At 49.1% G+C, this 57392-nt stretch carries 56 protein-coding genes, 3 tRNA genes, 1 other RNA gene and 1 pseudogene (2 of these 61 only partly in view); 38 read left to right on the top strand and 23 right to left on the bottom strand.

Annotated elements, in window-relative coordinates; translation table 11 throughout:
• Window positions 1–387, bottom strand: partial view of a MotA/TolQ/ExbB proton channel family protein gene (locus NB640_RS01805; protein WP_269309437.1) — the 5' portion only. It extends 366 nt beyond the left edge of the window; the window shows 387 of its 753 coding nt (coding positions 1–387); the start codon lies at window positions 385–387; its stop codon lies off the left edge, out of view.
• Between the two features lie 32 nt (window positions 388–419).
• Window positions 420–1298: an energy transducer TonB gene (locus tag NB640_RS01800; RefSeq protein ID WP_269309436.1), complete on the bottom strand. Its 879-nt coding sequence runs from the start codon at window positions 1296–1298 to the stop codon at window positions 420–422.
• Between the two features lie 200 nt (window positions 1299–1498).
• Here NB640_RS01800 and hutX point away from each other — a divergent pair, with 200 nt between their 5' ends.
• From hutX to hutW, 3 genes are read left to right on the top strand one after another with little or no spacing between them, the layout of a single operon-like run.
• Window positions 1499–2029: a heme utilization cystosolic carrier protein HutX gene (gene hutX, locus NB640_RS01795; RefSeq protein WP_269309435.1), complete on the top strand. Its 531-nt coding sequence runs from the start codon at window positions 1499–1501 to the stop codon at window positions 2027–2029.
• Window positions 2026–2682 (top strand): NAD(P)-dependent oxidoreductase, encoded by a 657-nt coding sequence (locus NB640_RS01790; protein WP_269309434.1) that lies wholly within the window; start codon window positions 2026–2028, stop codon window positions 2680–2682. Before hutX ends, NB640_RS01790 begins: the two co-directional genes overlap by 4 nt.
• Complete coding sequence (gene hutW / locus NB640_RS01785; RefSeq protein ID WP_269309433.1) at window positions 2679–4031, top strand: heme anaerobic degradation radical SAM methyltransferase ChuW/HutW; 1353 nt, start codon at window positions 2679–2681, stop codon at window positions 4029–4031. The genes NB640_RS01790 and hutW overlap by 4 nt, the downstream gene beginning before the upstream one ends.
• An 81-nt stretch (window positions 4032–4112) precedes the next feature.
• On the opposite strand, the gene NB640_RS01780 is transcribed toward hutW, so the two are convergent.
• Both NB640_RS01780 and NB640_RS01775 read right to left on the bottom strand, forming a co-directional pair.
• The gene (locus NB640_RS01780) at window positions 4113–4328 is read right to left on the bottom strand and encodes a hypothetical protein (protein WP_269309432.1); all 216 of its coding nucleotides are present in this window, start codon (window positions 4326–4328) and stop codon (window positions 4113–4115) included.
• Window positions 4329–4346: 18 nt separating this feature from the next.
• Window positions 4347–4496 (bottom strand): hypothetical protein, encoded by a 150-nt coding sequence (locus NB640_RS01775; RefSeq protein WP_269309431.1) that lies wholly within the window; start codon window positions 4494–4496, stop codon window positions 4347–4349.
• Window positions 4497–4816: 320 nt separating this feature from the next.
• Between NB640_RS01775 and NB640_RS01770 the strand changes: the two genes are divergently transcribed.
• Both NB640_RS01770 and NB640_RS01765 read left to right on the top strand, forming a co-directional pair.
• Window positions 4817–5548 carry a hypothetical protein gene (locus tag NB640_RS01770; RefSeq protein ID WP_269309430.1) on the top strand — a complete coding sequence of 244 codons (732 nt, stop codon included), beginning with the start codon at window positions 4817–4819 and terminating at the stop codon, window positions 5546–5548.
• A gap of 142 nt (window positions 5549–5690) precedes the next feature.
• Window positions 5691–6875: an alpha-hydroxy-acid oxidizing protein gene (locus NB640_RS01765; protein WP_269309429.1), complete on the top strand. Its 1185-nt coding sequence runs from the start codon at window positions 5691–5693 to the stop codon at window positions 6873–6875.
• Between the two features lie 65 nt (window positions 6876–6940).
• On the opposite strand, the gene NB640_RS01760 is transcribed toward NB640_RS01765, so the two are convergent.
• Window positions 6941–7129, bottom strand: coding sequence for a YjfB family protein (locus NB640_RS01760; protein ID WP_269309427.1), 189 nt, complete (start codon window positions 7127–7129; stop codon window positions 6941–6943).
• 243 nt (window positions 7130–7372) lie between these two features.
• Between NB640_RS01760 and NB640_RS01755 the strand changes: the two genes are divergently transcribed.
• Window positions 7373–7449: transfer RNA gene (locus NB640_RS01755), tRNA-Arg, on the top strand.
• Window positions 7450–7467: 18 nt separating this feature from the next.
• On the opposite strand, the gene NB640_RS01750 is transcribed toward NB640_RS01755, so the two are convergent.
• Window positions 7468–7866 (bottom strand): YajD family HNH nuclease, encoded by a 399-nt coding sequence (locus NB640_RS01750; RefSeq protein WP_332880220.1) that lies wholly within the window; start codon window positions 7864–7866, stop codon window positions 7468–7470.
• A gap of 557 nt (window positions 7867–8423) precedes the next feature.
• On the opposite strand from NB640_RS01750, the gene NB640_RS13000 reads away from it, so the two are divergent.
• Complete coding sequence (locus NB640_RS13000) at window positions 8424–8813, top strand: 4Fe-4S dicluster domain-containing protein (RefSeq protein WP_408637948.1); 390 nt, start codon at window positions 8424–8426, stop codon at window positions 8811–8813.
• On the opposite strand, the gene NB640_RS12995 is transcribed toward NB640_RS13000, so the two are convergent.
• Both NB640_RS12995 and NB640_RS01740 read right to left on the bottom strand, forming a co-directional pair.
• Window positions 8723–8914, bottom strand: a complete 192-nt coding sequence (locus NB640_RS12995) for a Lar family restriction alleviation protein (RefSeq protein ID WP_408637935.1) — start codon at window positions 8912–8914, stop codon at window positions 8723–8725. The two genes, NB640_RS13000 and NB640_RS12995, sit on opposite strands and share 91 nt — an antisense overlap.
• Complete coding sequence (locus NB640_RS01740) at window positions 8886–9032, bottom strand: hypothetical protein (protein WP_269309425.1); 147 nt, start codon at window positions 9030–9032, stop codon at window positions 8886–8888. The genes NB640_RS12995 and NB640_RS01740 overlap by 29 nt, the downstream gene beginning before the upstream one ends.
• Window positions 9033–9095: 63 nt before the next feature.
• Between NB640_RS01740 and NB640_RS01735 the strand changes: the two genes are divergently transcribed.
• Window positions 9096–9401: a hypothetical protein gene (locus NB640_RS01735; RefSeq protein ID WP_269309424.1), complete on the top strand. Its 306-nt coding sequence runs from the start codon at window positions 9096–9098 to the stop codon at window positions 9399–9401.
• A gap of 66 nt (window positions 9402–9467) precedes the next feature.
• Here NB640_RS01735 and NB640_RS01730 read toward each other — a convergent pair whose 3' ends face one another.
• The 3 genes from NB640_RS01730 to NB640_RS01720 form a co-directional block, all read right to left on the bottom strand.
• Complete coding sequence (locus NB640_RS01730; protein WP_269309423.1) at window positions 9468–9767, bottom strand: hypothetical protein; 300 nt, start codon at window positions 9765–9767, stop codon at window positions 9468–9470.
• A 286-nt stretch (window positions 9768–10053) separates the two neighbouring features.
• On the bottom strand, window positions 10054–10332 hold the full coding sequence (locus NB640_RS01725) for a hypothetical protein (protein ID WP_269309422.1): 279 nt from the start codon (window positions 10330–10332) through the stop codon (window positions 10054–10056).
• Window positions 10333–10450: 118 nt separating this feature from the next.
• A complete protein-coding gene (locus tag NB640_RS01720) occupies window positions 10451–10681 on the bottom strand; it encodes a hypothetical protein (protein ID WP_269309420.1) in 231 nt (76 codons plus the stop codon).
• Window positions 10682–10855: 174 nt separating this feature from the next.
• Between NB640_RS01720 and NB640_RS01715 the strand changes: the two genes are divergently transcribed.
• From NB640_RS01715 to NB640_RS01695, 5 genes are all read left to right on the top strand, one after another.
• The gene (locus NB640_RS01715; protein WP_269309419.1) at window positions 10856–11890 is read left to right on the top strand and encodes an IS110 family RNA-guided transposase; all 1035 of its coding nucleotides are present in this window, start codon (window positions 10856–10858) and stop codon (window positions 11888–11890) included.
• A gap of 583 nt (window positions 11891–12473) precedes the next feature.
• Window positions 12474–12564 (top strand) — tRNA-Ser (locus tag NB640_RS01710).
• Between the two features lie 178 nt (window positions 12565–12742).
• The gene (locus NB640_RS01705) at window positions 12743–13975 is read left to right on the top strand and encodes a tyrosine-type recombinase/integrase (RefSeq protein WP_269309418.1); all 1233 of its coding nucleotides are present in this window, start codon (window positions 12743–12745) and stop codon (window positions 13973–13975) included.
• Window positions 13976–14265: 290 nt separating this feature from the next.
• Window positions 14266–15720 (top strand): hypothetical protein, encoded by a 1455-nt coding sequence (locus tag NB640_RS01700; RefSeq protein WP_269309417.1) that lies wholly within the window; start codon window positions 14266–14268, stop codon window positions 15718–15720.
• 212 nt (window positions 15721–15932) lie between these two features.
• Window positions 15933–16826, top strand: coding sequence for a tetratricopeptide repeat protein (locus NB640_RS01695; protein WP_269309416.1), 894 nt, complete (start codon window positions 15933–15935; stop codon window positions 16824–16826).
• 85 nt (window positions 16827–16911) lie between these two features.
• Here the strand turns inward: NB640_RS01695 and NB640_RS01690 are convergent, their stop codons facing one another.
• Window positions 16912–17199: a hypothetical protein gene (locus NB640_RS01690; RefSeq protein ID WP_269309415.1), complete on the bottom strand. Its 288-nt coding sequence runs from the start codon at window positions 17197–17199 to the stop codon at window positions 16912–16914.
• Window positions 17200–17284: 85 nt separating this feature from the next.
• Between NB640_RS01690 and NB640_RS01685 the strand changes: the two are divergent.
• The 4 genes and pseudogenes from NB640_RS01685 (at window position 17285) to NB640_RS01670 (ending at window position 22659) form a co-directional block, all read left to right on the top strand.
• A pseudogene (locus NB640_RS01685) lies at window positions 17285–18492 on the top strand (IS256 family transposase).
• Between the two features lie 653 nt (window positions 18493–19145).
• Window positions 19146–20639 carry a hypothetical protein gene (locus NB640_RS01680; RefSeq protein ID WP_269309414.1) on the top strand — a complete coding sequence of 498 codons (1494 nt, stop codon included), beginning with the start codon at window positions 19146–19148 and terminating at the stop codon, window positions 20637–20639.
• Between the two features lie 123 nt (window positions 20640–20762).
• Window positions 20763–21605 (top strand): tetratricopeptide repeat protein, encoded by an 843-nt coding sequence (locus tag NB640_RS01675; RefSeq protein ID WP_269309413.1) that lies wholly within the window; start codon window positions 20763–20765, stop codon window positions 21603–21605.
• Window positions 21606–21696: 91 nt separating this feature from the next.
• Entirely contained in the window at window positions 21697–22659 is a 963-nt protein-coding gene (locus tag NB640_RS01670; RefSeq protein WP_269309412.1) for an IS481 family transposase, read from the top strand.
• A 256-nt stretch (window positions 22660–22915) separates the two neighbouring features.
• Here NB640_RS01670 and NB640_RS01665 read toward each other — a convergent pair.
• Window positions 22916–24003 (bottom strand): IS3 family transposase gene (locus tag NB640_RS01665; protein ID WP_269309411.1). Its coding sequence is split into 2 segments (ribosomal slippage): window positions 22916–23751 and window positions 23751–24003, totalling 1089 coding nucleotides; the frame shifts between segments, so codons are not numbered across the junction.
• Between the two features lie 152 nt (window positions 24004–24155).
• On the opposite strand from NB640_RS01665, the gene NB640_RS01660 reads away from it, so the two are divergent.
• From NB640_RS01660 to NB640_RS01630, 7 genes are all read left to right on the top strand, one after another.
• Entirely contained in the window at window positions 24156–25733 is a 1578-nt protein-coding gene (locus NB640_RS01660) for a class I SAM-dependent methyltransferase (protein WP_269309410.1), read from the top strand.
• Window positions 25734–26076: 343 nt separating this feature from the next.
• Window positions 26077–26238 carry a hypothetical protein gene (locus NB640_RS01655; protein WP_269309408.1) on the top strand — a complete coding sequence of 54 codons (162 nt, stop codon included), beginning with the start codon at window positions 26077–26079 and terminating at the stop codon, window positions 26236–26238.
• Window positions 26239–26511: 273 nt separating this feature from the next.
• Window positions 26512–26889: a hypothetical protein gene (locus tag NB640_RS01650; RefSeq protein WP_269309407.1), complete on the top strand. Its 378-nt coding sequence runs from the start codon at window positions 26512–26514 to the stop codon at window positions 26887–26889.
• A complete protein-coding gene (locus tag NB640_RS01645; protein ID WP_269309406.1) occupies window positions 26880–27233 on the top strand; it encodes an energy transducer TonB in 354 nt (117 codons plus the stop codon). Before NB640_RS01650 ends, NB640_RS01645 begins: the two co-directional genes overlap by 10 nt.
• Window positions 27234–27242: 9 nt before the next feature.
• Window positions 27243–28025: an alpha/beta hydrolase gene (locus tag NB640_RS01640; RefSeq protein WP_269309405.1), complete on the top strand. Its 783-nt coding sequence runs from the start codon at window positions 27243–27245 to the stop codon at window positions 28023–28025.
• Between the two features lie 100 nt (window positions 28026–28125).
• Window positions 28126–28821, top strand: a complete 696-nt coding sequence (locus tag NB640_RS01635; protein ID WP_269309404.1) for a hypothetical protein — start codon at window positions 28126–28128, stop codon at window positions 28819–28821.
• A 121-nt stretch (window positions 28822–28942) separates the two neighbouring features.
• A complete protein-coding gene (locus NB640_RS01630) occupies window positions 28943–29494 on the top strand; it encodes a hypothetical protein (RefSeq protein ID WP_269309403.1) in 552 nt (183 codons plus the stop codon).
• A gap of 26 nt (window positions 29495–29520) precedes the next feature.
• On the opposite strand, the gene NB640_RS01625 is transcribed toward NB640_RS01630, so the two are convergent.
• Genes NB640_RS01625 through NB640_RS01615 form a run of 3 tightly spaced genes read right to left on the bottom strand, consistent with a single transcriptional unit; the run spans window position 29521 to window position 33668 of the window.
• Complete coding sequence (locus tag NB640_RS01625) at window positions 29521–30951, bottom strand: EH signature domain-containing protein (protein WP_269309402.1); 1431 nt, start codon at window positions 30949–30951, stop codon at window positions 29521–29523.
• A gap of 3 nt (window positions 30952–30954) precedes the next feature.
• Window positions 30955–31671: an OmpA/MotB family protein gene (locus tag NB640_RS01620; protein WP_269309401.1), complete on the bottom strand. Its 717-nt coding sequence runs from the start codon at window positions 31669–31671 to the stop codon at window positions 30955–30957.
• Window positions 31672–31676: 5 nt separating this feature from the next.
• Window positions 31677–33668, bottom strand: a complete 1992-nt coding sequence (locus tag NB640_RS01615; protein WP_269309400.1) for a hypothetical protein — start codon at window positions 33666–33668, stop codon at window positions 31677–31679.
• 385 nt (window positions 33669–34053) lie between these two features.
• Here NB640_RS01615 and NB640_RS01610 point away from each other — a divergent pair, with 385 nt between their 5' ends.
• The 3 genes from NB640_RS01610 to NB640_RS01600 all read left to right on the top strand — a co-directional run bounded on the left by NB640_RS01610 (window position 34054) and on the right by NB640_RS01600 (window position 37057).
• Window positions 34054–36264, top strand: a complete 2211-nt coding sequence (locus tag NB640_RS01610) for a malate synthase G (RefSeq protein WP_269309399.1) — start codon at window positions 34054–34056, stop codon at window positions 36262–36264.
• Window positions 36265–36367: 103 nt separating this feature from the next.
• Window positions 36368–36547, top strand: coding sequence for a hypothetical protein (locus tag NB640_RS01605; protein WP_269309398.1), 180 nt, complete (start codon window positions 36368–36370; stop codon window positions 36545–36547).
• 417 nt (window positions 36548–36964) lie between these two features.
• A tRNA-Ser gene (locus NB640_RS01600) sits at window positions 36965–37057 on the top strand.
• Window positions 37058–37330: 273 nt separating this feature from the next.
• On the opposite strand, the gene NB640_RS01595 is transcribed toward NB640_RS01600, so the two are convergent.
• Window positions 37331–38056, bottom strand: coding sequence for an IS481 family transposase (locus NB640_RS01595; RefSeq protein ID WP_269310370.1), 726 nt, complete (start codon window positions 38054–38056; stop codon window positions 37331–37333).
• 250 nt (window positions 38057–38306) lie between these two features.
• On the opposite strand from NB640_RS01595, the gene NB640_RS01590 reads away from it, so the two are divergent.
• The 7 genes from NB640_RS01590 to pflA all read left to right on the top strand — a co-directional run bounded on the left by NB640_RS01590 (window position 38307) and on the right by pflA (window position 46059).
• On the top strand, window positions 38307–38621 hold the full coding sequence (locus NB640_RS01590) for a transcriptional regulator (protein WP_269309397.1): 315 nt from the start codon (window positions 38307–38309) through the stop codon (window positions 38619–38621).
• Complete coding sequence (nadS, locus tag NB640_RS01585) at window positions 38614–38901, top strand: NadS family protein (RefSeq protein WP_269309396.1); 288 nt, start codon at window positions 38614–38616, stop codon at window positions 38899–38901. Before NB640_RS01590 ends, nadS begins: the two co-directional genes overlap by 8 nt.
• A gap of 64 nt (window positions 38902–38965) precedes the next feature.
• Entirely contained in the window at window positions 38966–39535 is a 570-nt protein-coding gene (locus NB640_RS01580; RefSeq protein WP_269309395.1) for a plasmid pRiA4b ORF-3 family protein, read from the top strand.
• A 117-nt stretch (window positions 39536–39652) separates the two neighbouring features.
• Window positions 39653–40249: a recombinase family protein gene (locus tag NB640_RS01575; RefSeq protein WP_269309394.1), complete on the top strand. Its 597-nt coding sequence runs from the start codon at window positions 39653–39655 to the stop codon at window positions 40247–40249.
• 751 nt (window positions 40250–41000) lie between these two features.
• Entirely contained in the window at window positions 41001–42086 is a 1086-nt protein-coding gene (locus NB640_RS01570) for a hypothetical protein (protein WP_269309393.1), read from the top strand.
• Between the two features lie 911 nt (window positions 42087–42997).
• On the top strand, window positions 42998–45274 hold the full coding sequence (gene pflB, locus NB640_RS01565; RefSeq protein WP_269309392.1) for a formate C-acetyltransferase: 2277 nt from the start codon (window positions 42998–43000) through the stop codon (window positions 45272–45274).
• Window positions 45271–46059, top strand: a complete 789-nt coding sequence (gene pflA / locus NB640_RS01560) for a pyruvate formate-lyase-activating protein (protein ID WP_269309391.1) — start codon at window positions 45271–45273, stop codon at window positions 46057–46059. Before pflB ends, pflA begins: the two co-directional genes overlap by 4 nt.
• Before the next feature lie 13 nt (window positions 46060–46072).
• Here pflA and NB640_RS01555 read toward each other — a convergent pair whose 3' ends face one another.
• Entirely contained in the window at window positions 46073–46423 is a 351-nt protein-coding gene (locus NB640_RS01555; protein WP_269309390.1) for a hypothetical protein, read from the bottom strand.
• A gap of 64 nt (window positions 46424–46487) precedes the next feature.
• On the opposite strand from NB640_RS01555, the gene NB640_RS01550 reads away from it, so the two are divergent.
• Window positions 46488–47462, top strand: coding sequence for an SEL1-like repeat protein (locus NB640_RS01550; RefSeq protein ID WP_269309389.1), 975 nt, complete (start codon window positions 46488–46490; stop codon window positions 47460–47462).
• Between the two features lie 199 nt (window positions 47463–47661).
• On the opposite strand, the gene NB640_RS01545 is transcribed toward NB640_RS01550, so the two are convergent.
• The 3 genes from NB640_RS01545 to NB640_RS01535 form a co-directional block, all read right to left on the bottom strand.
• Window positions 47662–48363 carry a phosphoribosylaminoimidazolesuccinocarboxamide synthase gene (locus NB640_RS01545; RefSeq protein WP_269309388.1) on the bottom strand — a complete coding sequence of 234 codons (702 nt, stop codon included), beginning with the start codon at window positions 48361–48363 and terminating at the stop codon, window positions 47662–47664.
• A 114-nt stretch (window positions 48364–48477) separates the two neighbouring features.
• A complete protein-coding gene (locus NB640_RS01540) occupies window positions 48478–48732 on the bottom strand; it encodes a hypothetical protein (protein WP_269309387.1) in 255 nt (84 codons plus the stop codon).
• A gap of 2 nt (window positions 48733–48734) precedes the next feature.
• Window positions 48735–49127, bottom strand: a complete 393-nt coding sequence (locus NB640_RS01535; RefSeq protein ID WP_269309386.1) for a pyridoxamine 5'-phosphate oxidase family protein — start codon at window positions 49125–49127, stop codon at window positions 48735–48737.
• Between the two features lie 201 nt (window positions 49128–49328).
• Here NB640_RS01535 and NB640_RS01530 point away from each other — a divergent pair, with 201 nt between their 5' ends.
• Window positions 49329–50780: an NAD-dependent succinate-semialdehyde dehydrogenase gene (locus NB640_RS01530; protein WP_269309385.1), complete on the top strand. Its 1452-nt coding sequence runs from the start codon at window positions 49329–49331 to the stop codon at window positions 50778–50780.
• A 13-nt stretch (window positions 50781–50793) separates the two neighbouring features.
• Here NB640_RS01530 and NB640_RS01525 read toward each other — a convergent pair whose 3' ends face one another.
• On the bottom strand, window positions 50794–51468 hold the full coding sequence (locus NB640_RS01525; RefSeq protein ID WP_269309384.1) for a hypothetical protein: 675 nt from the start codon (window positions 51466–51468) through the stop codon (window positions 50794–50796).
• A gap of 238 nt (window positions 51469–51706) precedes the next feature.
• Here NB640_RS01525 and ssrA point away from each other — a divergent pair.
• Together ssrA and NB640_RS01515 are read left to right on the top strand one after the other, a co-directional pair.
• Window positions 51707–52066: a transfer-messenger RNA gene (ssrA, locus tag NB640_RS01520) on the top strand.
• 163 nt (window positions 52067–52229) lie between these two features.
• Window positions 52230–53429 carry a tyrosine-type recombinase/integrase gene (locus NB640_RS01515; protein ID WP_269309383.1) on the top strand — a complete coding sequence of 400 codons (1200 nt, stop codon included), beginning with the start codon at window positions 52230–52232 and terminating at the stop codon, window positions 53427–53429.
• Between the two features lie 91 nt (window positions 53430–53520).
• On the opposite strand, the gene NB640_RS01510 is transcribed toward NB640_RS01515, so the two are convergent.
• A protein-coding gene (locus NB640_RS01510; RefSeq protein WP_269309382.1) for an ATP-binding protein crosses the window boundary here: on the bottom strand, window positions 53521–57392 show its 3' portion. 475 nt of this gene lie beyond the right edge of the window; only the last 3872 of its 4347 coding nucleotides appear in the window; the start codon falls outside the window, past its right edge; the stop codon is at window positions 53521–53523.

Raw genomic sequence — 57392 nt, 5'->3', positions numbered from 1 at the left:
TTCCAGACGCGCGGCATCTTCGTCAATGACTTTTTTCATGGTCCGGATAAGAAACTCCTGTTGTGTGCCCGCTTCCGAGAGTTTTGCCGCGCCATAGGTATTGTGGTGCTCCTTGGCATGCTGGGCATGCGCGGTGAGATGGGAGAAAGGGCATTTGATGCCGTGCGTCTGGATTTCATGCCGCACGGCGTCAAGTGACGTGGCATTCCAGAAAAGCTGGAGGAAGGCGTTGCCATGCCGGTTACGTCGCCAGGCGGCGATACCCTTGACGACAATGAGTGTCCAGGAGGCAATCGACATGCCGAGGAGAATGACGAGAAGGCATTTGCCGAGGGGGTCGCTTTGGGCGATGAAGTGGGCAAATCCGATAGTGTGGGCAGGTTCCATGATCTGTTTTCGTTTGCTGAATAAAAAAATGCCTATTGGTTTTTCAGATTGAACTGGTAAGGGATGACGGCCATGGCAGCCAGTACGCGGCCGTTTTCGCTATAGGGATGAAAAGTGCTGCGCCGTGCGGCTTTCAGGGCAGCATGGTCGAGACGGTCAAAGCCGGAACTGCTGACGATCCTGGCATCATGAACACGCCCGTCGGTGCCAACGACAACACGTACGCTTACTTGTCCCGCTTCATTGCGCTGAATCGAGCGTTCGGGGTATTCCGGCTTGAAGGCGTGTTTATAGTTGAGCCGGGAAAGGGGGACAGAACGGGCCATGTTGCTGCCGGGGCCGATGCCGTCTCCCGTTCTGGCGCCATCACCGGTACCGTTTCCCCCGCCGTTTCCCGGGCCGGTTTTTGTATCGTGACCACTCCCACCGCCTGTTTCAGGCGACCGGCTTTCATCAATGGCAGAAGATGCCGAAGAGCGTGTTTCCTTTGTGGAAGCGTTTTCCTTGATGACGGGTTCATTTTCCCTGACGGTATCTTTCGGCAAGGTTGCCTCGGCGCGGGCCGTGCGATCAGAAACCGAATCGGTCGCAATGAGCGTGTTTTCTTTTTTCCTGACGTGCGGGACAGCCTGTTTTTCAATGCTGGCGGGCTGTGTTTTTTCTCTGGACGCAGGAACGGCTTTTCCTTGCCTATCCGGTGCCTGCAATACCGAGATATAAAGGGTGGAAGCGCCGCTGCCGCCTCCATTGCCGCTTGCGCTTCCCAGTTCGGCAAGCGGGATGTTTCTGAGCAGCAGCACAATCAGCACACTGTGCATGATGATCACGAAAGCCGTCATCATGCGCACGAACGGACGGGGCAGCCGATCAATATGCCGCGGGAAGAGTATAGGGGTTTCAGCAGTAACCATGTCTCTGTTTCAATGCGTTCTTTCGCCTTTCCGGGACGATTTTTCAGATATTTCATAAAACACTTCAAATGATAATGATTATCATTTACAATTGTCAATACCAAATGAGAATTATTATCATTTGAAGTGTCGGGGCGATTGATCCGGGAACAATCCGGTTCTTCGACCTTTTTCCGTTATCAAGAAAAAAGTGGGGCAAGATGACAACTGAAGAAATACAGGCAATGGACAAAGCTGCCGTCGGGCAGATACTGAAGAAAAATCCGGGGGTGATCCTGGAGGGACTCGCGAAAAGCAGCGGGTTTTCAATGGCTGAACTGATTGAGCTGCTGCCGGAGGAGATGTGGCAGAAAACAGAAGGCGAGCATTTTGTCGAAATCATGCAGGCGATAGCCATGATGGGAAAAATCACCTTTGTGATGCATACCGCTGATGTTGTCCTTGAGTTTTCCGGAACCCTTCCGACAGGGGAAGTGGGGCATGGTTTTTACAATCTATCCTACCAAAGCCCTTTGCATGGTCACTTGCGCGCGAGTAACTGCCAGTCGATTTATCTGGTCGAGCGGCCGTTCATGAACAAGCAGACGATCAGCGTTCAGTTCATGAATGAGGCCGGGGATGCCATGTTCAAGATTTTTGCCGGCCGTGACGACAATGGCGAGCATATGCCCGAACAACTGGATGCATTGCGTTCCCTTTTTGACAGGGCCCTTGCCGGGGCAACGGCATGAGGGCATACGATCTGCTGCTCTTTGGCGCGACCCGCAATACCGGATTGCATATTGCCCGGCTGGCAACCCAATGTGGAAAGCAGGTGGCGGCAATGGTACGGCCGCGTAGCGATGCGGCGCCACTGGAAATGCTGGACGTGCACATTATCGAAGGGGATGCCTTTCTGGAAGAAGATTGCCGACGCGCAGTTGAGATAGCATGCCCGCGTCATGTCATCAGCCTGATGGGTGGCAAAAATGCCGAGGGGCGTCGCGTCTGTGCCGAAGGCAACATCAATGTGATCCGGGCGCTGGCCCATTCGTCCCGTCTGGAGAGGATGCTTCTGGTTACCTCGATGGGGTGCGGGGAGCAGTATGAGGGAGTGAGCAGCAACGTGAAGCAGTTTCTCGGGGAAGCGCTGCGGGCCAAGACAGAGGCGGAGAACCTGTTGAAAAAAAGCGGGCTGCCGTGGACCATCGTCCGTCCGGGTGGACTGAACAATGAACCCGGCACAGGGGATTTCTGTTTTCTGGATGCACCCGACAGGCGCCGTGAGGGCTATCTCGCGCGCGAAGATGTGGCGCAGGCCACCCTGCATCTGCTGGAAGATCCTGACTGGCTGTATCGGGCCGCGACGATCCAGCGCGATGTTACGGGAGGAAATGGCGCATGATTGATCTGTCTCCTTTTTTAGCGCGGGTGAGCGATGATCCCCTGACGCTGGCATTCGAGGAAGAAAAAAAGGTCATGCCGTCACTGGCCCGTATGCGCCCTCAGATGCCCCAGTGGGAAGGCGGGACGTTTGCTGAATTTGCGCCCGAAGCGTTCATGGCAAGGCCCGAAAGTCCCCTGGCGCTGTATGTGCATGTGCCTTACTGTCATCACCATTGCACGTTCTGTCCTTTTTACATCAACCAGACAAAGAAGGACTGGAGTCAGGCGTATGCCCGGTTGCTCCTGAAAGAAATCGCCGATACGGCTCATGTATTGAGGGACGTCATTCATAAACGCGAAGTGAATGTCGTCTATTTTGGCGGCGGAACGCCCAGTGACCTGGAAAAGGACGATCTGGCGGCCGTCATCCGCTCTCTCAGGGAAACCTTCCGCTTTGCGGCCGATGCAGAGGTAACGGTCGAAGGGCGCACGACAGGTTTTACGCCTGAAAAAGGACAAGCGTGGGCTGCTGCCGGCGCCAACCGCTTTTCGCTTGGCGTGCAGTCGGCGAATACCCGGCTGAGAAAAAAACTGGGGCGGCTTTCCAGTCGTGAACAGGTCGGCGAGACACTGAACGGGCTGTGCGACAGCGGCGCGACCGTTGTCATTGACCTGCTGTACGGGCTGCCTGGGCAGGATGTGCCGCTATTGCTCGACGATATTCGCTACCTGAGTGAAGAAACGCCTGTTCATGGTCTTGACCTGTATGAGCTCAGGCGCTTTCCGGACAGCCCGCTCGACAAGGCGATCAATCGCGGCAAGATGCCGCCGATACCGGAACTTGCCGACAAGGCCCGCATGTTCGGCGCGGCTTACCAGCGCCTGGCTGATTATGGCTTTGAACATTTTTCCCCCAAGCACTGGCGGCGCGACGGCAAGGAGCGTTCACTCTACAACCGGCTCGCAAGGGCGCAGACCGATATGATCCCCTTCGGCTCGGCAGGCGGCGGGCGTCTGGGGGCAATCGGCCTGGGCATGGCAAGGGACATTAAAACCTACACGGAAATGGTTGAGCAGGGTGAAAAGCCGCTGTCCCGCATTGCCATTTCACCGCTTGCGGCCGAGGAGGGGGGATTCAGCTATGTGCTCGATGAATCACTGGAAATATTGCGCCTGCCGTCGCTCAGGGAATGGCCCGCCTCTCATCAGGAGGCCGGCGAAAAACTCCTGGCGCAATGGCATGAGGCCGGTCTTATCCTGCCTCAGGACGATGAATGCGGGGCATCGCTGACTTGTGCCGGACATTTCTGGTCGGGCCGGATGAAAAAGCTGCTTCTGGACTTGGTAGCGATACCGACGGCTGCCTGATTCATCTGACAAAAAAGCCAGCAGTTCATTTCTTGCTGGCTTTTTTTGTTTCACCGCCGAAATCAACACAGGAAAGTGTCGTTATTCCCTGTCAGGGAGAAGGCTTCTTCTCACGCATTCGTCATACAGGGTGTCTTCAGACCAGTTGTTGTAACCGATGAATCCTTCCATCATCATGGTCGCCAGCGCAATTTTTGCGGCATCCGACGTCCGGATGAACTGCACAAAATATTCCAGGTCGTAACTGACAAGCTTTTGTATCAACAGCTCTTTTCTGGTTCTGATCTCGTTTGGCATAACCTGTCCTGTTTTAAATTATTCTGTCAGGTCTTGCCGATTAAATGTTTCAATCACACCTGGATCAGAAACCAGTTGCGCTTCGTCTTCTGATATTTTGACCCACCATTCGCCACCGATCGGATCCCGAAACTCTTCGCCTATGGCGACGTACTGAAAATTTTGCATGTCACTTCCTTTGCCGGATTTTGCGTGTGCCTGTCTATTGAAAATCATATCCAGAAAACATCATAGCGGCCCATTGGTTTTTTTATCTGAAGATGGTCAATAGTTTTGTTTACCGCTGCTTTTGTTATTGTATGCGAAACCGTGAAGACGTTACACGGGTAAATGCCCCTGTTCATGAATATGACAGAGAGGAAGGCATGTATTTATGATGTTGATTGGCCGTTTTTAGAAGACAGATTATCTGGAATGACAGACACGCCCAATCATTGCTGATTCAGGGTAAACTGTGTTCACAGCCTGTTCGGACAAGGGAGTCATCCATGCGAAAATTGTTGCTGTTACCGGTTCTTTTTCTTTACGCTTTTTCTGCCCACTCTCTTGCCAATGCCGCCCCTTCACTGACGGTTACCGATATGCAGCCAGCAGGAGAGGCTGCATATCTGACGCAGATTGTTGTGCGCTTTTCCGAAAACATGCGTTCGTCCGGACAAACAGAGCAGGATGCGACTACTTCCCCCCTTCAACTGAAAACTTCCTCGGGTGATCTCCCGGCAGGAAAGTATCGCTGGACAGATCCGGCAACGCTGACGTATCTTTTTGATGAACCGGTTGCTGCTCCCCTGACAATCATGGCTACCGTTTTGGCAGGTGCCAAAGCGCTTTCAGGCCGCGTATTGAATAAAACAGTCTCGTGGAAAGTCAGTACGCCACCGTATGATTTTTCAGTGGCACCGTATGCTTCGCTTCCTGCCAAAAATCCGATTGTGGCGCTTTCCAGCAATTACGAAATTACGCCTGGCATTCTCAAAGACAAGCTGTCCATCCTGATGAATGGACAGATGATTCCCTTTGCTGTCGATGAAACCCAACACCCTATACCACCAGGACATCGCAGCATATATACCGCATTCGGGTATCGCATTGACATGCAGGCAGATCTGCCGCCGAATGCCATTGTTGAGATCAGGCTGGCTCCTGGCATTACTTTCAAAAAAGGCGGTGAACCGGCAAAAGCACATACTTTCATTGTGACAGGTTATAAATCACAATAAAAACATGTGGACAAAAGGACATATTCGGGTGGCCATCTGTATACGGCAGCCGTTGCCACAGCACTTGTTTTAACATGAGCTTGCCTATAATCAATTTTTTTGATTCAACCGGACTTAGAATGGAGAACAAAGGAGGGGGTAAATGATGAAAAAACATATTCAGGCAGTTGCAGTTGTCTCAGCAATCATTTTTTCTCAGGCAGCCATGGCACAGGGGACTAAAAATGCCCCGGTCATCAGTGATGCTGAAGGACCGATCAAAATCATCAATCTTTATGATCTTGAAAAGGAGGCGTCAACGAAAGTAGCGAAGGGCGCTTTTGGCTATGTCGAGGGAGGCGCAGAGGATGAAGTCACCATGCGAAGCAATTCGACCGCATTCGACAAGAAAAAAATCCTGCCCAATGGTCTGGCAGGCATAGATGGCGTCAATTTAAAGACCACTTTTTTAGGTGTTGAATTAGCCAGTCCGATCATTATCGCGCCAATGGCCGCCCATGGGCTGGTCCATAAAGAAGCAGACAGGGCAACCATCAGGGGAACTCAAAAAGCAGGAACCCTCATGGCGGTAAGTACTTATTCCAGCGTGCCGATTGATGATATTGCAAAAAGCGCGCCGGGTGCCCCGTTTGTCTTCCAGCTCTATATGAGCAAAGACAATGCGTACAATGAATATATTGTCAAAAAAGCGAAGGCTGCCGGTGCAAAGGCCATCATTATAACGATTGATGCCGGTACCGCTGGTAACCGGGAGGCAGATGCAAGAAATAATTACAACTACAGTGTGGCTACCCCGAACGTGAGCGAGTTTTACAAAGGGAAAAACATCACGCAAAGCCAGGCTCGGGCGTTGAGGAAAATAAGTTTTTCCGGTGAAGATATCAAATTCATCAAACGCGTGAGTGGGTTGCCGGTACTGGTCAAAGGGGTACTGTCGCCGCAAGCGGCTGAAACGGCGATTGCGGCAGGTGCTGACGGGATCTGGATATCCAATCATGGCGGAAGACAGCTGGACGGTGCGCCTGCCACTTTCGATATGCTTCCCATTATTGCCAAAACGGTCAATAAGCGGGTTCCCATTATTTTTGACAGTGGTGTGAGAAGAGGTACTCATGTATTCAAGGCACTGGCCAGTGGTGCGGATATTGTTGCAATTGGAAGGCCTGCCCTGTATGGACTGATCCTGGGGGGCTCGGAGGGTGTCAATGACGTTTTTCAGCAATTGAACAAGGAATTGACCACCACGATGATTCTGGCTGGAACAAAAGATATTGAAGCGGTCAAACAGAACAAATTGTTTGATCCGGAAAAACAGGAAGCAAGATAAAGGGGCGCATGTAAAAAGGGTCAGCGGATAAAGCTGACCCTTTTGTTTTTCCTGCTCATGCCTGATCAGGCGGTTGTATTGACATTACGCCCGATATTCGGATTCGCCGGAAGCGACGGTACTGCCTCAAGCAGAAGCGCAACGCTCATTTCCTGCAGATCCATTGATTTTTTCAGCATGGCAACTTCAACAGCGACTGCTGTTTTTTCATTTGCCATTTGGGTGGACCAACTGGCGATACTGGATACATCCATGATTTTTCCTCAGGTTTTACTCCATACGTATTTATTACGGCAGAAAAGAAAAATACTTTAAGCCAGCCTTATGAAAGATTTACTGCTGATGTTGCTTTCAAGCGGAATTGGGAGAGTGCATCAGGGGGCAGAAGATAAGTCGGGAGGCTAAACAACAGGTAAATATGGTATGATTTCGGCTGCTTTTGCTTGTGCGATCCAGTCCATTCAGGATTTTCGGGATGTCGCGCAATATCACATGCACTGCCCTTAGCTCAGCTGGATAGAGCAACGGCCTTCTAAGCCGTAGGTCACACGTTCGAATCGTGTAGGGCAGGCCAGCCTTTCAATGATTCGGGTTATTTCTCCTGCTGCTTCTTCAGGAGCGATTCAAGTGCGGCAAAAGGGTTGTGTGTCGCCGCTTGCGCAGGCGTTTTGCCTTGTTGTGATGCACTATGCCGATCAGCTTCAAGATAGCGCGAATGCTCATTGTCATGACAGTACAGACACAACAGTTCCCAGTTACTGCCATCGGGAGGATTGTTGTCGTGATTGTGGTCGCGATGATGAACTGTCAATTGTTGCAGATTGCTGTGAGTAAATTCACGCGCGCAACGGCCGCAAATCCATGGATAGATCTGAAGGGCGCGCTCACGATAACCTTGTGCGCGTAATTTTGCCCCTTTATTTGCGCCGGCAACCAGTTGATCCAGCTTTGCAGTATTTCGTTTCTTTATCGCCAAAATAAAAGCCTCCAATTGAAATTTGCCAGGAAAGCTTTCTTAAAACCCAAAGATGAATACGATGTTCAGGCCAAAATCCAGAGCCCGGGAAACGACCTCCATATGAGGAAAGCAGCTGAATTTAACTATACATCGCCAGATAAAGCCGATCAATAACGTGATAATTTTATTTTAAAAATAAAACGCTTGGGTTTTACTGAATTCAGTGCGAGTGCTTTTTACATGCTGCCAAGCCGCAGGTCAGAGGGGCGAATCCTCTGTTGCAGGCCAATCGTTTTCATCACCGCTTTTAATGAAATTACTGAAACGCACGTTTTCATTTTCCAGCTGGGCCTGCCTGTTTTTCTCTCTTGCCGGGCAACCCGTTTTTTAAGAAGCGAAAAAGCTGAATTCGCTGAAATAATGTCCATTTAACTCTGGATGCGTGGGGAAACCGTGAATTAAATGTGGTAAAGCAGGAATAAATCATGGTGCTCTTCTATCTTGATAAAAGTTGATTAAAGGCAACCAAATATCAAGCGGCCAAGCACCAGTACCGGATATTTCTAATGAGAAAAATTATCAGATAAAATCTGGAAAATTGTGTCGGCTGTAATCGTTGTGTCAGAGAATGTCCGATCGAGACGGCCAATCTGACATATCAGGATGCACAAGGCAATATCAAGATTGATGTTGATGATGCCCAGTGTATTGCCTGTGGAAGATGCATCCAGGTATGTAGACATGGTGCCCGGTCTTATGAAGATGATCTGGAACGTTTTTTCGATGATCTTGACCGTGGTGTTCCGCTTTCTCTTATTACCGCGCCTTCACAAATGCCGTGCCGGAAGAAATCCACATCTCCGCCTGACAGACGAAACCATACAGGGCATCAGCTTGTGCCTGGTGTCCTGTTCCACGCCAATATCGCTTCTGAAACGTCCGGATACAGCCGTGAGCGCGCATGGCAATCCATACACTGAATAAACGCCGGGGATAGCTTTTTCCCTGATGTCTGAAGTTGCACCTTCCTTGATAAACAGAAAGGGCAAGGATTAATCCGTGGTGGCTGCGATGCCTTCATCTTTTGATATTTTCCCGATGATACCAATTTTTTCTTGGGCTATTGCGCCCAAAAGCCTTGCGTCATTTTGACCTTTCTCAACAGCAGATGAACAATCATTTTCAGCAAAAGAGGTCAAACCATAACATGTTGATATACATGACGGCCGTTTGAATATTCTTATCATCCTATGGAGTGTATTATGAAAAAAACCATATCCGTTTTGTTGGCGGGCCTTTTTGTGACTGCTTTTGCGCAGGCTGCCGGTACTTACATTATTGACAGTACCACTTACGAAACCCGCCAGTCCGGCTATACGTACAGTCAGACGCCGGCAGGAGATATTGCCCGTGCCAATTATGCAAGAAACTACCAGGGCGCCTGGAATGATAACTGGTCACATCCGGAATGGGGTTATTCCAGTGAGGTATGGGGTACCTCTTCCACACTTGATGTCCTTGCTGACCCGAAAAGCCCATATAAAACCCAGAATACATTCAAGTATTAATCAAACCGGGTAATAAAAAACGGACTGAGGTGAAAGCGTCAGTCCGTTTTTTTGATTCCTTGCTGGTTATTGGATACCCAGCTCTTCCTTCATACGCGCCCAGATCTTTCTTTCTGCCTCTGGCGCCTGGGCCAGTGCCTGATGAATAAACGCATCAACATGGTCAATCTCTGTCGATTCGTTTTCTTCCATTCGGGGAAGGGATGTATCAGCAGAAAGCAGTGGTGGCTGTGAAAAGGAGAGTTTCAGCGTGGCTATTTCTTCCTGCATGATATGGTCAAAGGGTTCAGCTACTGTCGTTTTGCTTTGGTTGGTCGGCGTTTCCTTGTTTATCGTGTGTTTTGCTGAAATATTGCTGATACTCACCAATAGTCTCCTCATGCCAACTCATTCATTTGAAAAAACCATCATATCGCAAAGGGCATTGTCGAAAAGGTAAGGTAAGAGCCGTATTCATTCCCTATTTCTGAAGTTGTGCGGGTATACAGCACTCTGTTGTTACGTGCGCTGTATACCCGCTTCCGTTTTTCGCTATATGAATCACGAGTTAGTTCTATTTATGCAATGGGTGGGTGCGCGTAATATTGCCGAAGCAAAACAGACACACCTGCACGATATGAGGGGAAAGCAGGGGTAGGCGACGGTGGTTTTTTTAGTGGGCGACCTGGTCTGCGTCTGATGCGAGCAGGTTGCTCACTTCTTCCTTGTCCAGGTCAAAAATATCGATGATGTCGCGGTTTTCAATCGTGATATAGCCGTTTGTTGCGTGGTACGTGAGGTTTTGTACCGACATCAGGAGCGATCCTTCTTTTTCCGTATTGTTGCGCTCATAGACAATCGTGCCGATTATCACGTAATTATCGGGATGGTTGATACCGCTGATCAGATACTTTCCGGTCAGGTTGATGCTGATGATTTTTGGGAAGGCCATTGCTGCTACCGTAAGAAAAAGGTGATACGAAGTCTGTAAGGAGACTTTACCTCAAATCCGGAAAAGCTGCAGTAACAAAAAATATACTCACGGTATATTTTAAAAAGCAGCAGCAGGCTCATCCATCCGGGATAAAACGCTTGAGTGCCTCCGCATATTCCATGGCATCTTCCACCTGTGCTGCCAGATGCGACATGGTGGCGCTGAAAGTTTCTGCCCTTGTGGTGACAAAAAAAGCCTGCTCATGAACGGTGAGGTCAGCATAAAGCTGCAACTGCTGGCGGATAACATACAGCGCATCCCGCAGGTGCTCTACGGCATCAAAAAGATCATTGTCAGGGGCGGGCATGGCATTCTCCGTACCGAAAAGAATTCATTGCGGATCGGGTGGGCGAAACCGTGCGGGTTAGCATACCGGGAACATAGGAAACCGGCGCACCCGAAGGTAATGAGATGGGCACCTCCCTCCCATGTTGGATAAATTAAAAAATCAAAAGAGCAACCAACAACCAGGAGAAAGATAATGGAAAACCGGAATGTCATCGGGCTTGATCTGGCCAAAAATATTTTTCAGGTACATATTGCCGACTCAAGAGGGAAAAAAGTAAAAACCATGCGACTCAGGCGAAACCAATTAATCACAACACTTGGCATGCAGTCTCCTGCACTCATAGGCGTAGAAGCTAGTGGCGGCGCCCATCACTGGGCCAGAGAATTACAAAAACTGGGGCACGAAATAAAAATCATGGCACCACAGCATGTCAAACCCTATGTCAAAGGCAATAAGACAGATGCGCGTGATGCTGAAGCGATCTGCGAAGCGGCAGCTCGACCTGCAGTACCTAAAATACGAGTACGCAACGTAGATCAACAACAAATCCAGGCTTTGCACCGTACTCGTGAACTATGGATGAAGCAGCGAATAGCAACATCCAATCAGGCAAGAGGATTACTTACGGAATTTGGTTATATCTTTCCGGTCAGCTACAGGAAGTTGCTGAATGATATACCTGTCTGGCAGGGCCAGCCAGATAACCCGGGTATCTTGCAACAGCTCATAGAAGAGCTGTATCAGCAACTGCTTCACCTGGATCAGAAAATTCAGCATATAGAAGCCAGGCTAAAAGCATTTCTCAAGGAAGACCCAAAAATTCGTCTTATTGAAAGCATTCCCGGCATTGGGTTGCTAACGGCAACTGCTTTTATTGCCAGCTTTGGAGATGCCAGCAGTTACAGTAGCGGTCGAAAACTCGCAAGTGCAATAGGACTAACCCCCAGAGAATACAGTAGCGGAGAAAAGCGTGTAAGGATGGGAATCAGCAGGCGCGTCAACCCTTACCTGCGCTCATTACTTGTTCATGGTGCCCGTGCGGTTCTGATTAATCGAAAGAAAAAACCTGAAAACGACTGGATTGAGCAACTGGTGGCAAGAAGAGGATACAACGTAGCAACGGTCGCTTTGGCGGCAAAGAATGTACGAAGAATTTGGGGCATATTGCAAAGTGGCGAAGTGTATGACCCCGATCATGAAATCAAACGAGAACTGCAATCGGCTTAATGGTAAGGTTATTGGAAGGGTAATGTTTGTTTCAACCGAGATTTAAAGTTTTTAAAGTATGGCGTAGATAAAGGGACGGAGGACAATCAGAAAATTGCCAGGAACAGAAGATGGAACACAGGTCAGACCGGGGTTATTGCATATCGAGCGGGGCAATGGATCGTGAATCCGAGAAGGTGAAAGAGCAATAACCAGCGTATCTCATCATGAGTCAGCAGCCATATCAGGCTGCATCAAAGACCGTATATATGGCTGCAGCGACCTCCGTGCCCTATCAACTGTCTCTTGCAATTCGGGAGGTGTCCATATATGCCCCACACGGCCCGCCCATAGGGGAGGGCATGTGCACGGAGGAAAAAACCGCCTGGGGCGGTCGTCCGCCTTTGCTAGGGCTGTCAAACCCTGTCCCTGTTTTCTCCAGGGACAGGCACAGGATAGCTTTCCGCTGTTGTACGCGTCAAGCAAAAAGCCATGCGCATAGGGAGAGAAAAGGGAGAAGGGGGTATTGGCAGAAAAGAAAAAGAAGAATTGGTCAGAAGAGATTGACCTTGATCCGCCAAGAAGCTATTATTTCACGTTCAGCGGAGAGGTGGATGAGTGGTTGAAGTCGCACGCCTGGAAAGCGTGTATAGGTTAATAACCTATCGGGGGTTCGAATCCCCCTCTCTCCGCCAGAAACCCATCCAAAGAAGTACAAAGACATCTAAAAAACCCGTATAAAACTAAGTGTTTATGCGGGTTTTGCGTTTTATGCGGTACAATGGGGTCCAATGGTATCTATGATTTATAGGGATAGATTTCAGAATATGTATATATCCCTAAAATGAGATATCCCTATTTGGAGGGTTTCATATGGCAAGAATCATCAAACCCCTGTCTCCTTTGCAGATAAAAAACGCCAAACCAAAAGAAAAACCATATAAATTATTCGATGGTAGCGGGCTCTACATGGAGGTTACGCCGATTGGTTCAAAGCTCTGGCGTATGAAAATCCGTATCGATAACAGGGAGCGCCTGTTATCGTTCGGCAAATATCCCGATGTCTCTCTTGAGCAGGCTCGTGCCAGACGGGACGAAGCCAGAAAGCAGAAGGCCGCTGGCATAGACCCTGGCGAAGCCAAAAAAAGACAGAAACGTGAGAAGGCTGAAAAGGCTGCCAATACTTTCGAAAAAATTGCCAGGGAGTGGCACAGTAACCGCCTAGAAACTTGGCAGCCCAACACGGCCAGAGATATCCTTCAGCGTCTTGAAAAAGACATTTTCCCGGAAATAGGGAATCTGCCTGTCAGCAGCATCACTCACAAACAGCTTATCGACACCCTGCGAAAAATTGAAAGTAGGGGAGCGCATGAAATCGCAAAACGCCTGAAGGCCAATTGTGCCCGTATCTTCAGCTATGCCATCCAGCACGGCCTGACAGACAGAAACATAGCCAACGACCTCACAGAGGTCCTAAAACCCGTCAGAAAGGGCCATTTCGCGTCCATTACCACAGAAGAACTTCCAGCCTTCCTCAAAGCCATGAACCAAAACGATGCCAGACTTTACATGCCCACTCGCATCGCATTACGTCTCATGCTCCTTTTGTTTCTGCGGACCAGCGAACTCATTGAAACGCCATGGTCAGAAATCAATCTCGAAACCGGTGAGTGGGTCATTCCATGGAATCGCATGAAACGTGGCAAACTCGCCATGAATCCCGACAAAACAGATCATCACGTGTGCATGTCTAAGCAGGCATTAACGCTTCTCAGAGAGCTTCACAGTCTCACAGGTGGTAGCAAGTGGCTCTTTCCTAACCAGAGAGACCCTCAAAAGCCCATGAGCAATGGCGCTATTCTCATGGCTATCAGGCGGATGGGGTATCAAAACCAAATGACCGGTCACGGCTTCAGGGCACTTGCAATGAGTACCATCAAAGAAAAACTGCACTATCGGCATGAGGTAGTAGATAGACAGCTTGCTCATGCACAGAAGAACAAGGTCGACAGTGCTTATGATCGTGCCATGTTTCTTGATGAGAGAAAAAAGATGATGCAGGACTGGGCTGATTATCTCGATGAACTTCAGGCAAGCAAGATCTGAGTCAGATATTTATCTGAGATTTATTTGGGCGTTATAGCAAATAACTAGATAAACGGGAAAAATCAGCGTGTGACCTTTTATATGAAGCCCGCGCCAGTTATTGCTTGTAGAAAGATAAAACAAAGATTCGAACAAACAGCCCGAGCCCCCTTGACAGCACGGTATAACAGTAGATAGCACAGCGGCCGCTGTGCTTTTTTACTTTATATATAAAGGAAGTTTTATGACAAAGATTTATGAGAACCAAAAAGCGCCACTGTTCTCTCGTTATTCCTGGAGAGGAGGGGACTATGCCCGTTTTTGATGATGAAGACCATAGGCAAGAAACTGTACCCCAACCCAAGGGGATGTGGAGCAAGCCCGAATTGGAGGAAACACCTTCCATAAAAGCAGTATTGAAGGGATTCGATGAGATCGGTCAGCCGTATCACGATCAACCTTCATGGAGAAAAAATACTCCTGAGGTGGAATTGCCGGATTTCAACGCCGGTGCATTCGAGATGCCCAAAACGCCGGATACGTCCGATCTTTACAAATCTAGCAAAATCGGGTTTATGCAACATGCCGGCAGCCAGCAAGAAAATACCTTGGGGATACCAGAATCAAGGTCGTATAAAGCCAGCTTTGACCTTAATTCGTCCAACCGTCTTGTCGACGATATGAGCACGCACAGAGAAAACATGGCCTTCGGGGATGATCTCAGCCGCGCTGTTGAAGCACAAAAGCTCAAGATGGCGAGCAGCCGTGCTCATCTCCAGAGGATGGACCAAATAAAGGCTGCACAAAAGGCAAGTGCTCAACCCACGGCAGCAAACAAAGTATCACCGGTAGCTGTTCCTACTTCCACAACCAATCGTTATCCGGAGAACTTTGATGATGAGTTGGTGCGGAAAACGGAGGCAGAGGGAATGGGCCAAGTGGGCAATCTGTTGGTTGATGGCATCGCGGGTGGTGTGCAGAAGTACGGGCCATTAGCAACAAGCGTCATGCATGGCGATCATATCGGTCAGAGTCTCACCAACACCTATTCATCCGATCCCGAACGTTATAGTACGCGCATTGGTGAAACGCCAGAAGTCAATCACAATTCCCTGCTGCAGCCTATCAGTGATAACCGTGAAGCCCAGGGCGCCGGTGTTATTGAAGACGGGATAAATCTTCACAAAGGGCTCAACCTATCCAAAGACAAACGGCTACTCAATCTCAGACAAATGCTGTTTGCCTTTGACAATAGCTTGAAATTGCTTGATTCCAGGCATCAACCCAGGCAGGACCATTTGGGCGAAATCAGGCGGCTCGAGGAGATGATTGCCGCAGGACAGCAGTCTGATCCGAAAAAAGCTGATGAAGACTTCGGAGAAACGATGCAGCGCCTTCGTGGTTCTTTCTACAAGGACGTCGTTGGCCAGCAATTGGTTGATGTCATCGAGTCCCTGGCAACAGGCAACGCTTCACTTGCTTTGACCGGATTCAAGCATGCAGCTGTTACGGCCAGTGAGATGTATACCAATGAGGCACTCGCAAATGGTGAGGGTGACCTTATCAAAGCACTTGATTATGGGGGCGGAAATGCCATGAAAACTACGGCATTCAGGCGATCAATGAAGGTGCTTGGTGATGCCATGCCACCCAAGACGCGGGCACTATTTGGTGTTGTTGTGGATGCGATGGTCAACGACATGCGCGATAAGGCAGTTAAACGGGTTAGTCCGCGCTCAACTCGCCGTACGGGAGATGTGAACTGATCTGCGTCTGAAAAGAACAAGGGAGAACACCGTAACAGTGATTCTCTCGATACAGAATAAGGCCTGTTATTTTTTGCCATTTAGGGATAAGCTTTAGCGAGCTTATCCCTTTTTTTAGAGTATTTAACATGAAAATCCCAAAGCAGATACTCTGCGCAAGCTTGACTTTCTTCTTTTGTGTCACGGCTTTTGCGGGGAACAAGGAAGATGGCATGGAACTATATAAACAGCAGAAATACAAGGAAGCTGCAGCCTGTTTTCTCAAAGCGGATGCGTCCAGGGATCCTCAAGTCCAGAACCGTCTGGGGTACATGTACCTGAACGGTCAGGGTGTGCCCAAAGATGCCAAATCGGCGTTTGAATGGTATACACGCGCTTCACAACAGAACTATCCTGATGCTTTCAGCAATCTGGGACGGATGTATGAACAGGGCAGGTACGTAAAACGCGATGACAAAAAAGCGGCTGCCCTGCAGCAGAAAGCGATCGATCTCGGATCAAGCGCTGGAATGAACAATCTCGGCCATATGTATGATCGGGGTATTGGTGTAAGCCAGGACACAAACAAGGCCATTGACTATTATGTCAAGGCAGTAGAGAAGGGCAACACGGATGCCCTGTGCCGTCTAGGAATAAAGTACAAGGAAGGTGATGGTGTGCCTCAGGATTATGCCAATGCCAAAATGTTGTTTGACAAAGGTGCTGAGCATGGTGATACCTGTTGTGTGAGTGGTTTGTCTGACTTGTACTATGATGGGCTGGGTGTACCCAAAAACCGTACCTATGCATTCAAATATTCCATGATTGCGGCAAAGATGGATGATGCCGGTGCACAATATGATGTTGCGCGTTCGTACCATTATGGTATTGGAGTCAAACAGGACTTGAAAGAGGCTTTCAGGTGGTATCGGACAGCGGCTGACAACGGAAGTCCTGAAGCAATGGATATCTTGACTGATACTTATCTTCTTGGCAAACTCGGGCAAAAAAAGGACGAGATCAAAGGGAAAGTGTGGGAAAAGCGGGCAAAAGATGAAAGGTCAATGCGAAGAGAGAAGGACCCTGATCCTGAACAGGTGCAAGCGAGACGAATGCTTGAGGACTGACTTTCTGATATGAGGTAGCTGATTCTATTCAAGAGGGGAAAACTGCACATGTGGTTTTCCCTTTTGTTAAATGTGAAACGACGGATCAGGATAATGATATATCCCATATGGTGCTGGGATATGAATACGAGCGGGGGAGAACATCTCTTAAAAATTCATGGGTGCATAGTTCAAGAGGCACCAAAAATAAATGCTGAATACTCAAAGACAGACGTAATGCCGGGCGAATTTCGCCCGTTTTTTTTGATGGATGGAAAAATTTATGAGCTGAAAATGGCACAACTGCTTTCTCTGTGTTGATTAGGCTCATTTTCAAGAACTGGAAAAACGAGATCAAATCTTGAAGGTCTTCGATGGTGTTGATGCGATCCATGGACTTTATACAGAACAGGCTCAATTTTCGAGCCTGTCCTAAAATTTGTGTAAGTGCTTATCATCGTAGTTGAAAGGAGATAAGCATGAAAAGAGAAGAGTTAGAAGCGTTAGCCAAAGAGGCGGCCAAAGGCATCAAGACCCAGGAAGACCTGGCTGATTTTCGTCGGATGCTGACAAAAGTCACAGTTGAAGCCGCCTTAAATGCCGAACTGGACGCCCACCTGGGCTACGGCAAACATGAGAAAACAGAAGCCGCCAACAACCGCAACGGCACCAGCAAAAAACAGCTCATTACCGAAGACGGTCCCCTTGAACTGGCGGTACCCGGGATCGGGACAGCAGCTTTGAGCCACAACTCGTCAAAAAACATGAGCGTCGCTTTCGTACCATGGGAGACAAAATACTCAGCCTTTACGCCAAAGGCATGAGTACCCGGGAAATACAGGCCACCTTTTTGGAAATGTACGATGCGGAGATATCACCGGCCCTGATTTCCAAAATAACAGACGCCGTCATTGATGACATCATCGAATGGCAGACAAAACCTTTAGAAGCCATCTACCCCATCGTCTACCTGGATGGCATCGTCGTCAAGATTCGCCAGGACAAACAAGTCATCAACAAATTCATCTTCCTGGCATTGGGAGTAAACCTGTCAGGACAAAAAGAACTGCTGGGCATGTGGTTTGCTGAAAATGAAGGGGCGAGATTCTGGCTTTCCGTTCTGACCGAGCTGCAAAACCGTGGCGTCAAAGACATCCTGATCGCCTGTGTTGATGGTTTAAAAGGCTTTCCTGACGCCATCCACAGCATCTACCCCCAAACTCGCGTTCAACTGTGCATTGTTCACATGGTGAGAAACAGCCTGAAGTTTGTCTCCTGGAAGGACTACAAGGCTGTGACAGCAGATCTGAAGCAGATATACCGGTCTGTCACCGAAGAAGAAGCGTTAAAGGCGCTACAAGCCTTCTCTGCAAGATGGGATGCAAAATACCCCCAGATCAGCAAAAGCTGGCACAGTCACTGGCATAATCTCAATACGCTGTTTGACTATCCGGAAGATATCAGGAAAGCGATTTACACGACCAATGCGATTGAATCGTTAAACAGCGTCATTCGCAAGGCGATCAAAAAGCGCAAGTTGTTTCCAACGGATGATTCTGCCAGAAAAGTGGTTTACCTGGCGATTAACGATGCAGCAAGGAAATGGTCAATGCCCATCAAAAACTGGAAGATGGCGCTGAACCGGTTTATGATTGAATTCGGAGATCGAATCGCTGTTTTCGTTTGAGGAAAAAATCCGCACTTACACAAAAATATAAACAGGGTCGGGTTATTGCATATCGAGCGGGGCAATGGATCGTGAATCCGAGAAGGTGAAAGAGCAATAACCAGCGTATCTCATCATGAGTCAGCAGCCATATCAGGCTGCATCAAAGACCGTATATATGGCTGCAGCGACCTCCGTGCCCTATCAACTGTCTCTTGCAATTCGGGAGGTGTCCATATATGCCCCACACGGCCTGCCCATAGAGGCGACCATGTATAACGAGAAACCGCCTTACGGCGGCTCTCGCCAAGTCTAGGGCTGTCAAACCCTTTCCTTTTTTTCAGGAATTACCACAGCTTAGTGGTATCAAATCCCTACCGTCAAGCAGAACTCTCTTTCTTATTTCCGGAAACAATCAGTGCAAATGACAATGGATTTGGGTATTTCCTCGAATTTTCCAGCAGACGCGCAGATAAAAAAGAAAAAACAACGGGTGGTTTATTTCCTGAAGCTCGCTACAGCACTTGCTTAAAGGGCGATGCGGACAAAGTTTGGACAAACTTTCTGAAGGGGGTTGACAGCGCGGTATAACAGTGAGGCACGTAGCGATTGCTGTGTTTTTTCTATAGGGGACTGCAGCCCCCGGTTCAATAACTTACTGGTAAGGATTTAATATGACAGAATCAAATAATGGAAGAACTCTTGGCGGGCCTTTCGAGATGCCGAATTATGGCGATGCCGTGAGTAATAACATGTATAACATGTTCTCGCTGTGGGATGACGATGACAAACATCCTGGAGTCGAGATCATCAGAAAAACCAACAGCTTGAGCAGCTCACCTGAAAACGGGTTCGGGAGCAAGGCCGGCCAGTCTGTCGCAGACTTCAAAATCAGCGACTTTCCCAAAGGAATGAAAACCTGGGAACCGGCCTCAAACAAGGAGACAACTCCTTCTCATAGAGCCAATGACGCGGGATTAATGTCCAATTTTACAGCGGACAAGCCTCCTTCGATAGCAAACCAGGTTGCCGGTTCTGTTGTGGCGGGGATGAATGCTGATGGACAGGATTTGGCTGATGGTTATCTGAAATACAATCCGGTTGCCAATCCACAGCCTGCCAGAACAAACGAGACATACTGGGAAGCGCGAAAAAGCACTGAAGGGATTACGGCTCCAAAGACAGGAGATCGCCCCGTAAGGCAGGGTTTTTACGCTGTAGCATCCACGAACAACAATGCCGGTATGGAATATCTTCCCGCCATGCAGGGATATCTGCAAAAAGGCAGAGTGGAGGGAATTGACGCCTCAAATACGACAGAGTCGAATTTCACCAACAGGATGGCAGGCCTTGCTGCCAGCCCGGTAGCAGATACCTACCGGAAACATTATCAAAATACCGCTGATTCCATTGATGCTGGCAACAGGAATCCCAGTCTCATAAAAGATTCGGCTGATGAGTATCACGATTTCGTCCAGAAGCTGGCGGATTGGGGTGGGGGTGCCATGGAGGGTACCGCGGAACATGACTGGATCGATGATGATGATGTGGAATTGGGAGGGCAGTGGGGGGATGCCCTGGAGATGGCTGCATTGGAAAAAACCGGTATGGCTGCCAAGAGCGTAGCTGCAATCAATGAGATGCTTCCGACGAAAGACAGGATCATCAAGGATCAGGCTGCATTTGATCAATGGATCAAAGAAAATAACCGGAAGACGCGGGATCTGAAAAAGGGTTTCATCAATCTTACACAGGTTATTGATCCGAAAGACCCCGTCAAGACCTACAACAACGTCAAGCGACTTTGTTATGAAACACTTCTTGGGGAGTATATCTTCGAGGCCGCATTAGTTGTTGGCACCAGAGGCAAGGCTGCATCAACCACAAGATCAGCCAAGCTGATGAACATGATGGCAAACAATTATTACAATGCAGATGAGCGTGATCAGATCCGCCTGGAAAATATTCAGCATAACAGCCAGTTTCGATTTGGCCCCGATGAAAGCGAGGCACATGCCAGACTGAACGGCATGGCAGATACACTCGATTCGTCCACCGCTACGGCCATGAAACTTTTCATCAAGATTCTTCCAGATGTGAAAAGGCAGGAGTTTCTGGATACTTATGATGGTGTCAGGAAAGATTGGACCAATCCATTTAAACGTTGATCCCTGACAGGCGAATTTACTTGAGGGGGAGGTTGGCGTCTTCCCCTTTTTATCCGGGAATCAGGTCTTTTAAGGATCAGGCCGCTATAATGCCTTGTCAGACCAATAACCGAAAGAGATCTCGTGAAAAAAGCAAATCTGTTGCCTTTCCTTTTCGCTGCAATAACACTGTTGTATAGCAGTGCTTTTGCAGGAGACAAGGAGAATGCCATTCAGTACTTCAAAGCCGGTCAGCTTGAAAAAGCCTTTCCGCTCATGAAGAAAGCTGCTATGACAGGCGACGCCGAATCCCAGGAAATACTGGGAGGGATGTACCTGGAAGGGCTTGGTACAAAAAAAGATCTGCTTGAAGCGTCAAAATGGTTCAAAAAGGCGGCCGAACAAGGGCTACCGGAATCCCAGTACAACACGGGGACGTTCTACGAGGACGGCACTGGTTTCACGAAAGATGCTGTAGAAGCTTGCAGATGGTACTCCCTGGCGGCAAAACAGAATGATCCCCACGCCCAATTCAAGATGGGCTGGTGTTACCTCAAGGGGATAGGTGTCAGGAAGAACCCGGAAGAAGCTTTCAAATGGTACCTGAAGTCCGCAGAGCAAAACACGAAAGAAGCATTCTTCAATGTCGGGTATATGTATGACTTTGGCGTAGGCACAAAAACGGATGGACAGCAAGCGGAGAAGTGGTATCAGAAAGCAATAGTCAATGGCTCATATGATGCCTGCTACCAGTTAGGCTACATGTATATCTACGGCAAGAACATCAGGAAGCAGCCAGATAAGGGAATAGAGTTGATCCGCATAGCAGCTGATAATGGCGTGGCAAAGGCACAGGGCGCTCTTGGCTACGAATATGAGCGCGGCTTGTATCTGGAAAAGGACATCGTCAAAGCTAAGAGTTGGTACGAAAAAGCAGCCGCACAGGGAAATGAGCAGGCAAAAGAACGGCTGGTGAATCTGAAATAAATCACTACCCAGCTTTTTCAATGGATAGAGATCATTCTGGCTAACTTTAAATGTGTGATTCATACACATCGTTTCACTGTAACATGCGTTGATGAAACGAGAAATACAACAGAGATTACAGTGGGTGCAACTCTATGAGAAAACGGGTGATGCCGGGTTGGTCTGCCGAAGATGCGGCATATCCCGACCAACTCTGAGGAAATGGTGGAAACGCTATCAGGAACACGGGGTAGCAGGACTTGTCAGCCAGAGTCGCCGCCCAAAAAATTCACCAGCCCAAAAAGTCAGCCCTCAGGCAGAAGAAATCATCCTTGAAATACGGCGTTCCCGTAATCTTGGTGCTCGCAGGATTCAGGCTGAAATAATGCGCCTCCACGATCTGTCTTTGTCATTGGCAACTATCCACAAAATACTCATACGCAACCAGGTAAAACCTGTTCTGAAAATCCGAAAAAAAGCAGGATTTATCCGGTATGAGCGCCCGATTCCCGGTGATCGTGTCCAGATGGACACCTGCAAAATAGCGTCAGGACTATTTCAATACACGGCCATAGATGATTGCACCCGTTACAGGGTCTTGAGGCTATACAGCCGTCGCACAGCAGCCAATACTCTTGATTTTATTGAGCATGTGGTAGATGAAATGCCCTTTCCTGTTCAGCGCGTTCAGACTGACAGAGGTCAGGAATTTTTTGCCATCAAGGTCCAGGAAAAATTCAGGGAATACGGCATCAAATTTCGCCCCAACAAACCCGGCTCTCCGCATCTGAATGGAAAGGTTGAACGTTCGCAGAAAACAGACCAAGCTGAATTTTATGCCACCATCAGACTGGATGATCCAGAGCTACACTCCCTTTTGGCAGAGTGGCAGCATTACTACAACTGGGACCGTCCTCACAGTGCCCATAATGGAAAAACACCTGTGGATCGATTTCACGAGTTGATCGACGATACACCTTTTTCTGAAGAAGTACTGGAAAACTTTTATCCAGAAAAAGAGCGCATTCAGGAACAGAGTTATCAGCGCGATTTGGCTGTCAGAAAATTGAAATGATGTCTGTGAATCGCACACTTTAAAGTACATAACATGAAAATATCAAAGCAGACCCTTTGCGCAGGTTTGGCTTTTATCCTTTGTGTCACGGCTTTTGCCGGGAACAAGGAAGATGGCATGGCACTATATAAACAACAGAAATACAAGGAAGCCGCAGCCTGTTTCCTCAAAGCGGATGCGTCCAGGGACCCTCAAGTCCAGAACCGGTTGGGGTACATGGGTAATCCCCCCTTTTTAGGGTGGATCGGAAGTAGCGTTATGCGGTCATGGCCAACCGGTGTTTAGGTGTGATGCCGCCCAAGGCCATGTTTGGGCGTTCATGATTATAATGCCAGACCCATCGGGTAGCGAAATCCTGTACCTCTGCAATTGAGGTAAACAGATATTGAGCCAGCCATTCATATCGCACTGTCCGGTTAAAGCGCTCCACATAAGCATTTTGTTGGGGTTTCCCCGGCTGGATATACTCGATTCGGATGCCTCTTTTATGTGCCCAGTTCTGCAATGTGGCGCTGACGTATTCCGGGCCGTTATCGCAACGGATCACTTGAGGCGACCCTCGCCATGAAATGATTTGTTCCAGACAGCGAATAACCCTTTCTGAAGGCATGGAGAAGTCGGCTTCGACACCCAGCGCTTCCCGGTTAAAGTCATCAATGAGGTTCAATAACCGAAAGCTTCTGCCATCTTCCAGTTGGTCATGCATGAAATCCATCGACCAGACCTGGTTGCTCTTTTGGGGAACACTCAGGATTTCCGGCTTTTCCCCTGTCATGCGCTTTTTGGGACGGATACGAAGGTTTAATTCAAGTTCACGATAAATGCGATAGACGCGTTTGTGGTTCCAGCCAAATCCTTTGACGTTGCGCAGGTGCAGATAACACAGGCCAAATCCCCAGTTGCGGTTGTTGTCTGTCAGTCGCATCAGCCATTGGGCAATCTGTTCGTTTTCGGCATTTTTCCGGCTTTGATACCGGTAACAAGTTTGACTGACCCCGAATGTCTCGCAGGACAGACGGATGGATATCCTCTTGTCGGCAACGGCTCGCCTGGCCATCTCCCGCCGTTGAGATGGCCTTACCACTTTTTTTCGATGGCTTCTTTGAGTATCTCTGCTTTGAGGCGCTCTTCAGCGTACATCTTCTTGAGACGGGTATTTTCGGCCTGAAGTTCTTTCATCCTGGTTATCATGGCAGTATCCATGCCGCCATATTTGGCTCGCCATTTGTAAAACGCTGCTGAACTCATCCCATGTTCACGGCATAACTCCGGTACGGGAATCCCGGATTCGGCCTGCTTTAATATCGCCATGATCTGGCTATCGGTAAATCTCGACTTCTTCATGTAGAACCTCCTTCTCTTCATGTAGAACCTCCTTCATAAGAAAATTCTACTTCCAATTCAAACTAATCAGTGGGGGGATTACCCCCCGCATTGCGCACTGTGCTGGGAAGCCATAAAATCAAAGTTTTGCCCGGAACAGGAAGGAAAGCCCAATGCGCACCCATACGGAAGGATATGTCACCGACCTTGCTTATGTTTCCCATTTTCAGCGTGAGCTGACGCCGGATTTCATCCGGTTCTGCCTGCTGATGAGTGGGGCCGATCTGCCTGAGTGCGCCGAGGGTGAGCCTTTCCGCTATCTGGAGCTTGGCTACGGGCAGGGGCTTTCGCTTAATATTCACGCCGCTGCGGTGCGGGGTGAGTTTTGGGGAACGGATTTTATGCGCGAGCACGCGGATAATGCTCAGGGTATGGCAACTGCTGCCGGGCTGGGTAATGTTCATGCGCTGAATATGAGTTTTGCCGATCTTGAAGCTTATGGCGAGGCAGGCAATCTTCCGGCTTTTGATGTTATTACCCTGCATGGTGTGTGGAGCTGGATTAACGCAGAAAACCGGGAGCATATCCAGAACATCATTCGCCGCCATCTCAAGCCTGGCGGTATTGTTTATGTCAGCTACAACGCACTGCCGGGCTGGGCTTCGTTCATGCCGGCACGTGAACTGATGATCCGTTATGTTGATGCCATGGGTGCGGGTCTTGATAGTGGAACGCAGACGCGGCAGGCATTTGCTTTCGCAAAGTCTTTCGCAGAATCGGGTGCGGCGTTTTTTGCCGAGCAGCCGCAGGTGAAGGAAAAGCTTGAAAGCCTCCAGGGGGAATCGGTGCAATATCTCGCCCACGAGTATATGAATCGCAACTGGCAGCCGTTTTATTTTGAGGATGTGGCAAAAGAGTTGACAGCTGCGCAATGCGGCTTTGTCACGTCGATGCATTCGCAGGTACGGCTGGACGCCTACCTGCCGCAGGAAGTGCTTTCCGCCCTGGATGCTGCGCCTAATACTGCCATGCGTGAAACGCTATATGATTTTGCGGTAAACCGCGCATTCCGTGCGGACTTGTACATGAAAGACTTGCGTCTGCTTTCATCTAATGAACGTCAGGAGCGTCTTAATGGCTTGTGCTTTGCCCTGAGCAATCCGCTGGATTTTTTCTACAATCTGGAGCGCTTTTCCATTCCTACACAGCTTGGTTCGATCATCCTGCGCGAGGAAACCATTGTGCCGCTTCTGGTGACGCTGGCTGAAAAATCCTGCATACCCAAATCGGTTGATTTCCTCAAGAATCACCGGCGGCTGGCTGGTATGAAGGAAGACCAGTTGCTCTACCTTCTGGCGATACTGACATGCGCGGGCTATCTTCATGTAGCCCGTGAGAATGTCTCGCAGGAATCACGCGATGCCTGTGCTCGTCTTAACCGTGTGCTCTGCGAACAGGCGAAGGCTGGCGAAGGCGCGCCTTTTCTAGCGTCACCTGTCACAGGTACGGGTATTGCTGCCACGCGGATGGAACGGCTTTTCCTGCTTGCTCGGGCTGACGGCGCCAAGGAGCCTGAAGACTGGGCTGACTTTGTATGCAAGACATACGCGGACAGCGGCACGGTCATTACGGACAGCGGCGGTGATCCGCTCTGGCCGGAAAATGTGCTGCCGCATGTTGCCGCTATAGCCGCTGATTTTGCGCGTGAGCAGCTTCCCTATCTCCGTGCGATGGGAGCGCTTCCTGCGTAGTGGGAATCTGATATGCCATGCCGTTATTCTCGGCTCAGGTGGGGTTGCTGATGGAGTATCCCCGGATTCAATATGAGTCCTTCAGTCGGCCTTGCCTGCCGACCGGCTGAAAGAGTTGTTGGCAAACATGTCGGCCTTGCTTCATCCAGGTGACACGGTGTCTCAAAAATACAACTGCAGATAAAACCATGTAAATAAATATTATCTGATAGAAAACATGGGGTTAAAAAAATCAGGTGTTGAGGCTGCTTTTACAGGGAAAGAAAATAGTGTTCTAATAGCGCCAAGGAGAGTTCAGTTGAGAATTTAGGAGAGTAATACTTTTAAATTAGGAGCTGAAATCATGTCTTCTGGAACTAATAAAGGTGTTGGTTCACTTTTAGCTGGCTGTGTTGCCTGTTTTCTTGTTGTCGGTCTTGTTTTTACCGGCTTTTATGAAAACGGGACGCCTGACACGGTACTGGCTAAACAGATTCATCATGAAGCACAAAGCATGCAATCCTGATAGGGTGTTTACTATGTAAGGTATTGACTGTTTTTGTGAAACCCGCGTCAGTGACGCGGGTTTTTTATTTCCTGCTGCCAGGGCTGAGCCGCCTGCTTTGGTACGTGCAAAAACGCAGGCTGACGTTACAATGCCGTGTATGCGCATCAGACTTTCTTTTATCCTCCTTTTTTGTCGGGCCTGTTATGGCAGGGTATTCTTCATGCCGCTTGTACCCGTGAGCAGATGGGACAGGCTTTCCAAATGCGCGGTTATTTCTACGAATGCTCCGGCATGGCTGATATTTTTGAAGAGCGGATTGCGCCTTACATGAAAGCGCTTGGGGAAAAGGTGGAAGGAAAAGAAGTGTTCCCTGACGATGTCTGTTATGACATGAATCTCATGTTTCAACTGGCGGATGACATACTCGCTGGCGGGGATGGATCGATTCCCCTGAAAAATCCCTGGGGCAGCCGTACCATTGATGAGATGGTGGAAAGAAGAATCCGTTTTCAGGCGCTTTATGATGAGCGGGTTTCCCGTGGAAGGGTGACATCCGGTATTGAAGTGGCTGTGCAGCGGGAGGTGGATATTCTTGACGAATTCCAGGGGGATTCCGCAATATTCCCTCGACAGTCGATGCTGTTTATCGCGAATATGACATGGCGGTAAAGGCAATGGAAAGTGAATCATCCCGGCAATCGGCTTCCGAAAAAAAGGCGAGCGTATCGCAGGATAATCTCTCCGCTATCAGAAACCATATTTTGCAGCGGGTGACTTATCCCCAGGCTGCGCAGGAGCAGGGCATTTCCGGAAGAGTCGTCTGCCAGTTGATGATTGATCGGTATGGAAATATCGTGCATGCGAGCATTGTCAAAAGCGCGCACCCTTTGCTTGAGAAAGCCGTTTTGCGTGTGGTTCATCTCATGCCCCAATGGAAGCCGCTTCCCTATACCGGAGACGGTGAGCCAATGGCGGTATCTATTCCCGTGACATTCCGTTTGCAGGGGAGGTAGGGAGTCATTATGCCTGGTCGATACAGAGGTCTTTATTCTCCTGATGACGAAGTGTATGACTCGCCTTACAGCAGGGGGATGGCATTTGATGAGGTTACTTTCGAAAGTGCTGATGGCACCCGTCTGTCGGGCTGGTTTATCTATGCCAAAGGCCTTGCTGATCCACGCCAGGCAAAAGGAACCGTCATTCATATGCACGGCAACGCACAGAATATGACAGCGCACTGGCAACTGGCCCAATGGCTGCCGCTGCGTGGATACCATCTTTTCACCTTTGATTACCGGGGGTTTGGCCAGTCTGATGGGGTGCCGGAACCCAAAGGGGTGTTTGAGGATGCGGTTGCCGCACTGGATTATGTTCGTTCCCGTCCGGATATTGATACGGAAAAGCTGTTTGTCTTCGGGCAAAGTATGGGAGGTATGCTGGCGATTGCGGCGGCTTCTGCCAGTCCTGAAGGAGTACGCGCTGTTTTTGCCGAGTCCCCGGTATATTCATACTCCCTGTCATTTCGGGACCGGATCCCGGAGCACCGGCCCCAGGCGGATGATACCTATTGTGCGGCAGGGCGGGTTGCACAGCTTGCTCCTGTTCCCCTTTTGCTGTTACACGGCACCAGTGACAATGTGGTGGATTATTCGCATTCCCTTGCGCTGATGGAAGAGGCAAAAGCGCCAAAACAGCTTGTCACTATCGAGGGCGGGGGCCATATCGATGCGATGACAAGGCAATACGGCAGCCGTTATCAGGATCTGATGGTGGCATTTTTTGAAGAGGCGGTCTCTGCGCCATAGCAAGGGAAGGGAGAGCGCTTTCAAGCGGTATATCCTGATAGCACAGGTCGCCTAAAAGCGTATAATGCCGTTTTCCGGCAAAACCCGAGGTTATCACATCGTGTCCCGCAATTATTTCTATTCCGGCAGGAGAAGCTGGTTTTATCATCCGCTTTTTTCACCCATCCTGGTTATCTGCCTGGCAGTCCTTCCATTGGCAAACTGGTTCCTGCTGGACAGGGATACCGCGATCCGGATGACTTTTATTGTTGATGATTACCTCACAATCGGCCTGTATATCATTGCCCTGGTTGTTGTTTATCTTTATCGCCCGAGGGATAACAACCGGAAGCAGAATTTCAACTTCTGGCTTTTTGAGTTTGTTATCCTGGGTGCGCTGTTTCGTGAGCTAGGTATCCAGCACTGGCTGACGCAGACAGACACGACAGCGCTGAAAATCCGGTTTTTTCTTAATCCGGCTAACCCGATCAGTGAAAAGATTGTGGCGGGTCTTTTTCTGCTCCTGTGGGCTGTGATTGCCATTTATCTGCTGAAGCGCTACACCCTTTTCATGATCCGGGAGTTTTTCAGGGGAAATGCGGTGGTCTGGACGATTGCCACGACCTGCGCTGTGACGGTGTTTGCCAAATTCATTGACCGCTATCCAGCTAATTACCAGCGTTATACCGGTGAAGCGATGAGTCTTTTCTGGGATACGGGATGCTCTTCTTTTGAAGAGATCTATGAGGCATATATCCCCATTCTTCTCATGATCGCGGCCATCCAGTTTGCCCGAAACAAAATCAGGGTGGATTGATCAGGGCAAAGGGAATTCTGTTACATTGAAATAGGGGGTAAAGTGCCTTTTGTCCCTTGTTTTGAAAATGCTTTTATACCGATAACATAAAACTCTTTTCAGCAGTTTTGCAGGAGTATTTATGGCTATCGGCCTCCTTGCCTCCGTTGGCATCAGTCTTGTATCGTCCATCTTTCAGGGAGCGACGTCAGGTGTGTCGTCAAAAGGCGCTGACGTTCAACAAGCCGAGACAAAATCCGAACCATCGTTCAAGGTGAAGCTAAGTGAGGCCATGGACGCAATGAAAAAGAATGCTGGCGCATCCAGTACCACCGCGACAAAAACACCGGTGGATCAACTGCTCTCCAAATCATCCGATTCCGTTAAAAAGGCCTGGGAAAAAACCCGGGAGGAGCTGGGGCTGGATGGGGAAAACAAGAGCTACTATGTCAATCAACTGGCAATGATGTCTCTCATGGCAGAAGCTCGCTTGAGCGGGGGGATTGATTCCCAGGGCAATATGGCGCTGAACCAGGCAGACTTTTTCGGTTCCAGCACGTCTTCTGCGATTGATGCTGTGGATGCCGTGATTAACCGGCTGAATAACCCGGTTCCGGGATATGAGAGTCCCCGGGACAGGCAGGCTGCCCTGGAAATGTTTTCGACATTCAAGCAGAATCTTATGAATGCCTGATCGGCTTTCACAAAAAGCGCATACGCTCAGTTTCTTTTACGGATATTCAGCCGTATCAGGGCGGCCTCGAAGATTGCTTCCCAGCGGTTTTCCCTGGTGTCACGGTGTTCGAGCATCTGGACAAAGGCGGCAGCCCGCTGGTTTCTCAGCTCGGCGCCTGTCACCTTGAATCCCCGCTTTAATTCAAAGGGCAGTTGGGTGCGCCTGTCATAGATGTATGCGGGAGTATGGTTATCGCCAAATTCCACAATGGCATGGTTCCCCATCATCAGAATACAGGCATTGTTATCCGGTGCCCCGGCCCTGTCGAGTCCGAGCAGATGGCCTTCCATGGCCCTGCGGATTTCAATGAAGTCACGCGTGGCGTTGTTGCTGGCATGGCTGCCCAGCGCAAAATAGAGGGCATCAATCCGGTGATGGTATTGCATCCAGAATTCAGCGCGTCGCACATCAAAGGGGGTTCCTTGCGCCAGTATCCAGAAAAACTGGCGTACCAGATGCTGCTTGATCCAGACAGAAACCATTTTTCTGGCTTCTGTACTGACGGGTTTCCATCCCTGAGCCTGTTCGGCAAGCCAGGGGTTTTTCCATTGTGAAACAGAAAAGTCCCGCAGGCGTGAGTTGGTTTCGGTTTCGTCACTGACCGCATAGCGGTTGATGATTTTTGCCAGCCCTTTATCAACAGACCAGCGGTGCCGGTTCAACAGGTTGATCGATATATTGATATGCTGCTTGAATTCGGTATCCGGTTTTTCAACAATTTTATCCACCTGCTCGTAAACCAGCCCGCGCGCAAACCAGGATGATGTGCCGATATTCAGGCGTTCACACACATTTTCAAAAGCGGTAAAGTCATTTTGCAGTGCCGCGCTGACATAGGCCTGAGAAGGATTGGGTGAGAAAATATCCGGGTGTTCGGCAATGGCATTGACCCAGTCGGGATTAAAATTTTCTGCTTGAATACAGGATTGACGCCGCTGCAAAAATTCGCGGAGCATCTGCCGGTTTCTCCAGCCTACCTCACGGTTGTGATAGGGGCCGGCAGACGGATTCGGAATGCCGGGTTCATAGGCAAAATAAGCGCTCATCAATCCCTGGAAACAGCGCCTGAAAAGACGCGGACGATGGTGAAATCGATCCACGTACTGCAACAGCATGGGAAATGCCTGCGCATCTTCCATGAGCAGGGGAAGGCGCTGGTCATACAGTACCAGGCATCCATGACAGACATGCCGCGCGTGCAGGATGCTGGAAAAGCGCCTGTCGGCACGGTATTGGCGCAAAGCGGCCAGTATCCGGTTGCCGGGTAGTGGCTGTAACCCCGTGACAAGGGTAATCCATTGGTCCAGCTCGATCAGTTCGGCCTGAATGGGTTCCGGATCAGCAAAGGGACGCTCGGTAAAAGCGTCATGGCTTGCTTTCTGAAGGCTGGTTCCCAGGCTGTTGATGAGTGCCATGGTTTATATCCTGCAAACGCCAAAATTCCCGCGTGGAATATCTTCATTTTTGACGCGCGTTTCATCCAGTTCGTAGTATTCCAGGCGCAGCTCGATGCGGCGGCTTTCTTCCAGGGATTTTTTGGCTGAGTTGAAGGAATACCCGCCGACGAGGAAGAGATCACGGACTTTTTCCTTATCGTCATCACTTAGCGGACTTTCCCCCTCGCCGACAGTTGCCAGCAAAACGCAAAGCACGCGCTGGCTGCGCTGGAGGCTGAGATTGAGGTTCATGAGATAGTCGCCTCGCTGGTCGGCAAAGCCTTCAACCACAATCCGTTTGAGCCATTTTTCTCCTGGTTGCTGCTGTGCCAGCTGGAGCACATCCGGGAGAAAGGCGCGAAGGTATTTTGCCTGCTCTGCTGTCAACTGTGAGCTGCCGGTTTCAAAACGGACGCGGTCTCCAAAGTCGATGACATTTTTTTCCCGGTTAATGGTCATGCCGGGATGCTGTTTTGCAACGCCTTCAAGCTGGGTGAGAAGCTGGCTGATCTCCTCTTCGCGAGCAGCTTTTCGCCGTTCGGTTTCCGAGACGGTTTTGGTAACAGCTAAAAGGGCAACGCTCATCACCAGAAGAAAGAGTACCATCAGCGCTGTCATGAGGTCGGCAAAAGAAATCCAGAAGGGTTTTTCGCCTTCGTCCCTGTTTTTTTTGCCAATGATTATGCGCTTGCCCAGCATGATGATTACCTGTTTGTGCCGGGCCAGGAGCTGCCGGACAAGGATTGCCTGACGGTTCCCAGCTCTTCGAGTGTTGTACCGAGTTCCTGAATCCCGATACGGAGAAGCGAGACGGAATCTGAAAGCGCTTTCTGGAAATCCTGATTGGCGCTGTCAACGGCGGTTGCCATCCCTGAGGTAAACGTATGATGGGCGGTTTCTATGACTTCGGATACACGGGCGAGATAGCCATCCGCCTCTTTCTGGGCGCTGACCAGCTTGTCGGTGGCATTTTCGATCAGGATAAGTACATCCCCGGTGAGCGTGGCTTCGCGGCGGGATTGCTCAACAGTGATACGCAGGGACTCAAGGAAGACGGTCATGGTGTCACGGGCTGCCTGATAGTCGGAAAGCACTTTGCCCAGTTCATCTGAAACGCCGGTGATGGAACTGGATACCTGGCCAAACTGGGTGAGCAGCTCAGAGGTCTTGCCAAGTGTGCCGGTCATATCCCGCCCGGTTTCTGCAAATGCGGTTGACGCAGCATAAAGCACATCTGCCCCGGCATTCAGTTGGGATACGGTTGTGCCGGTGACATGACGCATGGCGTTTACCGCCGTTTTCATTTCATCCACAGCGCGAATGACGCCTTCAGCCAGGAGATCAACCTGTTCACCAAATTCACCGACAACTTTTCTGCCTTCCTGTGCCAGCTCTGACTGGTATTGCCTGCCGGCTTCTGATGCGGCCTGGATCTGGCCGCTCATGCTCTGGATGACAGCGGCCATGTGGTTGGCAATATCGTCAAGTGTGTGTTGCAGTTTGGCCTGTGCCGCATCCTGTGAGTTGGAAACGGCCAGTGTGAGCTGCTCGACAAAGGCACTCATCTTGTCATTCATGATTTGCTGGCGTGACTCGGCACCCGCCATGGCCGCAGCAAGCTGATTGGACATGGCGCTGGCACCACGCTCCCCGGCTGATTCGACATTGTTTGCCATGCTTTCCATGCGCGACATGGTGTCATGTAGGGAGCGCAACGTTTGCTGCTGCACTTCATTGATATTGGAAATCTGGTCACCCAGCAGTTCGCGCAGGTTTTCATTAAAACTGCCCAGAAGATCGTGCATCATGGCATGTACGGCTGTCCCCTGTTCTGCGCTGACATTTTTTACGGCATCAGCCATCTCTGCCAGTGGCGCTTTCAGACTGTCAGCAATGCTGGAACTGATGCGGTTTCCCAGGATATCGATAGCTGAGAGCTGTTTTTCGGTTTGTTCCGCCATGATCTGCCGGAGTTCGCCGACCAGCGCATTCTGCATGGGAGCGGCCTGGCTGACTGAAAATTCGGATGCTTTGACCAGGCGTGCCAGATATTCTTCACCGACACCGGCAACAAAGAAATCATCCAGTAGCTGAACCAGTTCTTCTACCCGGGTATGCAGCTGGTTGAGTATCCATTTTTCGATGAAGGTCACACCCATTGCCAGGGTGATGGCGACCGCCGACACAACAAAAGCCATGGATACGCCATGCAACAGATGGCTCAGGCTGTCACGGACAATGATAGGATTTTCGGATATCTGGAAAGCATGCAGGCCTAAGAGCAGGCCGGAAAAGGTGCCGATAATGCCCACACCAGTGAAAATACCAGGCAGATGACGGAAAAAATCGGCACGCAAAGGGATATCAACGATGACATCAGACCTGAAAAAAGCTTCGGCAGGCATGGTTGAGCGCCGCTGTATCTCCTGCTGGCCGGTATAAGGATTGGTTTCGACCTGCTCATGCAGGCTGTCCGCATATTCACGCCAGAGGGGCTTCATGATGCCCGTATCTTCAAATACGTCATCAATGGTTTTTTCCGGGTTCTGGCTGAGTGTTTTGAGTCGTCTGATTACCCGTGACAGCTCTCCCCGTACACGGAAGGAGGGAAAGAGAAAGCGGAAAAGAAAATCCAGTGCAAGGATGCCAAGAATGGCAGCAAAGAGGTAAATGTGTATGGGCAGATTTTCAATCATGGGCGTGAGGGCAGGGTATCGGGCGTAATCGCCGGGTTGTTTGTACCTGGTTTATCCGAGAATTTCTCCATCATACCGTTTTATGTTTCATCAGGGCAACATCAAGAGGTGAAGCATCTGTAAATTTGCCCCGCTTCTGCACATTTTTATGCTTTCATGTAAGATGAATCGTACACAGCAAAACCGTGTGACATTTCCTGATGTATACCGTTCAGGCCCAGAGTGCGGGCTGACAGGACGATACCCATGTCCTGCCGGCTCTTTTACCGAAACCGCGTTTTGAATAAGGTGTTTCCTGTCGGTATTCGTTGTGCCTTGTTCAAAAATTCAGCAACTCAATAACCGCATTACATCTGAACAAGCAGTCTCTTGGGAAAAGATCATTATGAATAATCGAATCAATTGTCACAATCTTCAGGTAGATGCCGCCCTGCATGCCTTTATTGAAAACGAGGCATTGCCGGGAACGGGCGTGGACAGTGCTGCTTTCTGGAAGGGCTTTGACGAAATCGTCCAGGATATGACGCCGGGGCTTAAGGAGTTGCTGGCTGAGCGTGAACGCCTGCAAAACGAAATTGACGAATGGCATCGTCAGCATCCGGGTCCTGTTACCGATATGGCAGCCTATAAAACATTCCTTACGGATATCGGTTATCTGGTGCCGGTACCTGAAGATGCCAGAATCGATCCAGTCAATATGGATTTTGAGGTTGCCTGGCAGGGTGGTCCACAGCTTGTTGTACCGCTTACCAAGGCGCGCTATGTCCTGAATGCGGCCAATGCCCGATGGGGAAGCCTTTATGATGCGCTGTATGGCAGCGACGTTATTGGCGAAGAGGATGGCGCGACACGCGGCACCAGCTACAATCCGGTTCGTGGCGACAGGGTAATTGCCTATGCCAACGCATTTCTTGACAAGATCATCCAGCTTGAAAAGGGCTCTCACCGCAGGGCGGTGGAATACAGGCTGGAACGTGGTGTGCTTCAGGTTCGTATGCAAAATGGCGCCATTACCACCATTCGCAATCCGGAAGCGATTGTCGGTTTTACAGGAGATTCCGGTTCTCCCGAGTCGATCCTTTTTTGCCAGAACCGTTTGCATTTCGAGATTATTTTCGACAGAAATCACTCCATCAGTAAGCAGGACCCGGCTGGCAAACGGGATATCATGATTGAGTCTGCGACTACGGTTATCATGGATTGCGAGGACTCTGTCGCGGTTGTGGATGCGGATGATGCCGTTGTTGCCTACCGCAACTGGCTTGGCCTGATGAAGGGCGATCTTGCAGAGTCTGTCAGCAAGGACGGAAAAACGTTTACCCGGAAAATGAATCCGGATCGTGTCTACAAACCGCTGGGTGGCGGCAAGCTGATTTTGCCGGCAACAAGCCTGATGCTTGTGCGCAATACCGGGCTGCTGATGACGAACCCGGCGATTCTCGACAAGGATGGCAGCGAAATCCACACCGGCATCATGGAAGCGGTTATCAATACCCTGATCGGCAAGCATGACCTGGAAGCCAGGAAAAATTCCCGCAATGGTTCGATCTATGTTGTGATTCCCAAACTGCATGGACCGCATGAAGTTGCTTTTGTCGAAGCGCTGTATTCGAGAGTGGAAAAGCTGCTTGGCCTGCCGGAAAAAAACACGGTCAAACTGGGGATTATGGACGAGGAACGCCGTACCAGTGTCAACCTCAAAGCCTGTATCCATGCCGCTCGTGATCGTCTAGCCTTTATCAATACAGGCTTTCTGGACCGTACGGGCGATGAAATCCATACCTCAATGGAAGCCGGGCCGATGTTTCGCAAGGGGGAAATGCGCCAGTCCCGATGGCTCAAAGCCTATGAGATCAACAATGTGCAGGTTGGTCTTGAGTGCGGTATGAAAGGGCTGGCCCAGATAGGGAAGGGCATGTGGGCCATGCCGGACAATATGGCAGAGATGATGGAACAGAAAATCAATCATCTCAGGGATGGCGCCAATACGGCATGGGTACCGTCGCCCACAGCAGCAACACTGCACGCCTTGCACTATCACATGATTGATATCGAGGAAGTACAGGATGAGCTGGAAAACGTGCATGACAAAATGAAGGACTATATTCATGACGTCCTGTTGGATAATCTGCTGACGATTCCTGTGACCGGCAAGCCGGACTGGACACCCGAAGAAATCCAGCAGGAGCTTGATAACAATGCACAAACCCTCCTGGGTTATGTGGTGCGCTGGGTGAGTCTGGGGATCGGTTGCTCAAAGGTGCCTGATATTCATGATGTTGGTCTGATGGAAGACCGTGCGACACTGCGTATCTCTACCCAGCTTATGGCAAACTGGATTCGCCATGGTATTGCATCTAAAGCGCAGGTGCTGGATACACTTAAACGTATGGCGGTTATCGTGGATAAGCAAAATGCCGATACCGAGGGGTACCAGAACATGAGTGACGACTTTGAACACTCACCGGGTTTTCTTGCCGCCTGTGACCTGATTTTTGACGGATTGAATCAGCCCTCAGGCTATACGGATCTGATATTGCAGAACTACAGGCAGCAGGCCAAGCTGCATCCTTGTGGAGAAGGGATAAACTGCTGATCCTGATAAAACGGGAACCTGGCCGGCATGCCTGAAGGGGTGCCGGCTTTTTTATGGCCAATCAGGGAACCCTATTCTCTTTACAGGTTGGAGGAGTTACAGCATGAAAGCAAACAAACGCAAGCAGCTTAAAAGCAAGAGAGATGAGTGCCGGGAAAGATTGAGAGATGAATACAAGGAGGTGATGGGTTCCATGGATAAGCAGATCCGTCAAAATCTGGAGGTATTAAGCAGGCAGCACATCAACAAACAACGTGGCGGCCTGAGAAAATCAGATCGTTGACGTCAACATCAAAGCCAGGAGATTTTATGAAAGACGATCGGGACAGCAGCAATATCAGCGAACAGGTTAAAACGGCTCCCCAGTCAATTGACAAGATCACCCAGAAAGGTCCCGAAAAAAAGCACCTGCACGCGAGCCCAAACACGAGGTCAAAATGAAATCGGAAAAAGGCATCAATCCGCAGAGCCGTAATCCACATGAAACAAAATGAAAACGCGGCAAAATGACTGATTTCAACGGCAGACAGTTTTTTCTTCCCTTACGTGGTCTGCCAGCTTCAATCGTACCCCCAGGTATGTTTTTTTTTACTCTTTTTCAGCAAAATCCCGTTCTCACAAAAACATATGGCATATAGATTGACCTGAGAGTGGCAAGAAGCTATCATCCCATTCTCACGAGAAAAATAGTGTATGGCGAGGAGATGTGGCCGAGTGGTCGAAGGCACTCCCCTGCTAAGGGAGCATACGGGCAAAACCTGTATCGAGGGTTCGAATCCCTCCATCTCCGCCAAGGATACGTCTTTCAAAGTCCACGGAAGTCTATGAAACCCGCTAAAACACTACGTTTAGCGGGTTTTTTAGTCCCTGAATGTCTCTCATCGTCCATTGACATCCGGTAATTATAGGGGCATTATTCTGCTAAAAATGCCCCAATGAAAATTTCGATGCCCCAAAAATGGAGGTGCAGATGGCGTGAATTGTGAAACCACTGACAGCAATTCAGGTGAAAAATGCAAATCCCAGGGAAAAAACGTACCGGCTTTTTGATGGCGGTGGGCTGTACCTAGCTGTTAAGTTCCAATACGTTATTCCCATTTACGGATAGCCATTTAGCTGGAGAGATTCTTCCGAGAGCTGAGAGAGATCGGATGCTGTTATACCCGTTGATCCACAAAGCCAGGGCAGCCGTTCTCTCATGAGAATGAGTATACACCCTGGCATACGCCCATTCATTCATGGCAGTGCGGATAAAGCGCTCTGCCTTTCCATTGGTCTGCGGCCTATAAGGTCTGGTTCGCCTGTGCTTGATACCAAGTTCAGCGCAGGCATCACGCCAGGCAAAAGATTGATAGCAGGCACCATTGTCAGTCAGAACCCGCTCTACCCGGATGCCAAGACGCTGGTAATAAGCAACGGCCTGACGTAAGAATAAAACAGCCGATTGCTTTTTCTCATTGGGCAAGATGGCTGTAAAAGCCATGCGCGAGGCATTGTCCACACAAACATGCAGATACTCCCAACCTGCATGGCGCGGCTTGGCAGCCTGCCTGCCCAGGATGCGGTGTCCAACGCCATCAATCCTGCCCAGCTTCTTGATGTCGATATGAAGCATCTGGCCGGGCCTGTCCCACTGATAACGGACAACCGGCTCTTTGGGGGTTAATGCATGAAGCCGCGACAAGCCCTGACGCTTCAGGACTCGAAATACGCTGCTTCTGCATAGACCGAGGCGGTGTGAAATCATATCTCCTGTCAGACGCTTTTGACGCAAGGCGAGAATCCGCTGAATGTCCTGTATATCCCACCCGCAGAGGCTGAAGAACGGTATTATCAGGAGCAGGCAACAACATTATCGTTGTGCCTTAACTTTAACAACATTCCCTCCACGAAACACGGGGGGATTCATCCTGAAGATAGAGCGATACCATATTCTGGAGCACTACACAGTATGCTTTCTGCTATGACATGCCAAATGAAAAGCAACTGATAAAGCAAGAAACATTCACAAACTATACTACAATGTGGTACAATAGCGAAAAATGTATACAGTTAGCGAAACGGGAATTTTTCAGCGGTATGCTGATGAGATATGGGCGGAAGATGAGCGTCTGGGGTTCATTCACTGGATAGCTCAGAATCCGTTTGCTGGAGATGTTATACCGGGTGCACAGGGCATCCGTAAGGTAAGGTGGAAGAGTAGTGGAAGGGGAAAGCGAGGGGGAGCCAGAGTCATTTATTACAACATGCTCGATGATGGGCATATCTGGCTTTTGATCGTATATACCAAGGCCAAGTTTGATAACCTGGATAATGCCACGCTCTTGAAACTGAAGGAGGCGATGAAAGATGGATGAGGAAATGAAACAGTTCAGTGAAGACCTGCTTGAGTCAGTTCGTCAGATGAAGCAAGGTAAGGCTGCTCGTAAAACGGCTGTATCTGTTTCTGACATAGCAGCGGTCCGGAATAAGTCCAAACTGTCACAGGCAGAGTTTGCCAAGCTGATGGGGGTTTCTGTTCGTACTTTTCAGGCATGGGAGCAAGGGAAGCGCAGTCCCTCCGGAGCAGCAGTAACCCTGCTTCGTGTGGCAGAAGCGCATCCAAGGCTTCTAAAGGAGTTGGTTAGTTCCAATTGAGTTAGCCAGAATACCTATCTCTGTCTGTGAGAAAGGATCACAGCCTTTTGGTGAGGACGCCATAATGAACAATCCCTTGTGTCCCTTCAAGATAGAACTGAATGAAATTACCCCTGCTATATGGCGGCGTTTCTTTGTTCCTGCTGACCTGACTTTGGAGACACTTCATACAATTATTCAAATAGTTATGGGATGGGAAAACTACCATCTTTATGAATTTGTGATCTCAGGGAAATGCTACATTCCAGAATCTGAAAATACAAAAGACTTGGAACCCTCTCACCACCAATTAATCTCTCTTGATCTAAAAAAGGGACAATCCTTTTCATACGTATATGATTTTGGTGATAACTGGCGCCATACGATTACGTTAGAAAACGACACTTACAAACCAGACAGGCGGACAACCCGTTTAATCAAATGCCTGGAGGGGGCCGAGGCTTGTCCACCGGAAGACTGTGGAGGTCCTCTAGGGTATATGGATTTCTATGAAGCGATGATAGCTCCCAAGAACAAGCACCATTTTGAAGTGCGAGAATGGCACCTTGAGCAAGTGGGCATATCATTTGACGGCAACAAATTTGATCAAAAGCAGATAAATCGACAACTACAAAAAATTCGTGTATATCAATAGGGCAGGGTTATGTGATTGCCTTGTGGAGACCAAGATTATGCTATCAATAGAATTGATTTTTATTTTTTGATATGATAATATCATAGGGTCCTAAATTCTATTGAAAGGAGTCTGGGCATGTTAATTGGTTATGCAAGAACTTCTACACTTGACCAAGTTGCCGGGTTCGATGCTCAAATAGCAGAATTCACAGCACTTAGGTGTGACCGTATCTACAAGGAACAGGCTTCGTCTGTCGGTGAGCGTAAAGAACTTGAGGAGGCTCTGGATTACACAAGGGAGGGTGATACCTTTGTTGTGACGAAGCTGGACAGGCTTGCCAGAAACACACAGCATCTACTTGAGATCACTCAGCGGCTGGAGGGCAAGGGAGTGTCCCTTAGGGTTCTCAATCTTGGCCTGGACACATCAACCCCCACAGGGAAGCTCATGCTGACCATGCTGGGAGCCATCAACCAGTTTGAACGGGAGATGATGCTGGAGAGGCAAAGAGAAGGGATCGCCAAGGCTAAAGCTGAAGGGAAGTACAAGGGACGAAAGCCAACAGCTAAAGCGAGGAAGGATGAAGTGCTTGGCCTCATCAATCAGGGCATGACCAAAGAAGCTATCGCCACTCAGCTTGGTATTGGAATAGCCAGTGTTTACCGTATCCAGAAGGAAGCCAGGGGAGCCCTTGGTCGAATCTGTGGGGATTCGTGTTCCGACCATATATGAAATAGCCCTGATTCATTGACTAGGTTAACGCTAGGGCCTTTGATTTGTAAGGCTTTTTTATCCAGGGGCTTTATTGAATAAAGGTCTTGTTTTAGGGCTTCATCCTTGTGCGTCAAATTGACGCTCTCACTCATAGTGGGTGAAAGGGCGTAATCGCATTTTACAAAAGTACCCCAAAGCGTGAGCCAAAACCATTGACATTCAAATTGAGGGGCAATGACATTTCAGTAGGGAATCTATCTACATGTAGCGAATGCATGCGTTAGTTTTGAAGGTTTCCTGAGACACTCAAGCGGAGGGCCTCGACTGGATCCATTGCCAATACTTGCGAGAGATTCCTCTCCTACACCCATCCATTCAGACAAGATTACAGCTCCGTGGCGAGACTTTCTTTTTATTGTGCTGGATACGAGGCCAAGAAAGATTTTAAGCCCTCAGAAGTCCTCTTTTAGAATGTCAAAGACTCCTTTGGTTTTCTGGGATATTGAAGGGGTACCGGGGGGTATCTTCAAAAGTCTATTATCGAGATACCATCTCAGATTTTTGTAGCAAATTATTTTGAAAAGACCATGCTGTGAAGATCATAGTCACATTGCTTTTTGCTACTTCCTCTTTATTTCTCTTAAACCCATCTCACGCTTATCCGGAACATGGGGTAGATGAGTTGCGTTCAGGTTGCTGCTCTCTAAAGAAAACCCGTATTACGCCGATATAGTAATAAAAACAAGCGTTTACTTTAAAGAGGTTTCTTATGATGACCGATGTGCGGTCAGGCCTTGCGTCGTTGCTTCAGCAAGGCGGTAATGCCAGAGACAAATTCAACAGCAAGCCCAAAAATCTCCGGGAAAGCGGTGCGCCTGCATTTGACAAAACAAAGGACTCGGCAGGAAAGCAGGGCGTTATCGGTTCATCCAAGGCGGCCGTGGGTAATATCAATAACATGAAATCCATGGCGACAAATGCCCGCAAGATGGCAGCAAGCATGAGAATTGAAATGTTAAAGCAGCGCATTGAGGGGCTGCAGAGAATGGCTGGAACCGTCAAAATCTCGCCGCGGGAAATTGCACGTCTGGCCAGGGAGTTAAAAGATGCGATAGCCCAGTATCGCAGTGCTGGCGGCGAAGGTCAGCGTGCTTCTGCAGCGCCTGCTGCTGCCGGCGCACCGGCACAGCAGACCGATACAGGGGAGGCTGAAGCAGGCAGTGCCATTGATATTGCCGATAATCCCGTGGAAGCTTCTGTTACGGCCAGTGTTGATGCAAGTATGGCTGACGCTGCTGCCGTTGCCGCTGCCACGACCAGCATGGTCGCGGCAGATGAAACTGTCCAGCAGGTTGAGGAAACGCCTGTTGATGGTAACGCTTCTGCCAGTGCTGATCCTTCCGTTGCTGCACAGCCAGGTCAGGCAGCGAATCCTGACGAGCAACAACAAGCGGACAAAACCAGCCCCAGCCCATCCCCTTTGGCCAAGAAGCTTTCTGCCTATCAAAAGAACGATCCGGATGCTGATTTTATGGCCAAAGCAAAGCAGCTGGCAGACAAGATCAGGGCGCTGATGCGGCAGGTCAAAGCGCAGGACAAGGCTGACAAGGAAGAAATCAGGAAGGCAAAAAGAGATCTTGACGAAGTGGAAAAAGCCATTGCTGAATCACAAAAGACATCTGGAGCCGGGAACATGACTGCGCTGAAAGGGGTTGTTGCAGAAGTTGCCGACGACTTACAGTTGGTAGTAGAAAGTGTAAACATGGCATCGATGAGCAGCGATTCAGCACTTTATGATGCCTCTGGCGCAAATTCCAGCTTTGATACGGGTTCTCATATTTCACTGAGCGTTTGACCAGACACAACGGCTGCCTGCCCGCGAAGTCAGCTGCCCTCAACGCTGTCGTGGTTTTTGCAGCGTGAGCAATCTGGAATAAGATGGAGCGGTGTTTTTCTGTTTGCTTTTTTCCAGCGGCTGAAAATGGTGCGGCAAACGTCCAGGGTATGGCACATCGGCCATAGATAATCTGATTATTGCGGCAAGCATATCAATGCGAGGTATCGCTCGATTTCAGGCAGTAAAAGGTGCATATGTATCCATTCCTGCCTGCAGCAGATTTATGATCTTATTTTGAGTCAGTAAGGAATAATTTCCAGACACTTGGCGGCTTTTAGGGGTAACCATATAATGTTCACCTTTTCGTCTCATGGCCTCTACGAACATTCCCATCATTCTTGCAAAGCAAAACCCCGCATGAAATCATCAGGATATGCTGGTTTTCTTTGATGTTTCGAGATGAAACAACTACCCGCTTGCCGACTTCTTGCGTGCTCTGCAGAAAGGAAAAAAACCTGTTATAGTAACAGTACAAGTTTATTTTCACAAGGCAATTCTCTTGATTTTTGTCAATTTTTTGAAAATTTGTTTGCTCGACGCCAAAAAGGTGAGGTATAATTCAACCATACCGTTATGGTGTTTTTGAAAACATCGTTGCGAGCAATAATTCGCAGCGGCTGTTTCGGCCTGACAATACCCAGCACAGGCTTTCAACGAGCACTCAAATAAAATATTAACCTTGTGTTTTAGAAAACTTTGTCACGAGCACAATCAATCGTGGCGCTATGTTCAGTACCCAGAACAGGTTTTCGACGGGCACAGAAATTAATCGCGTTCTTTTTGAAAACATTGTTGTGTGCACATCAATCGCAACATTGTGCTTTATACACGGAGCAGATTTTCAGAAAATGCTTTAAAAGGTGAAGAAAATGAGAAATCCACGTTTAGCAGAATCAACTGCAACCTCAACCGGCCTTGATGCATGGCGCGGTTTTAAAGGCCAGGAATGGCGTGATCACGTCGCGACTCGCGATTTTATCGCGTTAAACCGTACAGAATATACCGGTAACGAGGAATTCCTCGTTGAACCGACCGAGCGCACCAAAAAAGTCTGGGCTGCAGTGCAGGAACTGCAAAAGGCTGAGCGTGAAAACGGTGGTGTTCTCGCGGTTTCTTCCGATGTCGGCTCCGCAATTCTGGCACATGCCCCTGGTTATATCGACCAGGAAAATGAAATCTGTGTTGGTCTCCAGACAGATGCTCCGCTCAAGCGCAGTATCCATCCAAACGGCGGTCTGCGTATGGTTGAGATGGGCCTGGAAGAGTATGGTTTCCCGGCACTGGACGAGAAGATCGTCGATATCTATACCCACTATCGCAAAACCCACAACCAGGGCGTTTTCGATGTCTATGACCCGGAAATCATGGCTTGCCGGCGCAGTGGTGTTATCACCGGTCTGCCGGATGCTTATGGTCGTGGCCGGATCATTGGTGATTATCGTCGTGTTGCGCTTTATGGTACCGACTTCCTGATCGCTGACAAAAAGCGTGAAAAAGCGGATAGCGATTGCAAGCCGTTTTCCGAAGACATCATTCGCATCCGCGAAGAACTGTCCGAGCAGATCAGGGCGCTCAAAGAGCTGACCGAAATGGCAAAAGGCTATGGTTTCGATATCAGCAAGCCAGCTGCTACAGGGCTTGAAGCGGCACAGTGGACCTACTTCGGTTTTATTGCCTCAGCCAAAGAAGCCAACGGTGCTGCTACCGGTATCGGCCGTATCACCGCTTTCCTGGACATCTACATCCAGCGTGATCTGGACGAAGGCCGTATCACTGAAGCTGAAGCACAGGAAATCATCGACCAGCTCGTTATCAAGTGCCGTATCCTGCGCTACCTGCGTACGCTGGACTTCGACGCACTCTTCAGTGGCGATCCTACCTGGGTAACCATTGCATTTGCCGGTATGTGCCTTGATGGCCGTTCCATGGTTACCAAGACAGACTTCCGTCTGCTGCATACCTTGGATAACCTCGGTACTTCTCCAGAGCCAAACCTGACCATTCTCTGGTCAGACAAGCTGCCGGAAGGCTTTAAGCATTATGCAACCCGTATGTCCATCCAGACTTCGGCTATCCAGTTCGAAAATGACGAGCTGTTGCGCAATGCCTGGGGCGACGACTGCTGTATCGGCTGCTGCGTTTCTCCGCAAGCCCAGGGCAAGCAGATGCAATATTTCGGTGCACGCGCCAACCTCGCCAAAACGCTGCTTTACGCGATCAATGGCGGTGTAGACGAGCTCTCCGGTGAGACCGTTGCACATGGTTTTGAGCCGGTCACCAGCGAATATCTCGACTATGATGAGGTTTTCGAGAAATTCGAGAAAATGGAAACCTGGCTGTGCGAAACCTATGTTCGTGCCATGAATGCGATCCACTACATGCATGACAAGTATGCTTATGAGCGTCTGATGATGGCCCTGCATGACCGTGATGTTCTCCGCACGATGGCGTTCGGTCTGGCTGGCGTTTCGCTGGTTGCTGACAGCCTCTCTGCGATGAAATACGCCAAGGTCAAGGTTATCCGTAACGAAAAAGGCATTGCTGTTGATTATGAGGTTGAAGGTGATTTCCCGAAATTTGGTAACAACGACGACCGTGTTGACCAGATGGCAGCGAAACTCACCGAGAGCTTCATGAACAAGCTGCGCTCACAGGCAATTTATCGCAACGCTGTTCCGACCCAGTCGATCCTGACGATCACCAGTAACGTTGTTTACGGTAACAAGACAGGTAACACCCCTTGCGGTCGCAAGAAAGGTGAGCCGTTCCCGCCGGGAGCAAACCCATGCAGCGGACGTGATACCAAAGGCTTCATCGCTGCTGGTGCATCACTTTCCAAGCTGCCGTATGAGCACAACCAGGATGGTATTTCCTGGACAGCCAACCTGACCCAGCAGGCTTTGGGTAAAGAGGCTGGTGAGCAGGTTGTTAACCTGTCCAACTGTCTTGACGGCTTCTGCTCGGCAGGCGGTTACCATATCAACGTTAACGTTCTTGACCGCGATATGCTGATTGACGCAATGGAGAACCCAGCGAACTATCCTGAGCTCACCATCCGTGTTAGTGGTTATGCTGTTAACTTCACGCGTCTGACACGTGAACAGCAGCTTGACGTTATTAACCGTACCTTCCACAAGGTTGCGTGACAGTAATACCTATTGCTGAAGAAAAAACCCTCCCGCCTCAGGCGGGAGGGGATCAACCGGGTGGCTATGTCCACTCCGTTGAACCCAGTGCTGCGGTAGACGGACCAGGTATGCGCTTTGCGCTGTTTGTGTCTGGTTGCCAAATGCGCTGTCTTTATTGCCATAATCCCGATACCTGGGACCGCAAAAGCGGTGAATGGCGCTCTGTCGATGATGTGGTTGCTGAAATCGGCAGATATGCTCCCTTTCTCAAATTTGCCGGTGGGCTGACCATCAGCGGCGGCGAGCCGCTTGTTCAGGCAGATTTTGTCCACGAGATCATGCGCCGCTGCAAGGAAGAATACGGCCTGCATACGGCTCTTGATACCAATGGCCTGCTTGCCAAGAATTTTTCCGATGAGTGGTTTGATGTCGTTGACATGATTTTGCTGGATATCAAGCAGATGAATCCTGAAAAGCACCGCCAGTTGACCTCAACACCCCTTACTCAGGTGCTGGAATTTGCCAGGCGGCTTGAGCGTATGGGTAAGCCGATGTGGGTGCGCTATGTCCTGGTGCCCGGATACACGGATGATCCGGAAGATGTGGAAAAACTGGGTGAATTTGTTTCTACGCTGAAAAATGTTGAACGGGTTGAAATTCTGCCATTTCACAAGATGGGGGAATACAAATGGCAGGAGCTTGGCCTGAAATATGAATTGACGGATACGCCTGCGCCTTCCATGGAAACTGTCGAGCGCGTTAAACACCAGCTTGAAGCGTATGGCCTGAAGGTCGTCGTCTGATATCGTACCCCGCTTATTCCTTTTCCTCACATAGCTTCTGCAGGCGCAACAGATCCTGAAAGACTTCGTTTGGGTCGTTGCCCGGGAAGGTGGTGGACAGCGCCTTTATTTTTTCCCGATCGGTATGTTTTTTCAGGATAAAGGTTGCTGTCGTAATGACGGTATTGCCCCTTGACTCTTCATTTGAAATGCCAAATGCCCGCTCATCAAGTCTGAGTTGAAACGGAATAACCACACGTTTGTACTTCTCGAAAAAGGTTTTTGGTGTCATATTATGGAGTATAAATCCGGCACCGGAATGCGGGAAGCTGATATGCTTGAGCGCATGATTTTTTGACAATATCAGGATAAAATCCGGTAGCATGTGTCACATCTATGGACTCTGAAAATCCACTTCAGGTCTTTTTCATCACGCCACGAGTTATGACATGAAGAAAAAATTTCTGCCTCTTTTTCTGAGTTTGCTGGTTTCTGTTTCTGTTTGTGCTGAGGATCTTGCCACGGGACTTAAACATTACAAACAGGAGGAATTCAAGGAAGCCCTGGAGTACTTCAATAATCCGGAATTTCAGGATAATCCGCTGGTACAGTTTAACCTCGGCGAAATGTACCTGAAAGGGTATGGGGTGGAAAAAGACTGTACAAAAGCGCTGGGCTCGTATCAGAAAGCTGCGGCACAAAGGCATGTCGCCGCAGAATTTGCCCTTGCGGGGCTCTATCGTAATGGTGAATGTGTCCAGAGGGATACGGATAAGGCGATTTCCTGGTATGAAAAAGCCGGCAAGGACGGTCATGCGGCCGCCTATACAAAGATCGGCGTTATTTACATGACAGGGGATGATGATGTGGTGAAGGATAGCCGCGAAGCGGCACGCTGGTTCCAGAAATCAGCAGATATGGGCGACCCTGAAGCGCAATGCCATCTGGGTACTTTCTACATGAAGGGGCTGGGTGTCCGGAAAAATTACGAAAAGGCACGTGAGTGGCTTGAAAAGGGGGCTGTGAAGAAAAATGCCTGTTCCATGTCCCATCTGGCAGTGATATATGGGGAAGGCCTGGGGACTTCGACTGACCTTGAAAAAGCGATCAAGCTGGTAAAAGAAGCGGCAGAGCTGGGATATCCCGCAGCCCAGTATAATCTGGGGAGGGCTTATGAGCTTGGCGAAGGCCTGGCGGAAAGTCCTGAAGATGCATATAAATGGTACGAGGAAGCAGCGAGAAACGGCAGTATCCGCTCTATGGAGCGGCTTGCCGAAATCCATATTTTCGGCCAACTGGGACAATCCAAGAATCAGGTAAAGGGGCGCGAATGGCAAAAACGGGCAGATGAAACCCGTGTACAGCTCAGGTTGCCAAAACCGAGTATTGCAAGCCGCGGTATCAGTCGTATGCTGGAGGATTAACAGCGGTAACACACGTCACTTTACTGATAAAGATCAAAGCGGGCAACTTGCTGTCGTTTTATGATGAAAACGCTGATAAAGTGATGTGGCATTCCTTCACCGTGCACAAATTTTAAAGACCCGCTAGATGCGGGTCTTTTTTGGGGAAATCATCAGTACAGCAAAAATATCCGCAGAAGGATGCGGATGTCAGGATGGTTTATGCGCGAAAGCAGGCGGAAAGTTCCTGGCCCACGATGCGGTTGCCTTTCATGTCAAAGGCGCGACAGCCATTGGCACTGACTTCATCAATGAGCATCAGCTTGCCCGTTTCCGCGTCTTTACCCCATTCAATCTTGATATCCCACAGATCCAGCCCTTTTTCCAGGTAAAAGTCACGCAGCAGCGACATGGTTTTGGTGTTCAGCGCGATCAGTTCGTCCAGTTGGTCTCTGGGGATCATGTTGAGTGCGACGATGGAATCCGGCACGATCATCGGATCGCCACCTTCGTCGTCCTTGATGGTGATTTCGTGTACGGGTGTCGGCAATACCATGCCCTCTGACACGCCCGGAATATTGTGATACCGGCGGACAAAGCTGCCGGTGCCTCTCCAGCGGCATACCCATTCCAGGCCCGGCTTGAAGGTTTCTGCCTTGCGGGCCACCATGGAGAGATTGTCAAGATCATACGACACCATGTGGGTCGGGATACCGTTTTTGGCCAGATAATCAAAGATGGCGGTCGTCATCGAAAGGCAGGCGAAACCCTGGCCATCCAGCAGCACCTCGGAAACATTGTTGCCGCCCGGATCAATTTCTCCCGCATCGTTCAAGGTGACCCTGTCTGTAAATTTGAGTTCAATCGTATGGTCGCCGTGGCTGTATACATCTTTGGTTTTTCCGCGGTGCAAGAGAGACATTGTGTTGATTCCTTCCTTTTTTGAAATGAAGCCAGGCAGCCGATAAAACATCTGCTGCGCGAGGGCTCCATTTTATGACGATCCTGCCGGATTGAAAACCGGTTTTCAGGAGGATTACAGGCTGTTGTATTTCTCCAGAAGCATGTCAGCCGCCTGCTGAGGCGGTATTTTCCGGTTGAAACAATTCACCAGGATTTTTCCCGATTCTGTCGGGGTGAGTTTTTCCAGGAGTTCTTTGGACGGTATACCCTTTTCCTGCAGCGCTGCCATCACCGCCTGAAAGTAGCCCTGTTTTTGCTTCCTGTTTCTGTTGATATAAAAATACAGAACAATGAAGACTATAAGTATCGCCCAGAGATAACCGTTCATCTTTATATCTCTTCTGTGGCGGTAACACCGGCATACGAATCAAATGCCGCAGTGCCCCTGGTGAAATACAGGACCTCAAAGATGCCGTCAGTGGGGGAATACATGTTTTTGAGGAAAGGCGCATCTTCCAGCACCGCAGCACGGGCAGCCTCGCTGTTGTCAACAGCCACTTCACCTGAAAGGCGAATCCATTCTTCACCGGCAACAGCTGTTATTTCGACTTTGGGATTACGCTTCATCTGCATGAAACAGGCCTTGTTGTTGGCAGTGCAGATATAAAGTTTGTCCTGGTATGCCGTAGCAACACCAAAAGGACGCACACGCGGCTGGTCTCCATCGATAGTGGCAATATAAAAGGTACCGGCTTTTTTGAGGAATTCGATTGTTTTTTGCATGATATAACCTCCGCAATCAGATGAGACAGGCGACTCATCCCATGATAACGGTTAAACCCGGTTTCGTGCGGGGAATATGCGCCGGGCCATTGATTTTTCCCTGGGTATGAAGACCGATCAAACCAGAACAGGATGCCGTTTGCATTCCGGCTGGCGCTGGATTAGGATAAGCTGAAACATCACATTGAAGGGAGGAAAGCCATGTCTTTACTCAATAAGGAACTGCTTCGCGAAGCCTGCTATATTGGTGGGAAATGGATTACCACACCAAAAACGGTAACGATCACCAATCCTGCTACAGGAGAGGTGTTGGGGCAGGTGCCGGACTGCGGCAGGAAAGAAGCGGCACAGGCGATTGAGGCGGCCAATGCCGCATGGGCTGGCTGGCGTAGTATGCCTTCTGTTGAGCGTGCAAATATCCTGAATCGCTGGGCAGACCTGATCCTGAAAAATGAGGATGAGCTTGCACGCATACTCACGTTGGAGCAGGGCAAGCCGCTGGCCGAATCCAAAGGGGAAATCGCAGTAGGCGCAAGCTATATCCGCTGGAATGCGGAAGAGGGCAGACGGGCATATGGAGAAACGATCCCCACCGGCATGAAAGGCAGGCGTACCATCACCATCCGCCAGCCGATAGGGGTTGCGGTGGCAATCACTCCCTGGAATTTCCCCAATTCGATGATCACCCGGAAGGTATCGCCAGCCCTTGCTGCCGGCTGTCCGATCGTGATCAAGCCGTCACCCGAGACGCCTTTTTCGGCAATAGCGCTGGCGGTACTGGCGGAAAAAGCCGGTATGCCCAAGGGCGTGTTCAGCGTGATCACCGGCAATGCCCAAGAGATAGGGGCAGAATTTACCCAAAATCCCACTGTACGTGCGCTCAGCTTTACCGGCTCTACCGCTGTCGGCAAGATGCTGATGCGTGAATGTGCCGATACCCTCAAAAAAGTGTCTCTGGAGTTGGGCGGCAATGCGCCTTTCATCGTATTTGATGATGCAGATATCGGACGGGCTGCGAAAGGTGCGCTGATTTGCAAATTCCGCAATGCAGGGCAGACCTGCATCTGTGCCAACCGTATTTTTGTGCAGGAAGGCATTCATGACGCTTTTGTGGAGGAATTTACTCGGCTGGCACAGGCGATGAGAGTAGGTAACGGGCTGGACAGTGGCGTGACCCTGGGCCCGCTGATCAGGCAGGATGCACTTGAACATATGAAGATCCTGATGGCAGATGCCACGGCCAAAGGCGCAAAGGTGCTGTGCGGCGGCAAACCGCATAGCCTAGGGGGCACCTTTTTCGAGCCGACCGTCCTGACCAATGTCACCACCGATATGCGGGTCTTTACCGATGAAATATTCGGTCCGATTGCGCCTGTCATGCCTTTCAAAACGGAAGAGGAAGCGATAGCGCTGGCCAATGATACAAACTACGGACTGGCCGGCTATGTGTACAGCCGTGATATTGGCCGTGTCTGGCGGGTGGGCGAAGCGCTGGAATATGGCATGGTCGGTATCAATGACACAACGCTTGGCATCAGCGAGGCGCCTTTTGGGGGTATGAAAGAAAGCGGCAACGGCAGGGAAGGCGGTCGCTATGGCATTGACGAATTTTCCGAGGTCAAGTATTTGCTGCTGGGTGGTATCGACAAGTAAAACCGGTTTGTCATCAGGCGTTATTTTGGCTTTTGATGCGTTTCTGAATATGCCGTATCACATCCTTTTTCGTCTTGCCCCATGGTTCGGGCAGGTCGGGCTGTTTTTTCAGCAGATCAATGACCTTCTTATCTCCCGTGCCCCGAAAAGCATACAGACAGCAAGCCTGCAAAGTCGTATTGCCTGATGATGTGGCGGCGGTCAGAATAGTGGAAAGCGCCTGATTGCTTCTTTTGCAGTCTTTTTCATCCAGGCGGATGGTCTTGCCGAATGAGACAACCAGGTTAAATGTCGAGGTGAGCTTCTTCAGATATTCGGCCTGATAGGTTGTGGTGGCCGTGTCTTCAAGCAGATCGGCCAATACCTCGGCGCTTTCCTGGTTATTCAGCGTTTCCAGAACGGCCAGTGCCAGATGCGACAGATGGTCTCTTTTTCTTGCCATGGCGATGATAGCCGACAGCCCGTTTTCGCAATAGGCGCAGACAACATCTGCCCAGGCGACGAAAGGAATAATGAGCCGGTCATTAAGCCCTTGCCAGTCGGCATCGCGGGAAAGGTTCCTGAGGGGTTTCGCCAGAAGCGGAGAAGGCTTTTTAACAAGCGCCAGAAGATCTTCCATTTCCATTTCATTTTTTTCATCCAGCCTGCGAAGCCAGTTGATGGTCCTGATTGCCGTTTTTTCATCCATAGGGGTTATCCTCTCAAGCTGGTATCGATTTTCCCGTTTTTCATGGCTGTATCCAGTGCATGCAGCCGTCTGAAAAAGGATATCTGCGAGAGAAATGTCATGGCGATCAGTCTGCTTTATGCCGGTGAGGCCTCTAGCTTATCTCGATTGCCTGAGACTGGCAAACAGCAGGAAAACACGACTGTCGCAAGAGAAAAAAAGGGTTCAGTGGTATAATGAACATTCTGCAAAGAACACCGGGGGCGACTTGGATTCGACAGGGGTTGCAAAGCAGAACAGGGCATATCGAGTACTGGTTACCTCGTAAATCTATCCAGAAAAAAATAACTGCTAACGATAATAGTTACGCATTAGCCGCTTAATACCGGCTTTCCCTGCACCATCTTGTTCCTGGGGTGGGCTTTTCGGAGCAGCAGGGTCATATACAGGAAACCGCCTTAAGTCGGGTTACTTGGCTTGGGGTTAAACTTAAGGTAACTCATCCGATCGCAGCGTGTGCGTCCGCGTCGAAAGGATTAAATCAAATGACTGCACTAAGTATGTAGAACTGTCTGTAGAGTGCTTCTGGACGCGGGTTCGAAACCCGCCGCCTCCACCAGAACAACATCCGGAGACATCCGGTAAAGTACAAAAACCCGTATAAAACATAGTGTTTATGCGGGTTTTTTGTTTTTATTCGTTCGGTGACGTTTGTTGACATTCAGAATTATTGTTGGTATTTTTGTGGGTATGTGAATGGATGGGATTGTCTGGTACCAACAATGGTAAAAATCGAAAACAGAGATGTTGTATATCGCAGCGCAAAGCCTGGAGAGAAGGTCCGAAAAATTTCTGATGGCAAAGGAATGTATCTTCAGATCAATCCCGATGGATCAAAATATTGGCGCTTAGCATACCGTTTCGATGGTAAACAAAAACTGTTGGCTTTGGGTGTATACCCTGAAGTCTCACTTCAAAAAGCACGCGAAAAACGTGATGATGCTCGCGAATTGCTTTCAGAGGGCGTTGATCCTAGTGAAAACAAAAAAGCGCAGAAAGCGGCGAAGCAGGAACGGGCTGGCAACAGTTTTGAAGTTATTGCGCGAGAATGGTTTTCAAGGCAAAAGACAAACTGGGTTGATGCTCATGCGACACGGGTGATTAGTCGTTTACAGGCGGATGTTTTTCCCTGGATAGGTGATAAACCGGTTGCAGATTTGACTGCCCCGGATTATCTGAGTATTTTTCGTCGGATTGAGAATAGGGGTGCTCTGGAAACAGCGCATCGGGTCAGAAGTATTTGCGGGCAGGTACAGCGGTATGCAATTGCCACTGGTCGTGCGATAACGGATCCTACAGCTGCGTTAAAAGATGCTCTGCCACCAGTGAAGCCAACGCATTTTGCGGCACTCACCGAGCCGAAAGATGTTGCCGCATTGCTTTGCATGATTGATGGCTATGAAGGGACATTTACGGTGTCTTGCGCACTTAAGTTAGCCCCATTGGTTTTTGTGCGCCCAGGAGAGCTGAGAACCGCACAGTGGGAAGATATTGATCTCGATACCGCTGAGTGGCGTTTTACTGTTACGAAAACAAACACCCAGCACATTGTTCCACTATCTCGGCAGGCGGTTAAAATCCTGATTGAATTGCATGCTCTAACAGGGCGTAGCAGATATGTATTCCCTGGAGCTCGTACGAACGGACGGCCAATGAGTGATAACGCAATCAATGCCGCTTTCAGAAGAATGGGGATTGAGAAAGACAGAATGAGTGCTCATGGTTTTCGTGCCATGGCAAGAACGATTCTTGATGAAGTTTTGGGTGAGCGTGTTGATTTGATAGAGCATCAACTTGCTCATGCTGTTAGAGATCCTAATGGTCGTGCCTATAACCGGACTGCGCACTTGCCGGAGCGTCGTAAAATGATGCAGCGTTGGTCCGATTATCTGGATAAGCTAAAGAATGAGAAAAATTTTTGAATGATAAATTTTTGCTTGGTAAATTTTTTGAAATTAAGTTTGAGCAATAAAAAACCTTTCAGATTCAAAAAATACTTGAAGAAATTTTTAATCAAAGTACTTTTTTTTCTAGCCAAAGCACGTTCATCATGCCATCTCTACCAAGAGATGAGATGCCATGATAATCTGCCCAGGCTCGATTGGATTTATGTGGATTTCCAATGTCTAAAAAAGCTCGCCGTTCTCCTCGCAGATGCCAGATTAAGGAGTATCCAGAAGTATTTAATAGCGAGTTGAGTTTGTCTGTCCGTGCAAACAGAGTGTTTTCTTCATCAAAAATCCAACTGGTTAAGCCAAAAACAATGTCATTTTCATGGAGAATAATTCCTCTGTGCAAATCCATGGTTAATCCCCATTCTCGGAAAAGCCGCGGCCAGGGAAGTAAGGTAGGGCGATGTTCATCACGTTTGTCTGGATGACCGCATGAACCAACTAATGGCATCCATGGAATTGGGAGCCATCCATCTGCATAGCGATCTTTACCGAAGCTTCTATCAAAATCTCCTTTAAGATTCGGCCAGTCAATAATAGATGCATTCCAGTCCTGATCTGGATCCAGTCTACCCAAGCCTGCCAATTTTTCTTGTACAGGTTTACGATCAAGTTGCTTCAGTAGTCGACCCATATCGTCAGATCTGATGAGGACAGGCCAGATTTGCCACCAAATATCTGCAAGATATTCATATCCTTTTTCCCATTGCCCTGGCGCGAATTCACTTTTCCATATACTGTCTACTGCTACTCGTAACCATGGGCCTTCTCCCCACTCTTCAGGAAGGGTGGGAATTGTGTGCACAATGTCAGAGGGGCGTAGATCATGACTTGGCGACTCAATCCATCTTTTAATATCTTTTTCGTCAGGAAGAGGCCATGGAGATAAACTGCAAATTTTAGAAAACTGATCTGATCTGTGAGGTATAGCTTGACGCGTAATCGTATATAGCCATCGTGATGGATCATGTGTTTCAATATAGTAAATTTGGTGAGGGTTATCATATGGTTTTGTTTCATTGCCATATTTGGGAGTCATTTCATAATTATCAGCTAAGAATCCCAGCATTGTCTGCCAACTGATCCATTGATATTTTTTTCCTATACGCTCTGTGCGGCCTTCCTCTGAAATACGTCCATGATTGCTGACATACGGACCTTTATCAAATTCGTCAAAACGCTCGGCGGTCCAGCCAAGCTGGAGACAATTCCATACGACATAACGCGCGGCTAATGGAATATCAAAAATATCCAGCCGTTTTACTCTACCTATGTCATCACCCTCGTTATAAAAACGTGAGGGCTCATTTGAATTCACTAATGGAGTTGAAGAGAAGTTTTTTCCACCTGATGTCGCTCCCATGACATACCAATAGAAATCACCCATGAAGCAAGAGCGAATAATACTGCGAAATCCATTCGATTGATTTTTCTCCATCAAACTGTTTTTATCGGGAAGTTCTTCCAGTGAGAGGCTGCTTTGGTAGGGGGGACTCAGCAGATTTAGATCTGCTTTTGTAAATCCGTATTGTTCATGGGCTATTTTTACGATTTGCCGTGCATAGTGCCTGATCGTGAGATGACACCAGCGGGCATTGCCCTCCTGAAATTGACTTTCATAAACCAAGCGAGCAGCATGATAGGCTTCGTTAGGCGCGTTCCCGCCGCCAACGATTCCTTTTACGGCAAGAAGGACGCTCTCAAGCACATAGGCATCATCAACGCTCAGAAAATCGGGTAAAAATTTTTCAAGAATTTGTGGGCAGGCTGCCAAAAGTCTTGTTAAACCTCGCATAGCATGAAGACGAAGACCTCGCTGTGATGTTGCTGTTGTCCAGGTTAATAAGCGAGCCGCAGGCAAAGCCACATCAGCATTGACTCCGTCTAATATTGCTTTGGATGCCCAGATAACAAAAATTTTGAGAGTCGATGATTCATCAAACCAAAGTGGAGTAAGATGAATACTCCAAGCGGCATCTCGTTCAGCCATGCTGGGCATTTCTAAGAGCCAAGGATGAAGCAGATTTTCCATTGCAAATGGATGAGCAGGAATAAGAGCAAGGCGAATCAGCTCATCAAGCTCTGCCTCTTGGTGCAGGGTATGAGTTTTTTGCCATAGTTCCCAAAGTTCATTGGTTGGAAGACCAAATTCTTCCGGCCTGTTTCGCCATCGTATGCTATCTATAAATGCATCGCGTAACTCCCAATCCACTCTTTTGTCGCTAAGAGGATTCAAGGGTTCTATCGGAATAAGGATAGGCATTTCTGTCCCTATTTGTTGTGGCGCTGCCAGACATAAGGCCGCCAGCAGTCCCTGGCGATGATATGCGAGAGGGTGGTCAATATATTCGTTTGCAGCAAGAGGATAAAGAACGCCGTCTGTTGAGAGTGCTTTTAAAAGAGCCAATCGTTTTTCGTTAGGAGATGAAAGTTTCTCAAAAAGATGCCGAATTAAGCGGTCTATGAGGAAAGTATCTGATAAGCGTTCAAATCCAAACTCAATGATTTCCTCGTCTGCATCATCGATCCGATCTATCAACGCACCGGCCGAACACAAGTAGCCTATGACACCATCAAGTCCTGAGATTTTTTTGGCAATTTGATCTGCTTGATTTCGAGAAAGAGCGAAACGTCCCGTATCCAGCATTGTTTGAGTTAATCTGTTTAGCGTTCGGCGAATAGGAGTTGGACGAGATGGGTCATTTCGTTCCAGTTTTTCAACAGCATCATCTTCTAAGCGTGCAATCCAAGCTTCCCATACATCCAGCCAGGATGGGAGCCAGTGCGTAGTGTCTTTTTTACCTTGCAAGCTTTTAACCAAGAGCTGGACATAAAGAGGATTTCCTAGCTCACCGATTGGCGGAGCAACTGGTGCTTTAACATCATAATAGGCGCAGTATGCTAGCAAAGCATCTACCCCAATATTGGAAAAACCAGAATGCTGTAGTTCGGCCCAATTGGGGGTACCATTATGTGCTGGTAATACTATGGAAAGATAATCTGAACGAACACTCATTGCTAAAACGAGATGTGGTCGTACAAGAATTTCGCTAATCATGCCAGATAACTGGCTTTTCCAGCGACTTCTATTCGGTGTTTCATTCAGTGCGTCAAAAACCAGTAGAGCTCGTTTCCCTTTGCTGGCTGCAGTGTTTTCTAAATCATCCAAGAATTCTGTCAGCGTACCCTGATAATCTAACCTTTGAAGTATCGCAGGCCATAAATCTCCCGTATTTGATAATGTATGTCCCAAAATACCAACGGCAATGCCTCCATCTTCAAGTATGCGATGAATTTCATGAAGAAGGGTATGAGTTTTCCCTTGCCCTGCTGGTCCCGTCAGCAGCAAAATCCGCTTCTGATAAAAAGGAGCAAATTCTTTGATAAGCGTATATGTTTTTCGACTATCAAAAGCCAGCTGTTCTAGGCGATAGTATTCGTAATTTTCGGTATGGGTTTTCTTTTTTCCGTTGCTTGCGTCATCAATTTCCTTTAGGTATGCCCATGTAAAGATTTCCAATTCTTCAAGTGTATTAGCTATAAAATCTAAATCTAAAGATTTTTCCCAATAAGGGTCACCACGCAGATTTGTCGCAATAGCAGTCATTTTTGACCGGAATTTACTAAAAGTTTTTTCATCAGGGATTTTCTTCCAGACGCCAGCTAAAGCTCGATCAAACTCATGAATAGCATCTTGACGAGATAGCAACCAATCAAACACAGTGTCAATTTCTGTTTTTACATGAGCATCAGCTGTATAGCGTGGGCCGGCATCGCTGGTTAAACGAAGTGCCTGCCTTTTCATCCATTCGTCTAAAGGAAGACGAGAACCGGGGCGCCATTGACGAATAATGTGTTGTAGATGTTGGCGTAATTGCTCTTTAAATTCAGCTGTATTTGCAAATCTATTATAGGAACCTGTCCATGATTCAT

It is taken from the genome of Oxalobacter vibrioformis (assembly GCF_027118995.1).
GTDB classification, from domain to species: Bacteria; Pseudomonadota; Gammaproteobacteria; order Burkholderiales; family Burkholderiaceae_D; genus Oxalobacter; species Oxalobacter vibrioformis.
This window is presented reverse-complemented; position numbering and strand designations above follow the sequence as displayed.

Excerpts from the sequence above, each read along its gene's own strand:
- NB640_RS01800 (WP_269309436.1), bottom strand. The coding sequence starts at position 1,298 with ATGGTTACTGCTGAAACCCCTATACTCTTCCCGCGGCATATTGATCGG.
- hutX (WP_269309435.1), top strand. The coding sequence starts at position 1,499 with ATGACAACTGAAGAAATACAGGCAATGGACAAAGCTGCCGTCGGGCAG.
- NB640_RS01790 (WP_269309434.1), top strand. The coding sequence starts at position 2,026 with ATGAGGGCATACGATCTGCTGCTCTTTGGCGCGACCCGCAATACCGGA.
- hutW (WP_269309433.1), top strand. The coding sequence starts at position 2,679 with ATGATTGATCTGTCTCCTTTTTTAGCGCGGGTGAGCGATGATCCCCTG.
- NB640_RS01780 (WP_269309432.1), bottom strand. The coding sequence starts at position 4,328 with ATGCCAAACGAGATCAGAACCAGAAAAGAGCTGTTGATACAAAAGCTT.
- NB640_RS01775 (WP_269309431.1), bottom strand. The coding sequence starts at position 4,496 with ATGCAAAATTTTCAGTACGTCGCCATAGGCGAAGAGTTTCGGGATCCG.
- NB640_RS01770 (WP_269309430.1), top strand. The coding sequence starts at position 4,817 with ATGCGAAAATTGTTGCTGTTACCGGTTCTTTTTCTTTACGCTTTTTCT.
- NB640_RS01765 (WP_269309429.1), top strand. The coding sequence starts at position 5,691 with ATGATGAAAAAACATATTCAGGCAGTTGCAGTTGTCTCAGCAATCATT.
- NB640_RS01760 (WP_269309427.1), bottom strand. The coding sequence starts at position 7,129 with ATGGATGTATCCAGTATCGCCAGTTGGTCCACCCAAATGGCAAATGAA.
- NB640_RS12995 (WP_408637935.1), bottom strand. The coding sequence starts at position 8,914 with ATGAAGGCATCGCAGCCACCACGGATTAATCCTTGCCCTTTCTGTTTA.
- NB640_RS01735 (WP_269309424.1), top strand. The coding sequence starts at position 9,096 with ATGAAAAAAACCATATCCGTTTTGTTGGCGGGCCTTTTTGTGACTGCT.
- NB640_RS01725 (WP_269309422.1), bottom strand. The coding sequence starts at position 10,332 with ATGGCCTTCCCAAAAATCATCAGCATCAACCTGACCGGAAAGTATCTG.
- NB640_RS01720 (WP_269309420.1), bottom strand. The coding sequence starts at position 10,681 with ATGCCCGCCCCTGACAATGATCTTTTTGATGCCGTAGAGCACCTGCGG.
- NB640_RS01715 (WP_269309419.1), top strand. The coding sequence starts at position 10,856 with ATGGAAAACCGGAATGTCATCGGGCTTGATCTGGCCAAAAATATTTTT.
- NB640_RS01705 (WP_269309418.1), top strand. The coding sequence starts at position 12,743 with ATGGCAAGAATCATCAAACCCCTGTCTCCTTTGCAGATAAAAAACGCC.
- NB640_RS01700 (WP_269309417.1), top strand. The coding sequence starts at position 14,266 with ATGCCCGTTTTTGATGATGAAGACCATAGGCAAGAAACTGTACCCCAA.
- NB640_RS01695 (WP_269309416.1), top strand. The coding sequence starts at position 15,933 with ATGGAACTATATAAACAGCAGAAATACAAGGAAGCTGCAGCCTGTTTT.
- NB640_RS01690 (WP_269309415.1), bottom strand. The coding sequence starts at position 17,199 with ATGGATCGCATCAACACCATCGAAGACCTTCAAGATTTGATCTCGTTT.
- NB640_RS01680 (WP_269309414.1), top strand. The coding sequence starts at position 19,146 with ATGACAGAATCAAATAATGGAAGAACTCTTGGCGGGCCTTTCGAGATG.
- NB640_RS01670 (WP_269309412.1), top strand. The coding sequence starts at position 21,697 with ATGAAACGAGAAATACAACAGAGATTACAGTGGGTGCAACTCTATGAG.
- NB640_RS01660 (WP_269309410.1), top strand. The coding sequence starts at position 24,156 with ATGCGCACCCATACGGAAGGATATGTCACCGACCTTGCTTATGTTTCC.
- NB640_RS01655 (WP_269309408.1), top strand. The coding sequence starts at position 26,077 with ATGTCTTCTGGAACTAATAAAGGTGTTGGTTCACTTTTAGCTGGCTGT.
- NB640_RS01650 (WP_269309407.1), top strand. The coding sequence starts at position 26,512 with ATGGCTGATATTTTTGAAGAGCGGATTGCGCCTTACATGAAAGCGCTT.
- NB640_RS01645 (WP_269309406.1), top strand. The coding sequence starts at position 26,880 with ATGGCGGTAAAGGCAATGGAAAGTGAATCATCCCGGCAATCGGCTTCC.
- NB640_RS01640 (WP_269309405.1), top strand. The coding sequence starts at position 27,243 with ATGCCTGGTCGATACAGAGGTCTTTATTCTCCTGATGACGAAGTGTAT.
- NB640_RS01630 (WP_269309403.1), top strand. The coding sequence starts at position 28,943 with ATGGCTATCGGCCTCCTTGCCTCCGTTGGCATCAGTCTTGTATCGTCC.
- NB640_RS01625 (WP_269309402.1), bottom strand. The coding sequence starts at position 30,951 with ATGGCACTCATCAACAGCCTGGGAACCAGCCTTCAGAAAGCAAGCCAT.
- NB640_RS01620 (WP_269309401.1), bottom strand. The coding sequence starts at position 31,671 with ATGCTGGGCAAGCGCATAATCATTGGCAAAAAAAACAGGGACGAAGGC.
- NB640_RS01615 (WP_269309400.1), bottom strand. The coding sequence starts at position 33,668 with ATGATTGAAAATCTGCCCATACACATTTACCTCTTTGCTGCCATTCTT.
- NB640_RS01610 (WP_269309399.1), top strand. The coding sequence starts at position 34,054 with ATGAATAATCGAATCAATTGTCACAATCTTCAGGTAGATGCCGCCCTG.
- NB640_RS01605 (WP_269309398.1), top strand. The coding sequence starts at position 36,368 with ATGAAAGCAAACAAACGCAAGCAGCTTAAAAGCAAGAGAGATGAGTGC.
- NB640_RS01590 (WP_269309397.1), top strand. The coding sequence starts at position 38,307 with ATGTATACAGTTAGCGAAACGGGAATTTTTCAGCGGTATGCTGATGAG.
- nadS (WP_269309396.1), top strand. The coding sequence starts at position 38,614 with ATGGATGAGGAAATGAAACAGTTCAGTGAAGACCTGCTTGAGTCAGTT.
- NB640_RS01580 (WP_269309395.1), top strand. The coding sequence starts at position 38,966 with ATGAACAATCCCTTGTGTCCCTTCAAGATAGAACTGAATGAAATTACC.
- NB640_RS01575 (WP_269309394.1), top strand. The coding sequence starts at position 39,653 with ATGTTAATTGGTTATGCAAGAACTTCTACACTTGACCAAGTTGCCGGG.
- NB640_RS01570 (WP_269309393.1), top strand. The coding sequence starts at position 41,001 with ATGATGACCGATGTGCGGTCAGGCCTTGCGTCGTTGCTTCAGCAAGGC.
- pflB (WP_269309392.1), top strand. The coding sequence starts at position 42,998 with ATGAGAAATCCACGTTTAGCAGAATCAACTGCAACCTCAACCGGCCTT.
- NB640_RS01555 (WP_269309390.1), bottom strand. The coding sequence starts at position 46,423 with ATGCTACCGGATTTTATCCTGATATTGTCAAAAAATCATGCGCTCAAG.
- NB640_RS01550 (WP_269309389.1), top strand. The coding sequence starts at position 46,488 with ATGAAGAAAAAATTTCTGCCTCTTTTTCTGAGTTTGCTGGTTTCTGTT.
- NB640_RS01545 (WP_269309388.1), bottom strand. The coding sequence starts at position 48,363 with ATGTCTCTCTTGCACCGCGGAAAAACCAAAGATGTATACAGCCACGGC.
- NB640_RS01540 (WP_269309387.1), bottom strand. The coding sequence starts at position 48,732 with ATGAACGGTTATCTCTGGGCGATACTTATAGTCTTCATTGTTCTGTAT.
- NB640_RS01535 (WP_269309386.1), bottom strand. The coding sequence starts at position 49,127 with ATGCAAAAAACAATCGAATTCCTCAAAAAAGCCGGTACCTTTTATATT.
- NB640_RS01530 (WP_269309385.1), top strand. The coding sequence starts at position 49,329 with ATGTCTTTACTCAATAAGGAACTGCTTCGCGAAGCCTGCTATATTGGT.
- NB640_RS01525 (WP_269309384.1), bottom strand. The coding sequence starts at position 51,468 with ATGGATGAAAAAACGGCAATCAGGACCATCAACTGGCTTCGCAGGCTG.
- NB640_RS01515 (WP_269309383.1), top strand. The coding sequence starts at position 52,230 with ATGGTAAAAATCGAAAACAGAGATGTTGTATATCGCAGCGCAAAGCCT.